This window comes from Streptomyces sp. NPDC014734, assembly GCF_043083325.1.
In the GTDB taxonomy this organism is placed as follows: domain Bacteria; phylum Actinomycetota; class Actinomycetes; order Streptomycetales; family Streptomycetaceae; genus Streptomyces.
In genome coordinates, this window is sequence record NZ_JBIBYN010000018.1 from 12301 (window position 1) to 69971 (window position 57671).

Consider the following 57671-nt stretch of genomic DNA (forward strand, 5'->3'; position numbering starts at 1 on the left):
CGGCCTTGTGGCCCCGCACCCCCCCCCCCGCCCCCACATTGTTATTGTCGGTGTATAATTTGGGGTTTTGGGGGGGGGGGCGGGGGCCCCCGGGGGGGGCCCCCCCGGGGGGGCCCCCCCCCCACGGGGCTGTCGCGGCCCGCCCGTGCCGTTCGTGTCCCGCTACCGTGCCCGGACCGTCGCCCTCACCTCGCGGTCCGGTTGCAGTGTCAGCGCCGGTACCGGGTTGATGACGCCGGGGTCGATCTCCAGGGTGAAGCGGCGTGCCAGCACGGCGAGGACCAGTACCGCCTCGACCATCGCGAACCGGGTGCCGAGGCAGGCCCGGGGGCCTCCGCCGAACGGGAACCAGGCGTACTCCGCGATGTCGTCGCCGTCCTTCGCGTCCCATCGTTCGGGGCGGAACCTCTCCGGTTCGGGGAACCAGCGCTCGTCACGGTGTGTGGCCCACTGACTGGTCCACACCCTGGTGCCCTCCGGCAGCGGTATGCCGCCGATCCGCGCCCCGGCCTTGGCGACGCCGGTGACCAGCCAGATCGTCGGGTAGAGCCGCAGGGTCTCCTTGATCACCGACTGGGTGTACGTCAGCCGGGCGTAGTCCTCGAACTCCGGCTCCCGCCCACCGAGGACCCGGTCCAGTTCCTCGACCAGGGCCTCGCGCACCCGGGGCTCGCGGGACAGCAGATACCAGGCCCACACCAGGGTCGAGCTGGTCGTCTCGTGCCCTCCGATGTACAGGGTGACCGTCTCGTCGCGTATTTCCCGGTCGGTGAGGCGCGCCCCGGTCCCGTCGACCGCCGTCAGCAACCGGCTGAGCAGGTCGGGCCGACCGTCGTCCCCGCCGTCGCGACGGCGGGCGACGACCCTGCCCACCTCGGCGTCGATGACCGCGGCAGCCCTCCTGATCCTCGCCCGGCCCGGTGTCGGCACCCAGTCGGGCAGCAGCGCCCCGATCCCCGCGAACTCCTTGCCGATCTCCCGCAGGGCCACCTCCATCGCGCGGCCCATCGTGTCGGCGTCGGCCCGGGTGTCGACGCCGAAGATGGTGCGGACCGCGATCCGCCGCGTCAGCGCGGTCATCTCCCGTCCGACGTCGACGCGTTCGCCGTCCGACCAGGAGTCCGCCAGCTGTACCGCGCTCTGCGCCATCGTCGCCGCGTACGACCGCACCTGCCTGGGGCGTACGGAGGGCTGGACCAGGGAGCGCTTGCGCCGCCATTCGGCGCCCCGGGCGACCACCACGCCGTTGCCCATCACGGTACGGAACGCGATGCCGAGGGCGGGCTGGTCGAAGGTGCGTTCCGTCTCGGTGAGCAGTTCGCCGATGTACTCCGGATCGGCGACGTACACGCACCGGTTGGGACCGAATCGCCAGCCGACCATGTCCCCGTGGTCGCGCAGTCGTTCGAAGAAGGTGAGCGGGTCCTTCGCGAACGGGGGCAGGCTCCCGAGAATCGGCAGCCCCTTCGGGCCGGGGGCGATCGCGGGGACCCGTGGCGAGGCGCCCGTGACCGGGCCGGTTTCCGTGGACATGAGAGTCTCCGCTCCCTCGTGGCGCGTCCGCGTCGGTGTGCGCAGGCCGGGCACCCGGACCGGTCGCGCGGTACCGACACCTTCATCTGCCGTATGCCGTACGTGAGTTGTCGAGGGTATCGGCGAGGAGGGGAAAGCGGCCCGGAACCGGCGAGCGGGGAGCGGCGGGCCCGACACCGCGGGGCGGGACCGGGACCCGATCCCGCCCCGCGGTTCGGTGGGAAGAGCTCCCGGCCCGGGCCCGGACCGGGTTCCGCCCCGCGCACGGTGCGACGGCGGGAGCGGGCGAGGCCCGCGCACGGGCCCGTCGTGCGACGGACGGGTCAGACGCCCGGCGGGACCCGGGACGGACGCCCGCTGCCGCGGGTGAGGGAGTAGCCGAACACCGCCGCGATCGCGCCGAGGACACCGCCGCCGACGGTCCACAGCCAGCGGTCGGTCCACCAGCCGGAGGCCCAGCCGTCCTCGGGTTCGCTGCCGAGCGACACCCTGGCCGGCTTGGCGTCGCCCGTCGCGGCCGACGGGTCCGACGCCTGCTCGACGGAGGACGCGCCCGGGACCAGCGGCTCGGCGAGCGTGCCGTCCACGTCCGCCGCGCCGCCCTTGTCGACCGCGCCGACCTCGATCTCGGTCCGGACCGGAAGGCCGAGGTCCGCCGAAGGCAGGTCGACGACCGTGAGGCGGACGTAGTAGCTGCCCGGCAGCGGGTCGTCGGCCCACGGCTCCGACCAGGCGCGGACGGTCCGCAGCACGCAGGTCAGCTCGACCGACGTGGCGTCGGGCGCCGCCTTCCCGGTCTGGCGCCCGTACATGCACGCCTGGCGGCGCCGCAGCCCGTCGTACACGTCGATCTGCCAGGTCGACGTGCCGTGCCGGGTCGCGTTCTGCGGCAGCTCGACCTTCGCCCTGACGGTGGCCCGCTGGCCGGCGTCGGCGGGGAAGACCCAGTACAGGTAGTCACCCGTGGACGCCCCGGCGGTGGCCCGCTGGTTCTGCTGGATCGCCGTGGCGGTACGGAAGGTGGTGCCGGCCTCGGTGGGGCCCGACGCGCCGTCGGAGGCGCTCGGGCTCGGGCTCGCCGACGGGTCGTCGGCCGCCGCGGCGCCCGCCGAGGTCAGCAGGGCGAGCCCGGCCAGCAGCGCCCCCGCGAGCACACGAGTCGTACGCGTCATCAGTTGGTCCTCCAGACGGCGATGCGCCAGCGCGAGATCCAGCCGGTCAGCAGACCCGCGACCAGGCCGGTGAGCACCAGGACGCCCAGCAGCCACCAGCCGCGGCCGAGGCCGAACGCGGCGACATCGGCGGCGTCGTCGGGGGCGTCCACCAGGTCCACGGTCAGCTCGACCGGCATGCCCGGTGCGGTCTTCACCGAGGCCGGGGCCGAGAAGGAGTTGCTGACCTGGAGGCACACGGTCTCCGCGGGAGGCTCGGTGCCGTCCTCCTCGGCGTCCTGCTCGGGCTTCGGGTAGCGCAGGCCGGAGGAGATGGCGTCGGTGCGCCCGGTGCCCGACTCGGAGCCCCGGACGATCTCCCGTCCGTGCACGGTCACCGCGCGCAGTAGCACGCCGTAGTCATTGTTCACGGCACGGTCGGCCGAGACGCTGACCGAGGCACGCAACTCCTGACCGGGCCGCACGTCCACCCGGTACCAGCGGTGCTCGCCGATCTTCTCCCGGTCGGTGTACAGACCCGCCTTGAGCTCGGGAGCCTTGGAACAGCGGTCCGCGCCCTCGGTCGCCACCGGGGTGACGACCGGCTCGGCGGCCCGGTCCACCAACTGCTTGACACGGCCCGAGAGTTCGTCGGCGTGCTGGATCGCGGTGTAGGTGCCGCCGGTGGCCTCGGCGATGCACGTCAGCTGCTCACGGATCTTCGCGTTCGGCACCAGGCCCAGGGTGTCGATGACGAGATGGATGCCGCGGGCCGCGATGTCGCGGGCCACCTCGCACGGGTCGAGCGGGCCGCAGGTGTCCTCGCCGTCGCTGATCAGCACGATCCGGCGGGTGGTGTCCCCGCCTTCGAGGTCGTCGGCCGCACCGAGCAGCGCCGGGCCGATCGGGGTCCAGCCGGTGGGGGCGAGGGTGGCCACCGCGGTCTTCGCCTCGGTCCGGTCCAGCGGACCGACCGGGTAGAGCTGTTTGGTGTCCTTGCAGCCGACCTTCCGGTCGTTGCCCGGGTAGTCGGCGCCGAGTGTCCGGATGCCCAGCTCGACCTGTTCCGGCACCGCGTCCAGAACCTCGTTGAACGCCCTCTTCGCCGCCGCCATGCGGGACTGGCCGTCGATGTCGCGGGTCCGCATGGAACCGCTGACGTCGAGCACCAACTCGACCTTGGGGGGAGCCTTGGTGGGGGTTTCGTCGGCCGCGGCGGGCAGCGCCGAACCGAGCCCGGCGGTCAGGGTGGCGAGCAGGATGCCCACCCCGACCGTCAGCCTTCTTCTTATGATCATCGCCGGATACTATTGAAGATTGCTTCGCTACCCCAAACCGGTGCGGAGCGCGGTACGACGCCCCTCGTCCCGTACGCCGGGGGCCGGGTGACGGGTGATCGGAACCGGGTGACATGTGATCAGCCGGGGGAGCCGGGAGCACCGGTCCACGGGCGGGGGACCGGTGCCGACAGCGAGCGGGCCGCGTGTTCCAGCACCGATCCCACCCGTTCCCACGTCGCCGAATCGCGCCGGAGCGCGGGCAGTCGGGTGCCCTCTCCGGTGCCCCAGCCGGTGGCGATCGCGACCGGATCCCCGTCCGTCGCCGCCGCGGCGGCCAGTGCGGCCGCCCCGAGCGCCACGAACTCGTCCGCGGCGGGCACGATCACCGGCCGGCCGGAAAGTCGCCGCACCGTCTCCACCCAGGTGCGCCCGCGGGCCCCGCCGCCGATCAGCCGCAGCGGCCGGGCGGCCACCTCCGGGTCGGCCGGATCGAGGCCACAGGCCCGCAGCAGTTCGTCCAGGGCGTGCAGCACGGTGACCACCGCGCCCTCGTACGCGGCGCCGAGGAGCTGCTGGGCCGTGGTGTCGTGCCGCAGACCGGTCAGCAGACCGGAGGCGGTGGGCAGATCGGGGGTGCGTTCGCCGTCGAGGTACGGAAGGAGCACGGCCTCGCCGCCGGGGGCGGCGTCCTCGCGGTCCAGACCGAGCAGCGCGGCGATCCTGTCCACGGCGAGTGTGCAGTTGAGCGTGCATGCCAGGGGGAGGTACGTGCCGTCCGTCGCGGCGAATCCGGACAGCGCCGTCGACGCGGGCCGGGCCCGGGAGGCGGCGAAGACCGTTCCCGAGGTGCCGAGGCTGAGCACCGGCCGGTCCAGCAGACCCCCGCCGCCCAGCCCCAGACCCACCGCGGCGCCCATGTTGTCCCCGGTTCCGGCGGCCACGGTGATCCCGGCGGGCAGTCCCAGGGCATCGGCCGCGGCGACGGTCAGCGGGCCGACGCGCGTCGCCCCGCCCTCGGCCACCTCCGGCAGCAACGAGGCGTCCAGGCCGATCAGCCGGAGCAGCGCGGGATCGTACGAGCCGGTCGCGGTGGAGTACCAGCCGGTGCCCGAGGCGTCCCCCGGGTCGGTGGCGGCGACGCCCGCCAGGCGCTCGGTGAGGAAGTCGTGGGGGAGGCGGACGGCGGCCGTCGCCTCGGCGGCCCGCGGTTCGTTCTCGCGCAGCCACTGCCACTTCGAGGCGGTGACGGAGGCCACCGGAACCGATCCGGTCCGTGCGATCCAGGCGTCGGGGCCGCCCAGCGCCGCCGTCAGGGCGGCGGCCTGCGGGGCGGAACGGGTGTCGTTCCACAGCATGGCCGGACGCAGCGGGCGCCCCGACCGGTCGAGGACGACGAGTCCGTGCTGCTGCCCGGCGACCGCGATGCCCGCCACGGCGGAGGCGGGGACACCGGATTCCCGCAACCCGTGGGCGACGGCCTCGCACAGCGCCCGCCACCAGCCTTCGGCGTCGCTCTCCCGCGCCCCCGCCGTGCCGGTGACCGTGTTCGGCGCGCGACCGACGGCGAGCGGCCGGCCGGTCCCCGCGTCGACGACGGCGGCCTTGGTGGACTGCGTGGAGCTGTCCACGCCGATGACGACGGCACGCGGCGGCACGGGCGGCCTCCCTCCTGTCCGGGCAATCGATCGTAGGGGAAACAAATTACGGCACGGACGCCGTCGTCGGCAGCGGAGGGCTACGACGCCGCGCTCCCCCGCGACGGTTGACCGAGCCCGTGGGGTTACGGCCGGGCGACCGTGCCTGCATGATTGGTCAAGTCAGCGAACAAATAGGGTCCGGGGTCGGCCCGGCCCGGGAGACCCGACGGCACGAAGGCGGTCAGACGATGACGGAACGCTTCACGCCCACCCCCGCGGACAGGTTCACCTTCGGCCTCTGGACGGTGGGCTGGCAAGGCCGTGATCCCTTCGGCGACGCGACCCGCACGGCACTCGACCCGGTCGACTCGGTGCGGATGCTCGCCGAACTCGGCGCGTACGGTGTGACGTTCCACGACGACGACCTGATTCCGTTCGGCTCGACGGACAGCGAGCGCGAGGGGATCGTGAAGCGGTTCCGGCAGGCGCTGGACGCGGCCGGGCTCGTCGTTCCCATGGCGACCACGAACCTCTTCACCCATCCGGTGTTCAAGGACGGCGCGTTCACCGCCAACGACCGGGACGTACGCCGCTACGCCCTGCGCAAGACCCTGCGCAACATCGACCTCGCCGTCGAACTCGGCGCCACCACCTATGTGGCCTGGGGCGGCCGCGAGGGCGCCGAATCGGGCGCGGCCAAGGACGTCCGGGTCGCCCTCGACCGGATGAAGGAGGCCTTCGACCTGCTCGGCGACTACGTGACCGAACAGGGCTACGACCTGCGGTTCGCCGTCGAGCCCAAGCCGAACGAGCCACGCGGCGACATCCTGCTGCCGACCATCGGCCACGCGCTCGCCTTCATCGAGCGTCTCGAACGGCCCGAACTGGTCGGCGTCAACCCGGAGACCGGGCACGAGCAGATGGCCGGACTCAACTTCCCGCACGGCATCGCGCAGGCACTCTGGGCGGGCAAGCTGTTCCACATCGATCTGAACGGCCAGTCCGGCATCAAGTACGACCAGGACCTGCGCTTCGGCGCGGGCGACCTCCGCCAGGCGTTCTGGCTGGTCGACCTGTTGGAGACGGCAGGTTACGAAGGCCCGCGGCACTTCGACTTCAAGCCCCCGCGCACCGAGGACCACGAAGGCGTCCGGGCCTCGGCGGCGGGCTGCATGCGCAACTACCTGATCCTGAAGGAACGCGCCGAGGCCTTCCGGGCCGACCCCGTGGTGCGGGAGGCCCTGCGCGCGTCCCGGCTCGACGAACTGGCCCGTCCGACCGCCGAGGACGGCGTCGCCGGGCTGCTGGCCGACCGGTCGGCGTACGAGGAGTTCGACGTGGACGCGGCGGCTGAGCGGGGGATGGCGTTCGAGGCGCTGGACCAACTGGCGATGGACCATCTGCTCGCGGTCCGCTGACCGTCCGGATCAGTCGGCCGTCCGCTCCGGCCCGTACGCCACCGGGTCGGCCAGCACCCCCGCCGTCACCAGCGCCGCGGCACCGCGTGCCGCGTCACCCGCCACCGAGGAGGCGCGCAGCCGCCCGTCACCGGGCGACCAGAGCCCGGACACCACACGGGCGGACAGCTCCTCGTCGGCGGCGGGCGAGAGCCACGGCATCAGGTTCCGGTAGATCCCGCCGAGTACCACCGCGTCGGGGTCGAGCAGATTCACCGCCCCGGACAGCACCCGCCCCAGCATCCGGCCGGCCTCCGCGAGCGAGGCCACCGCCCGCGCGTCGCCGTCCGTCGCGCGGCGCTCCAGCTCGGCGACCCCGGCCCCGGCACCGGCCTCCTCGATGCCCGCCGCCCGCAGCAGTGCCGATTGCCCCGCGTACCGCTCCAGACAGCCCCGCGAGCCGCACCTGCACTCCGGGCCCTCCGCGTCCACCACCACATGCCCGATCTCGCCGGCGAAACCGTGGGCCCCGCGCAGGAGTTCACCGTCGATGACCAGGGCGCCACCGACACCGGTCTCGCCCGTCACGTGGACGAAGGAGCGGATCGGGTCGAGCCCGCCGAACCAGAACTCGGCGAGGGCCGCCAGATTGGCCTCGTTCTCCGAACCCACCGGGAGCACACCGTGCCCGGGGCACCGCTCGGCGAGCGAGGCGGCGAAGATCTCCTCGGCCGGGACGTGGCTCCAGCCGAGGTTGGGAGCCTGACGCACCGAGCCGTCGGAGACCAGGCCGGGCAGCGCCAGCGCCGCCCCCACCGGGAACAGCCCCTGCTCGCGTGCCGAATCCAGGGCGCGCGCGGCGATGCGGGCCGCCCGCGCCAGCACCCGCGCCGGTGGTGTGCCGCGATTGTCCAGATGTTCGGTGAGGCGTACCCGGTCGGTGCCCGCCAGATCGACGACGCACACCGACACGTAATCGACGTTGATCTCCGCGCCGAGCCCGGCCGGACCGGTGTGCGCCACCCGGAGCACGGTGCCGGGGCGCCCCGCCTGCCCGCTGAACGCCTTGCCGTACTCGGTGAGGAGGCCGAGCCCGAGGAGCTGCTCGACGAGCGAGGACACGGCGGCCCGGGTCAGCCCCACCCGCGAGGCCACCTGGGCCCTGGTGGTCTCGCCCTCGTCACGGACGGCCCGCAGCACCAGGCTGAGATTGCTCCGGCGCACGGTGTCCTGGTCGGCCTTCGGCCCCAGCGGTGCGAGGTTGCGCTTCATAGGGGGCCGAGCCTATGCGACGGGGCACCGGCCCCCGCGACGCCCGTGCGAAGGGGGGACGGCCCCCTTCGCACGGGCGTCGCGGGGGCGGGCGCGGCCCGTGCGCGGAGCGGTGCACCCGCCGCGAACGGGCCGCACGCCGGAGTGCGCGGGGCGCCGTGCACCGGCCCGCGCGCGTACGGGCCGCCGGCGCGCAGCGGTGTGTCCGGGGGCGCCGGTGCTCAGGCGCCCGAACCGCGGGCCGTGAGCATGTCCGCCATGAGTCCGATCTCCGACTGCTGGCCCCGGACCATGCCCGCCGCCAGGTTCCCGATCTCCTCGGTGCCCGCCGCGTCGGCCGCCGCCCGGGCCATCTCCGCGCCAGCGCGGTGATGCGTCGTCATCAGCTTCAGGTACATCACCTCCGCGGCCCGGCCCTTCGCCTTCCGCAGCGCGTCGAGTTCGGTGTCGGTCGCCATGCCCGGCATCAGCGAACCGTCGCCCCGGGGCGTGAAGCTGTGCCCCATCCACGCCATGGGAGGAGCGCCGGAGGACTTCGGCCGACCCCACATCTCCAGCCAGCCGAGCATCATGCCGCGCTGATTGGCCTGGGTGTTGATGATGTCGTACGCGAGCCGGCGCACCTCCACATCGGTCGTGCGGTCCCGCACGATGAACGACATCTCGACCGCCTGCTGATGGTGGATCGACATGTCGCGGGCGAACCCGACGTCGACCGAGGTGTCCGAGGGCGCGGCCGACGACGCGGCGGGGTCCGCGGAGGAGGAGGGCCCGGCGAGCATCAGGGCGACGAGCCCCAGCGCCAGCAGCAGCACCGCCGCGCCCGCCACCGTCATCGGGCGCGAGACCCGGACCGGGGACGTCATCGTGCGACTCCGCCGGTGCAGGCCGCGCCGGGTTCGGGGGTCTGAGGCCCCTGCACGTACTTGGTGAAGAACTGCTCCACACGGGCGTCGGAGGCGCTCGTCACCGTCACCTGGCTGCCCCAGGCACTGAGCACGAGCGGGGCGGCCTGGTCCTCGACCGGGCTCATCAGGGAGTAGGGCGTCGCCCTCACCCGGTCGCCGAGCTTCTTGACGTCGTCCGGGTCCGCCTTCTTCGTGTACGTCACCCAGACCGCGCCGTGCTCCAGCGAGTGGACGGCGTTCTCGTTCGGTATCGGCTCGGTGTAGACATCGGCGTCGCAGTTCATCCACACCGGGTTGTGGTCGCCGCCGACCGGCGGGTTCATCGGGTAGTCGACCTTCGTCCCGACGTGGTTCTGGGAGAGCTTGTCCCAGGTCCGCTCACCCCGCACGGGGGAGCTCTTGGCCTCGGTCTCGGCCTTTTCCTTCTTGTCGGCGGCGGACATCAGATAGCCGCCGCCCGCGACGAGCGCGGCGACCACCGCGACGGACGCGGCGATGGTGAGGAGACGGCTGCGCCGCTCGCGGGCCCGCTCCTTGCGGCGGGCCTCCTCCAGCTTGGCGCGGCGTGCGGCGGCAGGGTTGTTCTGCTTGTCGGCGGAAGCCATGGGAGTCCTTCGGTTCGACGTACGGATGAGGCTTTGGGCATGCCGGAGAACGTTCCTCGGGGTACCCGGGAACGGGCCCTGCCTCTAGATCCGTTGAACCTGCAGACGGAGATGGTCGACTTCCCGCACGGCGTCGTTGGAGGGGCCGCGGATCGTGGCGGCTCCGGTGAGCGGGACGGCCGGAGCCGTGGCGCTCACGCCGGGAGGCGCCACGGGCGCGCTCTGACCGGATATCACGACGGGTGCCGTGTGCTCGGGCGTTCCGTGACAGGAACTGCCCGCGCTCCGGTCCTCGGGGGCGTCGGCCCGCACGGTCGGTACGGCGACCTGGTGCACCGGAGTCACGGTGCGGGCGGCGGCAGCGGCACGGGCCGCGTCCGAGTGGTGCGCGGCCGGGGCCGTGCCCGGGAGCGAGCAGCACGTGATGAGCGCGCACAGCACGAACAGCCAGCCGAGAACCACCGACGCGGTGGCGCTCGGGCCACGTCGGTGTGCCGGTTCACTCGGTCGGTTCATCCTCGCCATCGTACGTGGTGCGTGAAACTTCAATGATGGGTGGGCCGAAGCGGGGCCGAATCGTGCCCCCGCCGGGGCGGAGCATCCGTGCCGGGTGTCACGACGTCCTGGCACCGCCCCGTCGTTTCCCCGTACGGAGGGGGCGCGACGGGACGACGGCAGCGGTCACCCCCGGTCCAGCGCCCGGTCGGTGAGCGGCCCCGCGCTGCCGGTGTACCGGGCGGGTTCGGTGAGTTCGGCCAGATCGAGACCGGCGAGTTCCGGTTCCTCGTCCAGGACGTCGGCGAGGACGTCGGACAGGTCCGTGGTCTCCGCGCGGGCCCGTGCGGCGGCGTTCACCAGAACCTCCCTCGCCCGTTTCCGGCCGATCCGCTCGGCGAACACGGCGGCCAGCCTTTCCGAGACGATCAGCCCGTCGGTGAGCTGGAGGTTCTCCCGTATGGCGTACGGGACGACGCGCAGCCCGTCGGCGAGTTCCGCGACGCCGTGCGCGGCCCCGCCGACGAGCCTGAGCAGTTCGCGCAGCGGCTCCCACTCGGCATGCCAGGCCCCGGCCGGCCGTTCGTCCCCCGCGGCCAGCGATCCGTACAGCGTGGCCGCCAGCCCCGGGGCGCGGCGCGCGGCCGCCGCGATCAGCGTGGACCGCACCGGGTCGGCCTTGTGCGGCATGGTGGACGAGCCACCGCCCCGCCCCTCGGTCACCTCGCCGATCTCGGTGCGGGACAGGGTGAGCACATCGGCCGCCGGCTTGCCCAGGGCGCCCGCGGTGAAGGCGAGCGCGCCGGCCAGGTCGGCGATCGGTGTGCGCAGGCTGTGCCATGGCAACAGCGGTTCGGCCAGGCCGAGTTCATTGGCGAACGCCTGGACGAGCGGCAGGCCCGGACCGTGGTCCTCGGCGGGGGTTCGGCCGCCGTCGACGCGCGCGAGGGCGTCGAACGCCGCCAGCGTCCCCGCCGCGCCCCCGAGCTGCACCGGCAGGGACTCCCGCACGGCCGACAGCCGGTCCCGTGCGTCGAGGATCAGCACGCGCCAGCCGGCCGCCTTCAGCCCGAAGGTGGTCGGCACGGCGTGCTGGGTGAGGGTGCGGCCGGCCATCGGGGTGTTGCGATGGGCGACGGCGAGCCGCGCCACCGCGTCCGCGGCCCGGGTCAGGTCGTCGAGCACCGGAGCCAGGGCCCGCGCCGCGACCAGCATGGCTGCCGTGTCCAGGATGTCCTGGCTGCCGGCGCCCCGGTGCACGTACGGCCGGGCGTCCGGGGCGACCGCCGCGACCAGGTCGACGACCAGCGGGGCGACGGGATTGCCGGCCGCGCGTGCGCGCAGCGCCAGATCCCGGGTGTCGAATCGGCTCGCGTCGGCCGCCGCCGTCACCGCCCGACCCGCCGTCGCGGGGGCCAGCCCGCAGACGACTTGGGCGCGGGTCAGGGCCGCCTCGGCGTCGAGCATCGCCTGCAGCAGCGCACCGTCGCCGGTGGCCGTCTCGGTGGGGGTGCCGGCCCATCCGGGGGCGAGCAGTCCGCTATCGCTCTCGTACGTCAACTGAACTCCAAGGGGGGCCGTGCGCCGTCCGTCGGCGGCTTCGACGCGGAGGTCGGGCCGTCCCGGCGGGCGGCGGCGTCGCTCGCGTCCGGACCTCGCGGGTCCGGTCCCGGTCCGGACGACGCCGGTTCGAAGGCACGGCCCGGTGCCGCGACCAAGAGTGCCTGCCGGGCGCCGCGGGCCGGTGAACCTGTTTCGTCACAGCGCCAAGGGCTGTCCCGTAGTCCCCGGCGGGCACACCACGACCGCTGCGGCACCTCGCCGCACTGTCGGAACGTCCGCATACATCCAGTATGCGGACGCCCCTCCGCCTTGCGGCGCACCACATCCGGCGCCGCGCGCCGGTCCACGACGGATTACGGGACAGTCCTCGGCCGAGCTCGGCGTCCCGGCGGACGCGGAACACCGCCCCCCGCGGATCCCGGGCCGGGGGAGAGGTCATCGGGGCCGCATACGACGGGGAGGCGCCGCACGGAAGGGGAATCTTTTACGGGTGTAATACCTGCTAATATATGTGGGTGAGTGATACATCTATTCGGTCCGGACGGCCCTCCGTCCGCAGGCTCCCGCTGGTGGCCCCGCTGCGTCTCGCCCGGCCCTCGGACATGTGGTTCAAACCGGCGACCAGCGTCGTCGTCGCCACCGCCGTACCGGATCTGGCGCTGCTCGCCGCCGACCGGCTCGACCTCGTGATGTACACGATGGCCGGTTCGCTCTGCGCGCTGTACGGCCACAACCTGCCGTACGCCCGCCGTGCCCGGGCCGTCGCGGGGGTCGTCTTCGCGATGGCCGTCGGCCTGGCGGTGTCCCTGGTCACGGCCTCGCTCACCGGATCGACCCCGGTACTGATCGCGGTGGGCGCCCTGCTCGCGGCCGCGCAGAAGACGCTCTGCGACGCCACCCGCATCGGCCCGCCGGGGCCGGTGATCTTCACCTTCGTCACCTCGGCCGCGCTCTTCGCCCCGCAGCGCCTCGGCCAGGTGCCCGGTCATCTCGCGCTGACCCTGGCCGCAGGTGCGGTCTCGTGGCTGGTCGCGGTCGGTCCGGCGGCGGTCCGCAGGGAGGGCCCGGAGCGCCGGGCGGCCGCCCGCGCCCTCGACGCCGCCGCGGTGTACGTCGCCCGGCCCGGCCACCGGACCCGGCACGCCGCGGCCGCCGCCGTGCACGCGGCCTGGCAGACCCTGCTCGCCGCCGGCCGGCCCACCCCCGCGCGACGGGCGCTGGAACGCCTCGTCGTGCACGCCGAGGCCGCCCTCGCCCGGAGCGCCGCCGACTTCGCCCCGTACGACCCCGCCCTGCTCCGGGACTGGGCCCGGCAGACCAGGGCCCGTGGCCCCGTCCCCACCCCGCCACCGGCCACGGGTACGGCCGACGAGCTGTTCGGCATCGACGCGGAGCGCGCCGCCCGGCGTGCCGGAGGACGTCGCGAGGCCCGGCGCGCACTGCTGCGCAGCCTCGGGCCGGGCTCCCCGCTGCTGCCCATCGGCGCCCGCGCGCTCCTCGGCTGCGCATTGGCCGGATACGTCTCCCAGGCGGCTGGTGTCGGCCGTCCGTACTGGGCGATCGTCACCGCGGCCTCGCTCTACCAGGCCAATGTGAGCCTGTCCTGGAACCGGGCCCTCCAACGGACCCTCGGCAACCTGCTCGGCGTTCTCGTCTTCGCCGCCGTCCTCCCGTTCAGCCGCCTCTCGCCCCTCGCGCTCATCGGCTGCTGCCTCTTCTTCGGCTTCGCGGCGGAGGCCCTGATCACCCGCAACTACTGGCTGGGTTCCGTCGCCGTCACGCCGATGGCGCTGCTGGTGCTGGAGTTCGCCGGCACCCACCCGGCCGGCGAACTGATCGGCGACCGGGTCCTGGACACCGTGATCGGCGCCGCGGTCGGTCTGCTCGCGGCCATGCTGGTGACCAACCGCCGGGCCGCCGGGCGCCTGGAGGCGGCGCTGGCCGCCACCGACCGGGCCCGCGCCCACGCCGTGCACACCCTCGCCGCCCCGCAGACCACCCCCGCCGACCTCGACGCCGCCCGCCGCGGACTCACCGGATCGCTCGTCGAGCTCCGCGAGGCCGACGACACGGCGACGGGCGAATGGTGGCAGCGGGCCCTGCCCCAGGAGCAGGTCCTCGCGGCGGAGCAGGCCGGACACCGTACGCTCGCGGCTACAGCGACACGGCGGGGGCTGATCGCACCCGCCCAGGAGAACGGAGCGGTGTGACCGACGACATCGTCGCCTCGGTGGTACGGCAGTGGCAGGCCGTCAACCCGGAGCTGGACACCGGACCCATGGAACTCATCGGCCGGATCAACCGGTGCGCGGCCCTGCTCCAGCAGGCGGAGGACGCCCCACTGCGCGCGGCCGGGCTGACCCGGGCCGAGTTCGACCTGCTCGGCGCGGTACGCCGCACGGATCGTGAACTCACCCCCGGCGAGCTGGCCAGGGAGACGTTCTCCTCCGGCGCCGCCGTCACCAAACGCCTGCGGGTCCTGCAGGAACGGGGCCTGGTCGACCGGCGCGGCGACGAGCGCGACCGGCGCGTCGCCCACGTCCGCCTCACCGAGGAGGGCCGCGAGCTGGTGGACCTGTTGCTGCCGCGCCAGTTGGCCTACGAACGCGCGGTGCTGTCCGGTCTCGACGAGGAGGCCCGCGGTCGGCTCAGCGCCCAGCTCAGCGAGCTGCTGGTCCAGCTGGAGGGGCGCATCGGGGGCGGCCGGCGCTGAGCCGGACCGGTGGTGCCCGCGGGGGCGGCGGATCCTGCGGCGCGTGAACAATTCCCTCGCGGTGGGCGAAGCACCGTTGTTAGTGTCCACCGCATGAAGCCCGCTGCCATGACGACGACGCCGGAACACGTCCCGGCGCGCTGACATTTGTGCAGTGAGGAGCCCCGGGGCGAGTGCCCCGGGGCTTCGCCTTGCGGTAACTCGTCCGACGACCGCGAGGAGGACCCCGTGCCCGACCACCGCAAGCTCGGCCGCGAGCTCGGCCTGTTCGACACCGACCCGCTGATCGGCGCGGGACTGCCGTACTGGCTGCCCGACGGCGCCGCCGTGCGCCACGCCCTGGAGGAGTACGTCCGCACCGTCGAACTGCGGGCGGGCTACCGACACGTGTACTCGCCCGTCCTCGGCAAGCGCGAACTGTACGAGACCTCCGGACACTGGTCGCACTACGGCGACGACATGTTCCCGCCGATGGACCTGGGCGGCGAACAGATGGTGCTGCGTCCGAGTCTGTGCCCGCACCACGCCGTCATGTACCGCTCCCGGCCCCACAGTCATCGGGAACTTCCCCTGCGCATGGCCGAACTGGGCGGCATGTACCGCTCCGAACTCTCCGGAGTGCTCGGCGGCCTGACCCGGGTCAGGGCCATCCAGCTGAACGACGCCCACATCTTCTGCACCCCGGAACAGGTGGGCGAGGAGGTGCGTGCGGCGCTGGAGCTGATCCGCGGGGCCCACCGCGCGCTGGGCATCCGCCCGGCCCGCTACCGGCTGTCCCTCCCCGGGCCCGGAGGGAAGTACGTCGCCGCGCCCGGGATGTGGGAGCGGGCAGGCGCTCTGCTGACCGACGTCCTCGACCGCTCCGGTCTGCCCTACGAGGCGGCCGACGGCGAGGCCGCGTTCTACGGTCCCAAGATCGACGTGCAGGTGGCCGACAGCGCGGGCCGGGAGTCCACCCTGTCCACCGTTCAGATCGATTTCCACCAACCGGAGCGGTTCGGTCTCCACTACATCGGCGAGGACGGTGCCAGGCACAGGCCGGTCATGATCCACCGCAGCATCGTCGGCAGTGTGGAGCGGGCCGTCGCCCACCTCGTCGAGGAGCACGGTGGGGCCTTCCCCGCCTGGCTCGCCCCCATCCAGGTGGCGATCCTCCCGGTTTCGCAGGCCGAACTGCCGCACGCGCGGGAACTCGTCCGGCGATGCGCGGCCCAGGGGCTGCGGGCCGAGATCTCCGACCCCGGACGCGGCACCCTGGGCGCCCGCGTCCGGGAGGCCCGCCTGGTGCCCTACCAGGCGGTCGTCGGTGCGAGGGAGACCGACGACGACCGGATCGCACTGCGGCTGCGCGACGGGCGCCGGCTCGATCCGCGGCCCGCCGCCGAGGTGCTGGCCCGCATCGTCGCAGCGGTCGGTGCCCACGACACCGAGCTCTGGGACGCGTAGGCACCGGCGCCCGTCCCCGCGCCGCCGGGGCGGCTGTTCCGGGGCGGGGCCGTCCCGGAACAGCCGCCGCTGTCAGACCGCCTCCAACAGGGCGGCCGACCGGCGCAGTTCCTCGGCGCGGCGAACCAGCGCCGCGTCGTCGCCGCGGTCGGCGGGCGCCGACGCCACCAGCGCCATCCGGTCCCGACGGCTCGAACCGGCCAGCGGAACGGCGACCGTGTACAGGCCGCGGACCGATTCCCCGCGGCTGACGGCGTACCCGCACGCGCGGACACGGTCGAGCTCCGTGAACAGCGCGGACCGTGCGGTGAGCGTTGTCGGTGTGAGCTGCGACAGTTCCTCGCACGGATAGAGGGCACACACCTGTTCCTTCGTCATCGACGAGAGCAGCAGCTTGCCCCCCGAGGTGGCGTGGGCCGGATACGTGCGACCCGGCGCCAGCATCACCCGCACCGGGTGCGACGACTCGCGCCCGTCCGTGACGATGATCCGGTCCCCGATGAGCGCCGTGCTCTGCACGGTCTCGCCGGTGCGCCCGGCCGCGTCGTCCAGTACCGCGCCCAGGCGTCGCCGGGCGGCCGCACCGAAATTGGCGGGCAGCCCGAGCCGCACCAGTTCGGGACCTGCCGAGTAGCCGGGTCCGGCGGAATCCCGGGCCGCGAACCCGCGCCCCACCAGAGTGCTGAGGACGCGGTGGGCCGTCGACCGGCCGACCGCGAGCAACGAGGCGGCCTCCGAAACCGTCAGCCTGTCGTGGGTGAGGAGCAGTTGTATCAGCCGGAGCCCGGTGTCCAGCGATTCGATGGTGTAGCCCCGCGTCGGCCTCATGGCGTGTCCGTTCTGCTCGGCTCGTCTTCCGGTACCCGCGCGAACTCCGGGCGCGCCGCCCATGATCCGGGCTCCGCGGCGGTGTCCCCCCGGGCGCGACCGCCTTCCGACGCCGTTCCCGTTCCCGCTCCCGGTCCATGGCGCCGACGGGGGCGGGAGCCCTCCGGCAGGACATGCGGCCCGGACACGACGCCCCCGGGGGACGGGCCGGGATGGCCCATCGGGGTGAAGTTCGGCGACCGTCAACCTCCCCGTGTCCTCCGCAGCCCTTCGGAGTTCCCCGAAATCCCTCGGAGTTTCCCGACACGTCGCCGTCGGAGCCGGGCGTGGAGGCGCAGAGCCCGGCAACCGCACGGTGTCGGCCCGGTGAACCTCCGTGGTGGCACCTCCGGTCACAGTACGGCGCCGGCCGCCGCACTCCGTCCTTCAGTCAAGAATGCGCACCTTCGATCCACTTCGATCGCATGTGCGCTCGTCTCTCGGAGCGGGACGCGATTGGCCTCGCCGGGGTGGGTGCGTCCGTTGTCGGCGGGCGAGATGCCCCGACCGCGCCCGTGGCTGCACGAATTGAGAAAACCCCGGACCCCGCCGCCGTTCCGTTGGGCGGAACACGAACCGCCGGAACGTGGGCGACTCCACCCCTTCGTCACTCCCCGCGCACGCGTGGAGGCGCTGCGTGCAAAAACTGGTGAGTTTATTACTGCGCGGGCGCTCGCGCAGGGGGTTGGGTGAATGTGCCGAAGCACTGATTCGATCTGACTAAGCTCACGCGCAGCACAGTCGAGTTGAGATGAATTCGAGTGCTTGTTCTCAAGTGTCCTGCAAGCGCGTATACCTCCCGAATCAACCGCCAGAGGTTCTAGATGGTTCGTGTTGAATCACCGCCGACCGAACGGGAAGCCCCCGTCGTTCGCGCCCTGTTGCTGCCCGTACTCCTGACCGGCGGCGCGACCGCCGCCGCGGCCGCGCTGATCTCCGGGCCCGCCCGGATACCAGTCGTCTGGTGCGGCGCGTTCGCCACCGTCGTGATCACCGCTCTCTCCGTTCAACTCGCCCGCCGGGCACGCGATCTGCGTGGCCAGCGCGCGGCCTACGAACGGCGCTTCGCCGAACTGGAACGCCGCATCGCCACCCATGACGACGAGACCGTGCGGATCAGCAAGGAGCTCCTGCCCGCGGCCATCCACCGGCTGCGCGTGGGCAATTCGCCCGAAGAGGTGCTCCGGGACGTCGTCGACGCGGACGAGCGCTACGGCGATCTGCCCGACGCCCAGCGCGCCCTCGTCTACAAGGTCCTGAACATCATCGACAACGAAGAGGCGATGCGCGACTCCGCGCAGCGCGCCTTCGTCAACGTCGCCCGCCGGGTCCAGGCGATCGTTCACCGCCAGGCCAGTGAACTGCGCGAGATGGAGGAGCACCACGGGCGCAACCCCGACGTCTTCGACGACCTGCTCCGCATCGACCACGGCACCGCGCTGATCGGCCGTCTCGCCGACTCCATCGCGGTACTCGGCGGTGCCCGGCCCAGCCGCCAATGGCCCAAGCCCGTACCACTGTTCAGCGTGCTGCGCGGCGCCATGTCCCGCATCCTGGAGTACCCGCGGGTCGATCTGCACTCGATCGCCAAGGTCGCCATCATCGGCACCGCCGTCGAGCCGCTCATCCACGCCTGTGCCGAACTCCTCGACAACGCCACCCGGTACTCACCGCCGCAGACCCGGGTCCACGTCACCGCCGTCGAGGTGCAGACCGGCATCGCCATCGAGATCGAGGACGGCGGCGTCTCGCTCAGCGAGGAGGCCCGCGGACGGGCCGAGAACATGCTCGCCAGGGCACAGGCGGGCTCCAACATGAACGACCTCGGCGAGTCCCCGCGCCTCGGCATGGCCGTCGTCGGGCGGATCGCCCGCATGTACGACCTCCAGGTCTCGCTGCGGCAGTCGGCGTACGGCGGCGTCCGGGCCGTGCTCATCGTGCCCCGCGCAATGATCACCACCGGACCGGCTCCCGGAATCGCCCACGGCATCGGTGCCACGTCGCGGCCCACCAGCGACATCGACCACGAGGCCATGAAGCACGTCGTACCGGCTCGGCGCAAGCCCCGCCCCGTGGCCCAGCGCCCCGCCACCGGACCGGTCGCACCCATCACCCGCCCGATCGTCCCCACGGCCGCCCTGGAGGACGACGTCCCCGTGGTGACCGAATGGACCGCCGGGGGCCTCCCGCAGCGCCGCAGCCGGGGCCGTGCGCCGCTCGGCTCGCACAACCTTCCCGCGCCGCCCGTCGAACCGGCGCCGGTACAGCGCAACGGTCATGTGAACGGCCAGGCCAACGGACACGGCCAGGGCAACGAGGGCGGCAAGGGCGGCCAGCAGCCCCCGGGCCTCTGGCTGGAGGCCTTCACCAACGCCGTCAACGGCGTGCCGCAGGAGCCGACGACCGACGAAGACTCTGACGACGCCTGGGACAAGGGAGACCTCAAGTGATCCAGCAGCGGGGAAACATGGACTGGATGCTCAAGGAACTGGCCGACGACGTACCGGACATCCACCAGATCGTGGTGCTCTCCGCCGACGGTCTGCGCATCGCCCGGCACGGCGGCGACCCCGACGTCGCCGACCGTCTCGCGGCGGCCTGCGCCGGACTGCAGAGCCTCGCCGCCGCCGTCGCCACCGAGATCCCCTACAGCGACGGCATCATGCGCCTGGTCGTCATCGAGGTCACCGGCGGCTTCTTCTACCTGATGGCCGCCGGAACCGGCGCGTACCTCGCGGTCCTGGCGGGTGAGACCGTCGACGCCGGCCTCGTCGGGGCACGGATGCGGGACATGGTCGTCAGGATCGGCGCCCATCTGACGAGTCCTCCGCGCCATGACGGGCAGGGCGGATGAACTCGCCCCGACGAGAACGGAGAACGGCGGATCCGGCACTGAGCGACCCGGAACGGCTGTACGTGCTCACCGGCGACCCCGACGCCGGCGAGCGGGCCGCGCTGGACCTCGTGACCATGGTGGTCGCGAAGGCCCAGCCGACCCCGATGGTCCAGCCGGAGCAGGCCGTGATCCTGAGGCTCTGCCAGGCGCCGTTATCCGTCGCCGAGATCTCGGCGTACCTGAGTCTGCCCTTCAGCGTCGTGACGTCGCTCCTCACGGAGCTCCTCGCGGCCGACCTCATCGAATCGCGCGCGCCCATCGTGCGCGCCACTCTCCCGGACAGGTCCCTCCTCGAAGCGGTGATGCATGGACTTCAGAAGCTCTGACACGATTACCGGCCCCCGGAGCGAGGACGTCCTGCCCACCACGGCCACCGCCGCGGTGAAGGTCGTGATCGTCGGCGGGTTCGGGGTCGGCAAGACCACCATGGTCGGGTCCGTCAGCGAGATCCGGCCGCTGACCACCGAGGAGACCATGACACAGGCCGGTGTCGGTGTGGACGACAACTACGGCGTGGAGAGCAAGACCGCCACCACTGTCGCCATGGACTTCGGCAGGATCTCCATCAGCGAGGAGCTGATTCTCTATCTGTTCGGCACCCCGGGCCAGGAAAGGTTCTGGTTCCTGTGGAACGGCCTGTTCGAAGGCGCCCTCGGCGCGGTGGTCCTCATCGACACCCGCCGCCTCGAAGTCAGTTTCGACGTCATCGGCCGGCTGGAGGAGCGCGGCGTACCGTTCGTCGTCGCCGTCAACACCTTCCCCGACGCCCCGAAACACCCCGTCGAGGCGCTGCGCAACGCCCTGGACCTCCCCGAGGAGGTCCCGATGATCGACTGCGACGCCCGACTGCGCGGCTCCAGCCGCGATGTGCTGATGACCCTGATGCGCTACCTGCACAGTCTGGCCCTCCCGCTCGCCTGACCGCAGCGCACAGCCCCGCGCGTCCCCCGGAGCCTGTCGAGTGACCTCCGAGCGGGCGGCCACGCCCCGGCGCGGACGCTTCCGGAGTTGCCGAAATGGCCCAGTGGCGGAGCCACTCGGCCATCCCGGCGCCTTGGAATCGCACGCGCCCCGCCCGGTCCGCCTTCCGGCCGAAGGCCACCCGGCAGGCACCCAGTCTGGTCCTTGGAATCCTGATCCCTGGAGCGATCGTGACAACCCCCTTCTCGTACGAGCCCGGAGCGGCCCGAGGGTTGGTTCCGCCCCCCGAGTGCCCGGCCCACGGCCTCGGCGTCGGCCCCGGCGGAATCCGCCGGATCCACGGCCCGGAGGCCGAGCGGGACCCCCACGGGCTGTACGACAAGCTGCGTGCCGAGCACGGCACCGTGGCGCCCGTCCTGCTGCACGGGGACGTCCCCGCCTGGCTGGTCCTCGGGCACAGCGAGAACCTGCACGTGACCCGTACGCCCTCGCAGTTCTCCCGCGACTCACGGCGATGGCGGGCCCTGCAGGACGGCAGCGTCGCGCCGGACCACCCACTGGCCCCGATCTTCACCTGGCAGCCGATCTGCGTGTTCGCCGACGGCGCCACCCACGAGCGCCAGCGCGGTGCGGTCACCGACAGCATGGGCCGCATCGACACCCGCGGGGTGCGTCGCCACATCAACCGCTACAGCAACCGGCTCGTCAACGACTTCTGCCAGGAGGGCCACGTCGACCTGGTCAGCCAGTTCGCCGAGCGGCTGCCGATGATGGTGATGTGCGCGATCCTCGGCATGCCCGAGGAGTACAACGACCGGATCGTCCAGGCCGCCCGTGACATGACCCGGGGCACGGCGACCGCCGTCGCGAGCAACGCCTACGTCCTGGACGCGCTGAGCCGGCTCGTCAAGCGACGGCGGCGCGAACCCGCGGACGACTTCGCCAGCTGGCTCGTCCAGCACCCCGCCGGGATGAACGACCAGGAGGTCAGCGAGCACCTGCGGCTGATCCTGATCGCCTCCTACGAGGCGACCGCCAACCTGATCGCCAACGTCCTGCGCATGGTCCTTACCGACCCCCGCTTCCGGGCCAGGCTCAGCGGCGGTCACATGACCGTGCCCGAGGCGGTCGAACAGACCCTCTGGGACGAACCGCCGTTCACCGCCGTCTTCGGACGCTGGGCGGTCGGCGACACCGAACTGGGCGGCAAGCAGATCCGCGAGGGCGACGCCCTGATCGTGGGCATCGCACCGGCCAACACCGACCCGGTGGTGCGCCCCGACCGCACGACCGACATGGTGGGCAACCGTGCCCACCTCGCGTTCAGCGGCGGTCCGCACGAATGCCCCGGGCAGGACATCGGACGCGCCATCGCCGACGTCGGTGTCGACGCGCTGCTGATGCGGCTGCCCGACCTCGAACTCGCCGTCGACGACGCCGAGCTGCAGTGGATCGGCAACCTCATGGGCCGGCACCTGGTGGAGCTCCCGGCGGACTTCGCGGCGCGTCCGCCGCAGGACGACAAGGAACCCCCGTCCATGGGACGGCCGAACCCGCAGCGCCAGGACTGGGAGGTGCAGTCGGCCGTGCGGAGCACCGGTCCGACACCTGCCCGCCACTCGGCTCCGGTTCCGGCGCCCGTCCCCTCTCCCGGTCCCGCCGCGGCCGATGGAGCGGAGGCGCCGTCCACGACGGCGGACGTCGACGACTCCGCGGCCCCGGCAGCCGAACCGACCACCACCGGCCGGATTCCGCACCAGCGGGACGAGTCCGCGCCGACGCGGCTGTGGCGGACCGTCTCCCGCTGGTGGGCCGGCGGCTGACCGTGCGCCGTCCGTCGGCGTGACGCCCCGTCCGGCGCCCGTCCGACGGAACGACGGCCGAAGCGTGCGACCGGCGCGGTGCCCACGGACCCCAGGTCCGCGTGCACCGCGCCGGTCGCCGCGGGAGGCGGAGGTTCCGGAGTCGTTCGGTCCCCGTCCCGTCCCGCCCCCGTACCATGCGGAAGCGTGAAGCTGACAATTCTGGGCGGCGGCGGATTCCGGGTTCCACTCGTCTACGGGGCGCTGCTCGCCGATCACGCCGAGGGCCGCGTCTCGGCGGTCACTCTCCACGACACCGACGCGGAACGGCTCACCGCGGTGGCCCGGGTCCTCGACGAGCAGGCCGCGCACGTACCCGACGCACCCACGGTCACCGCCACCACCGTGCTCGACGAGGCGCTCCGGGGCGCCGACTTCGTCTTCTCCGCGATCCGGGTCGGCGGACTGGAGGGCCGGGCGGCCGACGAACGCGTCGCGCTCGACGAAGGCGTGCTCGGCCAGGAGACGGTCGGTGCCGGTGGTATCGCGTACGGGCTGCGCACCGTGCCCGTCGCCGTCGACCTGGCGCGGCGCATCGCACGGCTCGCCCCGACCGCCTGGGTCATCAACTTCACCAACCCGGCAGGTCTGGTCACCGAGGCCATGGCCCGCCACCTGGGCGACCGCGTCATCGGCATCTGCGACTCCCCGGTGGGTCTCGGACGCCGCGTCGCCCGGGTGCTCGGCGCCGATCCCGACCGCTCCTGGATCGACTACGTCGGCCTCAACCACCTGGGCTGGGTCCGCGGACTGCGCGTCGACGGCCGCGACGAACTCCCGCGGCTGCTGGCGGACCCGGAACTCATCGGTTCCTTCGAGGAGGGCAGGCTCTTCGGCGCCGACTGGATCCGATCGCTGGGCGCCGTCCCCAACGAGTACCTGCATTACTACTACTACAACCGGGAGGCGGTACGCGCCTACCAGGACGCCGAGCAGACCCGGGGAGCCTTCCTCCGTGAACAGCAGCAGGGTTTCTACACCCGGATGAAGGACCCGGACACCCCGGCCCTGGCGGCCTGGGACAGCACCCGGGCCGAACGCGAGGCCACCTACATGTCGGAGAACCGGGATGTCGCCGGGGTCGGCGAGCGCGACGAGAGCGACCTGGACTCCGGCGGATACGAGAAGGTCGCTCTCGCCCTCATGCGGGCCGTCGCCCGCGACGAACGGACCTCGCTCATCCTCAACGTCCGCAACCGCACCACACTCGCCGTGCTCGACGCGGACGCCGTCATCGAGGTGCCCTGCCTGGTCGACGCGTCCGGAGCGCACCCCGTCGCGGTCGACCCGCTGCCCGACCACGCGGTCGGCCTCGTCACCGCGGTCAAGGCCGTCGAGCGCGCGGTGCTGGACGCCGCCGGGAGCGGCTCGCGCGCGGCCGCCGTGAAGGCGTTCGCCCTGCATCCGCTGGTCGACTCGGTGACGGTCGCCGAACGGCTCCTCGACGGATACCTGAAGGTCCACCCCGGTCTTCGCTACCTCGACCGGCCTTGACCCGCCCGTTCCCCGGCCGCCCGGGGAACGGGGAGCTCCTCAGGCCCGTGGCGGACCCTCCGCGAACTACGCTCCGGAAGAGCGGAGTTCGCCGGCGACCAGGAGATGGAGCTGTGCCTCCAGCCAGGCACCGGACGCGGCGTCGAGGTTGGTCCCGCCCGTCGGGGACGCGTCGTCCAGGGCCCGGAGGAAGGCGTCCAGCAGCGTCGCGGCGCGGGCCAGACCGGTGCGGGACAGCGCCGTCGCCGCGTCGGCGATACGGGAACGGGCGGGAACCGTCAGACGGCGCAACCCGCTGTGCGGCACCGCCGACAGCGCGGACAGCGCCTCGTCCAGTGCCGTCGCCAGCGGATCGGACGGGCGGTGCGCCACCGCCGCCAGGGCCGCGGACCCGTCACCCGCGGCGAGATCGGGCACGACCGTTCCCGTCGGGGTGAGCACCGCGATCGGATCGATCGTGATGCCGCCCGTGACCCGCCGCACCGCACCGCTGACATGTGTGGCGCCGCCCTCCAGCGCGGCCGCCAGGGCGTCGGGCGCACCGGGGCACTCCGGCCGGTAGGCGGACACCACCCGCGCGGACGTACCCGAGGCATCGCGCACGACGGCTTCGAGACGCTGCTCGGCCGGGTCGTAGCCGACCTCCTCCACCGCGGACAGCTCGACGACATGGACGGACTCGGCCTCGACCCGCGGCCGGATCAGCCGGGGCGGTCGCCCCTCCCAGCCCGCCGCCAGCGCGGACAGATCCCGCACCAGCAGGGGCTCCGGAAGATCCGTCCAGGCCGTGCCGACCGGCGTGATCGTGGAGGTGCCGAGTGCGCCGCGGCCGACGGTCAGCGCGCGGCTCGCCGTGCGCCGCACGCTCTCGCTGACCAGGCTCCCGGAGGCCAGCGACCGCAGCGGCGTCGAGAGCACCCGGCGGGTGGACAGCAGGTGGCCGGAGAGTTCCTTGCCCTCGGCGGCCTCCCACGCCCTGCGGAGAACCAGGACGGCTCCCGCACCCGGATGCGCGAAGTACACCTCGGCGACGAGGGACTGCGGCGAGCCGTGGACGCGGCAGCCGAGCGAGACCAGCCGGACCCGCCGCAACGGGGTGTCCCCGGCCTCGCGCGTGCCCAGCACACCCGGGAGCGCCGCGGCCCTGCGACGGGCGTGCAGCTCCGTCAACAGAGCGGCCACCGACTCCGGGCGGTAGCGCGCGCCGCGGTCGGCGTACGCGGTCAGCTGGTCCGTCAGCTCGGTCAGCACACCGGCCGGCCAGTGCAGCGACCGGGCCGTCAGACCGGCGGCGGCCCGCGCGAGGGCGCCACCGTGGACCGGCCCGACATGGGCCACCCCCTCCGCCAGCAGCTCGCCCGCCAGCTCGACGGCCGCGTCCAGCGCCGGTCCGGCCGAGGGCGGGACGGTGGAGCGGCCACCGACCTGGACGGGGACCGACCGCTCCTCGGGCCCCGCCGCGTCGGCGGCCCGGCACGCCCACACCGCAAGCGCCACCACCTCGCCGCGCAGCGCGGCTGACGCGTCCGTCAACGCGTGCGCGACCTCGCCCGGGACGGGGAAGCGCACGGTGCAGGCGGGCAGTTCCACACGGGGCTCGGGACGGTCCGCGGTCGGGCGGTGCACCACGGCGGCATAGCCGCGATCGAGGGTGCGGCGGGCCGAGGCGAGAGGACGGGCGCCGACGGCGGCGGCGAGCGCCTCGTCGTCGGTGGTGCCGGGGGACCAGTCGACGACGGGGGGAGCGGCTTCGGCCGTCCCGTACCCGGCCTCGCGCTGGTGGGCCAGTACCAGGGCGACGAGGTGGCGGCACACACCGGGTGCGGCGCAGCTGCAGGTGCCGTCGTCGAGACCGATGCCCGGTGGCAGGGCCGTGACGGTGCCGTCGTCGAACCGTGCCCGCAGCGTGGTGTCCGGGGCGATCGTGAGCACGGGGGCCGTGCCCGCGTCCAGTTCCTTGGTGGCCCGCTTGACCAGGCCGCGGTTGGCGAGTTCGGCGAGCGTGTCCGTGGTGAGGGCGAGCAGTTCGGGGCGTGCGGCGGCCGTGCCGCCCGGTGCGTCGGTCAACGGCCCAGCCTCTCGGCGACGAACTCGGCAAGGTGACCGGGCGTCATCGCGCCCACGTGCGCCCCGGCGTCGGCGAGCCGGCCGGCCAGTTGGCGGTCGTAGTACGGGTCGGCGTCCTCGTCGAGCGCGGCCAGCCCCAGGACCGTGCTGCCCTGCTCGACAAGGGCGCGTACCGTGCGCACCAGGCGGTAGGGGTCGCCGCCCTCGTAGAAGTCGGTGACCAGCGCGACGATCGTGCGCCGCGGATTCTCCACGAGTCCCGCGGCGTACTGCACGGCGCGAGCGATGTCGGTGCCGCCGCCGAGCTGGACCCGCATGAGCAGTTCCACCGGGTCGGTCACCTCGGCGGTCAGGTCCACCACCTGGGTGTCGAAGGCGACCAGATGTGTCTTGAGGCCGGGCAGACCCCACAGGCACGCCGCGGTCACCGCGGAGTGGATCACCGATCCGGCCATCGAGCCCGACTGGTCGACCAGCAGGATCAGTTGCCACTGCGTCATCCGGCGTTGGCTGCGGGAGCGGAAATGGGCGCGTTCGATGAGCAGGCGACGCTCGGCCGGCTGGTAGTGGGCGAGGTTGGCCCGGACGGTCCGCCGGAAGTCGAAGTCCCGTGCCAGCGGGATCCGGCTGGGCCGGTGGGAACGGTTGCCGTGCAGAGCCCGCCGGACCTCCGGCCGAAGCCGTGCCAGCAGCTGTGCCACCACCGACTCGACGATGCGCCGGGCGAGCCGCAGCACCTCGGGGTTCATCAGATGCTTGGTCCGCAGGACGGCCCGCAGCAGTGTCGGGCTCGGCTCGACCCGCTCCAGCACCGCGGGGTCGGTGACGATCTCCTGGATGGCGTACCGCTCGACGGCGTCCCGTTCGAGGCGCTCGACGGTCTCCTTCGGGAACAGCCGGTGGATGTCGTCGAGCCAGTCGATCGTGGTCAGTGCGGACGGCCCGTCGCCTCCGGTGCGCGGGGTGGTGCCGGACCGGCGCACACCGCGTCTGGCGAGATCCGGGTCGCGTCCGTAGAGCCAGTCGAGGGCCGCGTCGCGGCCGGCGGCGGCCGGGCTCGGTGGGCCGGTGTGCCGTTCGGCCGCCGAGCCGAGCAGCAGACGCCAGCGTTCCAGTCCCGTGTCGGGCATCGGGCCGGGCCCGGGCGTGTCCTGGGGACCGGGTGTGCGGTCGGGCCCGGTCATGAGGCGGCTCCCAGCTCGTAGCGGGCCAGCAATCGGGACACGGAATCCTCCAGGGCGTGCGCCCGGGCGATCAGCAGCGGATCCGCCGAGGTCCGCAGCAACGAACGCGACGAGCCGTGCACACCGCGCCGTTCCAGCAGGGCGGCGGCGATCCGCTCGCGCTCGCGCGGCGGGAAGAACGCGAACGCCTGACGCAGCGCCGGCAGGCCCGCCAGGAACTCGTCCTCGGGCAGCGCGCGGACCAGGCCGTCCAGCACGGCGACCAACGACTCGGCGTCCCCGGTCTCCCGCCCCTCCCCGGGGATCGCGGCGTCGGTCATCTCGTCGCGGGCGAGCGCGAAGAGTCCGGCCAGCCAGTCACCGAGCGCGTCCGCCCCGGCCCTCGCCACCGCACGTACCGTCCCGGGCGGGCCGTCCGGGAGATCCGGACCCTCCGCGAGGCCCGGGACCCTTGCCAGAGCCCGGTGCAGCCCGAACGCGGCCCCGCGCAGATCGATGGGTGCCTCCGGATCGCCGCTGATCCGACGCGCCGCCGAGACCACCGCTCCCGGCGGGACCGAGAGCAGATGCGGGGCGTGCAGCAGCGCGTCGCGCACCGCGACCACGGCCCGCAGACGGGGGAAGTCCACGCCCGAGGCGCCACGTGCCCCTTCGAGGAGCCACAGCAGCCGTTCCGTCGCCCGATCGATCACGGCGGCCGGCAGCGGACCGTCCGCCATCCCGAACACCCGGTCGTGCCGCCACAGTCCCAGGGCCGTGGAGAGAATCTCCCCGAGCGCGCCGACGTCCCGCAACTCACCCGCGCAGGAGACCAGCTCGCCGAGGAGCCGCTCCGAGAACGCGCCCATCCCGCACAGCACGGCGTCGAACAACGACCGGGCCAGATCGTCGGCCCCGGACGGCGTGTCCCGGGTCCGGTCGGCGAGTGCCTCCGCCGCGGCCTGGGCCAGCGTCGCCCCGTACGCTCCCGCCTCCACCAACGCGGCCTCACGCCCCGGAGCGGGCCGGGCCTCCCAGCGCTCCGTGAAGACCGGGTCGCTCCCGCGCTCGGGACCGGCGGTCCGCGTGTGACCGGGGACGCCGAGTACGCGCAGCCGGTGCAGCACCCGGCTGCGTTCGAGATCGACGGCGCTCGTGAGGTCGAGCCGGTACGAGGCCTGCGGACCGCCGTCCAGCGACAGCGCGGCCAGCCGCGACGCGACATCGTGGACCAGCGGGGGCGCCGGGGTGGCGGGGTGGAGCCGACCCGTGCGGTCGCCGCCGCACGCCGCCACCATCTCGACGACGACGGGGTGGGCGCCCGCCTCCAGCACGCCGCGGCTCGTCCACGGCAGCGGGTGGTCCAGGTCGTCCGTGATCAGGGCGCCCGCGAGCCCGTCGAGCACATCGATCCTGGCGGGGAACGGGTGGCCGCGCAGCGCCGTGAGCCCCTGGGCCAGGCTCCGCGCGGCGATCAGGCCGGACGTGGACACCGGGACCCTGCGTGCCCGAAGCCGCTCGACGACCGCACGCAGCAACCCGTCCGCCGCGGCCTCCGGGCCCGCTTCCCACACCCGCTGGTAGTAGCCGGGAGACGGCATGCCCGACTGGTACCCGGCGAAGGCGTCCAACTGCCGGAACGAGTACGGCACGAGAAAGCTCCCGGCCATGGCCTCCTCCGGTGGGACGGGCACTCGCGGCCACCCGTCCGCACCGTGTTCCCAGGCGTCGCGGCCGTCGTCCGGTCCGCCGTCGCCCGGCCCGTCCCCGGGGACGTCCGGTGCGGCGAGCGCCCGGAGCGCCGGCTGGTGGAAGCCTCCGGTCACCACCAGCACCGGCCGGTTCCCGGCCGCGGCGACCGCCGCCCGCACCCACGCCGCCATGTACGACTCCCGCGCCCGGTCGCCCCCATCGGCCCGCGCGTCACCGCGCACGAGCGCGAAGTAGGCGTCGAGTCGCTCCGCGAGACCGTCGTCCGGCTCGACCTCGAACAGGCGGTCCCACAGCGCGTCCGGCGAGTCCACCGCGAAGTGGCGGCACAGCCGGTCCGTGGCTTCCGCGTAGCGGATTTCGGTGTCGGCATAACGGTTGGTGCGCTCGGCGAACGCCGGGTGCCAGGCCGGAAGGTCGATGAAGCGGACCTCCGCCCCGGACGCCCGTCCGGCCCGCAGTGCGACCCACTCCGGCGAGTAGTCGCACAGGGGGGCCCACGACGTCGCCGCCCGGTCCCCGTCGCGGTAGTGGCTGAACACCGCGACCGGCAACGCGTGCCCGAGCAGCAGCTCGCCCAGCCGTCCGTTCATGTCGGCGGGACCTTCGACGAGCACCTGGGCGGGGCGCAGTTCCCCGATGGTCCGCTCGACGAGCCGTGCGCAGGCGGGGGAATGGTGCCGTACCCCCAGGAACACCGCGGACATCAGTCGGCCAGCAGATGGCGTGCGTCGTACAGGGCCTTCCACACCGGGCCGCGACGGCGCGGCACCTGCTGCTCCAGGTAGCGCCGCAGCCGGGCCAGATCCTCCGGGCTGTCCTTGGCCGCCGTCCCCGCCAGACACGCCACCACGTCGGCGGCGGTGCCCGGTTCGCCGCGGAGGAACCAGCCCCGCACCCCCACGGCATGGGCGACGGAGACGGCCTCCGCCGTACTCATCACCGCGGCGGGGCGGCCCGTACCCGCACCGGACCCGCCCGTGTCCCCACCGCCCGCGCGCAGCTCGCGGAACGTTCCGACCAGGACCTCCAGCACGTCCCGGTCGGGCGGCGGCTCCACCCCCGAACGCCGCAGCAGGGTCGTCACCTCCGCCTCGACGAGGGCCAGTTCGGTGTCCAGGTCGGGGATCGGGAACACCGTCTCGAAGTTGAAGCGCCGTTTGAGCGCCGCACTCATCTCGTTGACGCCCCGGTCCCGGGTGTTGGCCGTCGCGATGACGTTGAACCCCTGCCGGGCGAAGACCATGCCGTCCGGCCCGACCAGCTCCGGAATGGCCACCACCCGTTCGGAGAGCAGGGACAGCAGCGAGTCCTGCACCTCCAGCGGACAGCGGGTGATCTCCTCGAACCGCACGAGGCGGCCCTCGGCCATGCCGCGCAGCATCGGAGCCGGCACCAGCGACCGGGTGGAGGGGCCCTCGGCGACCAGCAGCGCGTAGTTCCAGCCGTACTTGATCTGGTCCTCGGTGGTGGCCGCTCCGCCCTGCACCGTCAGGGTGGAGTCCCCGCTGACCGCCGCGGCGATCAGTTCGGAGAGCAGCGACTTGGCGGTGCCGGGCTCCCCGACCAGCATCAGTCCGCGGCTCGTCGCCAGCGTGACCAGGGCCCGGTCCACGAGCGAGGGGTTGCCGACGAACTTCCGGCGGATGCCCGTGTCCGCGTCACCGATGACGAAGCGGCGTGCCGCGCGCAGGCTCAATTCCCAGCCGGGCGGCCGGGGGGCACGGTCCTGTGCACGCAGTGCGGCCAGCTCGTCGGCGTACCGCACCTCGGCCGGGGGCCGCTGCACGCGTTCGGGAGCGTCGTCCGGCGCCCCGGCGAGCTGTTCGTCCCGAACGGTCATGACGCGGCACCCTCGGTGAGTTCGGTGAGGTCGACGAGGACTTCCGACACGGTCACGGGGTCGATCCCGGTGAAGCGGAGCGGGTATTCGCGCCGGGCCCAGTGGTCGTCGGGGCGGTTGTCGAGCCAGATCGTCTCCAGGACCTGGTCGGGGAACACATCGACCGCCCCGGCCGCGATGCCGTCGCTCAGCCCGATCACCAGATAGCAGTCGTCGGCCAGCTTCTTGGAGATCCAGCGCTCCACCCCGGCATCCTGCGGTGCTCCGCGCTCCCAGCCGCGCCGTTCCAGTCCGAGGACCTTTCCGGTCGGGATCTTCAGGCCCTCGAACCGGGTGAGCCGGTTTCCTTCGGACTCCTCGGCGGACAGCCCCAGCACCGTCCGGCCGAGCTGGGGGAACGGCTGGAGGATCTCGTAGTCGGCGAACACCTCGGCCCAGTCGGCAAGTCCGTCACCGAGCCGCAGCGGGTGCGCGAGCCGCACCACCGCGTCGTCGGCCGGCTCGAAGACGTCGTCCTCGACGTCGGCGAACGTGCGGTCCTCCGCGACCCGGAAGGCGGTGGGCGCGCCGTGCTCCGTCTCGCTCAGCCACACCAGCCTGCGCACCAGGTGCCGGAGCAGCGGATGGGCGACGAACAGCTCCCGGAACTCCCGCGACGTCCAGGAACGGCCGGACACCATGGCGGACTCCAGGCGGCGCACCTGATCCGACGCGATCGTCCGGACGTCCTTCTTCAGGGCCATGAACCGCTTGCGTTCCGCCGGGGCCAGCTCCGCGTCGTCCCGGGCGCCCGGCTTGGGCAGATCCTTGCGGCGCTTGCCGTCCTCGTCCAGCACGTACGGCCGCAGCTGTTCGTCGAACCCGACCGTGAAGGTGCGCGTGCCGTAGTCGATGACGGTCGAGCCGTTCTCGTCCAGGCCCAGGTCCGGCACCAGGCGGTCGGAGAGCTGTTCCCCCGTCAGACCCAGCCCGGCGGCGACCTCGGAGATCTTCTCCGTGGCCCGGGCCTTCAGCCCCTTGAACTTCACTCGCTGCGCGACCGCGTGCAGATGCAGGAGCGCGACATCGCTGCCGATGGCCGCCAGCACATCGAGGCCCTCGACGGCCCGGTGATGGGCGCCCTCGCCGGGCCAGGTCCGGATGACGGGCGTCAGCCTGCGCACCGTCTCGTCGTCGCCCAGCAGTCCCAGAGCGTGCAGCACCCACGACTCGTTCGCGGGCAGATTGACAAGCTGCCACTGCTCGAACAGGGCCCAGGCGAACTCGGCGAGCGCCGTCGGTTCGGCCGTATCGACGAGTGAGGCGACGCCCGGATACACGTCGCCGGACTTCGACAGCGCCAGCATCATCACGGCGTGGCGCACCGACTGCTCCGGGAGCGCACCGCCGGAGCGGACCGGGATCTGTGGCAGCAGCGCGGGTTCGGCCCAGGCGGGCACCACCGGCATCCTGGCGGGCAGTGCCCGTTCCAGTGGATCCGTGGCCAGCAGTACCTCCACCGAGGCCAGGGCCTCGGCGCCATGGGCGCGAGCGCCCTCGCGCACCGCCTCGTCGCCGTGCAACGAGGCGATCAGGGCCAGTGCCCGCTCGGCGGCGCGCTGTGCCGCACCGGCCCTGCCCACGGCGTCGGGCACCAGCAGCGGGGCGGCGGCGACACCGTTGCGGACGAACCAGGAACGGGCCGTCGCCGCGGTGGACTTGAGGCGGACCGCCCAGTCCGCCATGTGCCGGGCGACCTGCACGTCGACGAACGGGAGGAGTACCGGTGCGAGCGAGGCGGGCTGGTGGGGGGGCGGTCCGCAGCAGCAACGGCAGCGCGGCGAGACCGAAGCGCGCGGCGATCGGCCTGAAGGTGTCCCCGGCGTCCCACAGATCGGCCGGGGCCCAGGTGGCGAGATGAGGGGCGACGAACTCCTCCGGGCCGTGGACGTAGAGCCATGCCGAGGACAGGTGCTCCCCGCGCAGCTCGTGCATCAGCTCGGCGTTGTCCTCGTTCCATCCCTTCCACGGGCCGCGGTGCCGCTTCGTCGTGTACCAGGACGTGGTGGCCGCCCAGGCCTCCTGCTCGTGGGGCAGCCATGCGACCGCGGGGGAGGACTCCGCGACCGGGCCGTTCACCGCCCGTGCCTTGACCCTGGTGCGGGGACGGGACCAGGGGGGTGTGGTGAGCACGGCCGGGAGGGCTTCCGCGGGGGCGTCGGGAATCAGGTCCACCGGGTCGAGCATCGGTTCCACGACCTCCGCGATCCCGGGGGCGAGGTCCGCGAGGGCGAGGGACACCAGCGCGCGGTGCGCGCCCAGATGGCCCCGGAGCAGTTGCGCGGCCCGACTCGCCGCGGCCGCCCCCGGGCCGTGGAGGGACGCGGCTGCCAGCAGACGCGTGGCCCGCACCGGGTAGCGGCGCATGGCCTCCAGGAGCGAGGGACGGACATGCTTCGACTCCGCGTGCGCGAGCAGGGCGAGCAGTGCCTCGTCGGTGGGGATCTCGACAAGGTCGTCGGCGGTCGCCTTCACGGCGTCGGCGTAGTGGTGGCCCGCGTCGAGGTCATCCGTCAGCAGCGGGCCGAGGGCCGTTCCGATGCCCTCGGCGATCGTGCCGACGAGGGCCGCGTTGTAACGAAGGGACGGCCGGTGCGTGAACAGTGCCACCTGGTCCGCGGAGTACAGCGAGCTGAACACCATGGCCAGCAGGGCGTCGTCGTGCTCGTCGAGCACCACGGGATCGGCGCAGAGCTCGTCGACCCACGCCCTCTCGCTCGGTGCCAGGAAGGAGACGATGATCCTGCGCACCGCGTCCGTGCGGCAGGAGGCCAGCGCCTCGACCGTCGCGCGGTAGGTCTCCTCGTCGGCCGCGGCGAGCAGCGTGCGGACCCGGTCCACGACCGGCCGACGGTCGCGGGACCGGTAGGCGTTATGCGGGCGGGTGAGCGTCTGCAGGCGCGGTGCGGTCCGCCTGCCGCCGCCGTGCTGGGAGGTGACGTCGACCATCAGCAGCTCGACCGCGGCGCGTGCGGCGAAGGGCAGACCGTACCGTTCGCACCAGGCGTTCGCCCAGGCGGAGTCCGGCAGGGGCAGTGAGACGATCGCGGTCAGTACGGCCGCGCCGACCGGATCCGGCTCCCCGGCGAGCTGTGCCCGCAACCGGTCGGCCAGCCCGGCGTCCGAGCCGGGCGCGTCGAGGAGTTCCCGGATCCAGGACGCCGTCTCCGCGATCGCGGCGTCGATCTTGGCGACCGTGTCCGCCGGTGTCCTGCCCGGCACACGGCGGTATCCGCCCCGCCGCGGGTGGAGCACCTGCTTCCAGTTGGCGGGGAGCGTGAAGGTGTCCTCGTCGGGGAGGACCGGGGGCTCCTCGGCGGCAGGCGTGTCCGGGGCATCCTGGACACCTCCGGCCGCCGGGGCGGCTTCGGGCGACGACACGGCGGGCGCGGCCGGGGCCGCCACCTCGACGTACCCCTTCCTCTCCTTCTCCGCGATCGTCCTCAGGACCTGCGCCGCCGCGGCGTCGGCCGACGCGTACTCCTTCGTCCGCGTGCTCCCGTCGCTTCCGCAGCGTCCATAGCGCACCGTCACCACGGAGCCCTCGGTCCCGGTCTCCCAGAACTTCGACGCAGTGCCCTCGACGTACTCCCAGCGGCGCACGGCCCCGCCCCCTTCACATCCGGACAACCCGCGGTTCGGCAGGTTTTCGATCAGTGGTGCCACAGTAGAACGGGCCACTGACAACGGAGCGTCACCCGGGTGCTCGCGCGAGGAAACCGCAGGTCAATCCTGATGCGGGATGCTCCCCGTGCCGGGCGGCGGACGAGGGAACGGCACCGTCAGGGGGCGGACACCGCCCGCGTGCCACCGGACGGCGCCCACGACGGCGTCACTCCGGTGACCTGGCAGACCATCAGGAAGAGGGGGATGGGCGGGGTGTACGGCGTGCGGTTGTCGGGGTGGTGGATCAGCTTCGGCCGTCCCGCCGGAATCCGTGCCCCCCTCGCGTAGTCGGCCTGCGCGGGCCAGTCCAGGTCCAGATCGGAACCCGCGGGGACGATCCACCACCATCGGTCGTCGTCGGCGAAGACACAGCCGGTGCGCGGCAGATGGGACATCAGCCGGAAGCCGTACCGGGCGGGCACGCCCACCGCGTCGCACCCCAGGGTCGCCGACAGGGCGGGAGGCAGCGGCAACTGCATCGTCGCCGTCCCGGCCCGGCGGCCGGACTCCCGGGAGCGGCGCGCGGTGAGCAGGTGGGACACGGCGTTCCTCAGCATGGCAGCTCCGCGCCGTGCGGCAACTCGGCCCAGACGATGCGGCCCGAGCCGAACCCGGCGTAGCGGGAGCCCCAGGAACTGCTCATGGCGTCGACCAGCAGCAGCCCCCGGCCGTGTTCGTCGTCGGCGGTACGGCACAGCCGCGGTCCGCCGGGCTGGTGGCCCTGGTCCTGCACGGCTATGCGCAGCCGTCTGTCGAGACATCGCAGCTCGCACAGGACACGGGCGCTCCTGGTGTGCACCACCGCGTTGGTGACCAGCTCGGAGACGATCAGGACCGCGGCCTCGTGCGTGTCCTCGTCCAACCGCCACTCGCCGAGCCGGGACCGTGTCAGCCGCCGTGCACCGGCCACGGACTCGGGGTGCGCCGGCAGCGCGAAGCAGTACCGGAGCGCTTCCGTCCCGGGGCTGAGGTCCATGAGCCGGGGGATGAGCGCACTGCCAGGTGCCACAACCATTCCTCACAGTGGGGGCTGCGTCACACTCCGCGATCTCACGCGAATGAGCACGGTCGTGACTACGTGAACTGGTTCACTCACCAACTCTCCCCCTGTCTTGAACACTTGGCAAGAGGCACTCTGAAAATTTCAGAGTGGCTGTGTTCTGGGTGGCCCGCACGTGGCACACTGCTGCCAAACAGTGCATGGGGAGGTCTGAAGTGAGCGAACCGCGGTCCGCCCCGACCGTGGGTCAGGTCGTTCTCGGCAAGCGCCTGCAGGATCTGCGGGAGCGTGTCGGCCTGAGCCGTGACCAGGCTGCCAAGGTGCTGCGGGTCGCACCCGCGACGGTACGCAGGATGGAGACTGCCGAAGTCGCACTGAAAATCCCCTATGTCCAGATGCTGCTGAAGGCGTACGGCGTTCCGGACGCCGAGGTGGACGCCTTCGTGGAACTGGCCGAGGAGGCCAACAAGCCGGGCTGGTGGCAGCGCTACCACGATGTGCTGCCCGACTGGTTCAGCATGTACGTCAGCCTGGAGGGGGCCGCGAGCCTCCTGCGCATGTACGAGCCGCACTTCGTCCCCGGCCTGCTCCAGACCGAGGACTACGCCCGCTCGGTGATGCGCACCGGGGCCGTCGGCCAGACCAGGCCCGAGGACATCGAACGTCATGTCGCGCTGCGGATGCGGCGCCAGTCCCTGCTCCACGGGCCGAACGCCCCGAAGGTGTGGGTGGTGATGGACGAGACGGTTCTGCGCCGGCCCGTCGGCAGCGTCGAAGCCATGCGCGGGCAGATCGACCGGCTGCTCGAAGCCACCGAGATGCCGCACGTGACGCTGCAGATCGCGGAGTTCTCGACCGGCCACCACCCGGGTACCTACGGCCCCTTCGTCCTCTTCCGATTCGGAGTCCCCGAACTCCCCGACATGGTCTACAGCGAGTACCTGACCGGCGCCGTCTACTTCGACGCGCGCCCCGAGGTGGCCTCCTACCTCGAAGTCATGGACCGCATGGCGGCGCAGGCCGCGACTGCACAACGCACGAAGGAACTCCTCCGGGACTTCCGCAAGGAGCTGTGATGGATCCCATATACAACGGCATGCCTGCCGCCGATCTCGGCACCGAGGGCTGGCACAAGCCGTGGAGCGGTGGGAACGGGGGCAACTGCGTCGAGGCGATGAAGCTGTCCGACGGCAGGATCGCCGTGCGCCAGTCCGCCGATCCCGACGGCCCCGCCCTGATCTACTCCCCGCGCGAGATCGCCGCCTTCATCCAGGGCGCCAAATCGGGACAGGCGGACTTCCTGCTCACCTGACCCGTCGGCCGACGCGCGAACCGGCAGTCCTTCGCCGCGTCGGCCGCCGTCCGGTCCGAGGCGCCTGTTCCATCCGCCTCCCGGACCGGCGGCCTTCCCTCCCGGACCGACAGCGCCTTTGCCCGACCCCGCAGCACCGGAGACCGATTCGGCCCCCACTTCTGTTGTTCGTCGACCTATGGACCCATGGAGCGCGCTATGACCGGGCACGACCCCCGAGCCGTCGAGATCGACACCAGCAGGCCCCACCCCGCACGTATGTATGACTGGTTTCTCGGTGGTAAGGACAACTACCCGGTCGACGAGCAGATGGCCCGGCAACTCCTGGCCGTGGACGCCCGGGGGCGCGACATGGCCCGCGTCAACCGGGCCTTCATGCACCGGGCCACCCGGTGGCTGACCGAACACGGCATCCGCCAGTTCCTCGACATCGGCACCGGCATACCCACCGAGCCTAACCTCCACCAGATCGCCCAGCGGACCGCCCCGGACGCACGCGTCGTCTACTGCGACAACGATCCGATCGTCCTCGCGCACGCCGCGGCCCTGCTGCGTTCCACGCCCGAAGGAGCCACCGAGTACATCCAGGCCGACGCACGCAAGCCGGACATCATCCTTGAGGAGGCGAGCCGGGTCCTCGACTTCCGTCGGCCGATCGCACTCTCGCTGCTGGCCCTGCTGCACTTCCTGGACGACGAGGACGGCGCGGCCGACCTCGTGGACCGACTTGTCGAACGCCTTCCCTCCGGCAGCTTTCTGGTGCTCTCGCACACCACCGGGGACTTCGACCCCGAGGGGGCGGCGAAGGCGTCCGCGCTGTACAGGGCCCGCGGGATGACGCTGCGGTTGCGTTCGCACGCAGAATTCAGCACCTTCTTCCACGGGCTCGAACTCGTCGAGCCGGGCGTCTCGCTCTCCGCCGAGTGGCGCCCGGAGCTCGGCGAGGCCGTCGACGTCCCCGGCGGCCCGCCGATCCCGGGCTACGCGGGGGTGGCACGCAAGCCCTGACCGCCCGGGTGCCCCGGCCCCGGTCCACCGGGCCGTCCGGCCCGCAGGCGACAATGGGGCCATGTCACGACGCACCACACGACCGAGGCGGTCCGCCACCTCAGCGGGACGGCCCCCGGCGATCACCGCCGAGTCCCCGTGCCCGTGCGGCCTGCCCGGAACCTACGCCGACTGCTGCGGCCGTCTGCACGCCGGAGCCGCCGCACCCACCTGCGAGGCGCTGATGCGTTCCCGCTACGCCGCGTTCGCCGTCCGGGACGAGGCGTATCTGCTCCGCACCTGGCACCCCGACAGCCGTCCGCCCGCCGTCGACTTCGACCCAGGGACGCGGTGGGTGCGCCTGGAGGTCCTGGAGACAGCCGACGGCAGCGCGTTCCACACCACGGGGACGGTCACCTTCCGGGCGCACTTCACCGTCGGCGGGCGGCGGGACTCGCTCCACGAGAAGAGCCGTTTCGTGCGATCCGGCGGGGCCTGGGTGTACGAGGCCGCGGAGTTCGAGGCCGGGGCGAACGGCTGACGAGGCCGTGACACCGGACCGGGGGGCCCGCCTCCCCGTGCGCGGAGGAACGCCGGCCGCGTCCGAAGCCCGCCCCGATTCGGCCGGGAACTCCTCGTCGAAGCGTCGGGGAAGCCGCGGTCCGGGCTCAGGCGGACGCCCCCACCGGCGTCCTCGCCGGGGAGAGTTCCTGGGCGAGGTCCTCGGCCAGCAGCCGTTTCGCGATCGTGTCCACCGCCGCCCGCAGCCGCCGGTCGTCCGGGCGGCCACCGTGCTCGTCCAGGCGTTCGTTGAGCCATCGGCCCCACGCGGCGTCGATCACCGCGGCCTCCCGGCTCCCGGCGGCCGTGTGCGTGAAGAGACGGCCGTCACCGGTGAGGAATCCCTCCTCGATCATCCGGTCGAACACCGGCACCAGCACCTCGGGCGGCACCCGGTGCCGGGCCGCGATCAGCCCCAGGCCCGCGTGACCGACCATCCGGGTGAACAGTTCGACCTGCATCACCGCCCAGGCCCCCGCCATGTCCAGCCGGGTGTCGGACTCCGCCACGATCCGCCGGGCGGTGTCCGGCCCCGCACCGCGAAGGATCTTGGCCACGGAGAACTCCAGCAGCTTCGCGGAGTCGCCGGCGGACGGCTGCGCGAAGCCCTCGCCCATGTCCGTGGAACCGACCCGCGCTGTGTCCCGCAGGGGCACCTGCTTCAGGAAGAACGCCACGACGAAGCCCAGGACCGCGACCGGTACCGTCCACAGGAACACGGTCTGCAGTGTGTCGGCGTACGCGCGGACCAGTGGCGCGGCCTGCGCCGCGGGCAGACCGTGCAGACCGGCGGGGCTCTGTGCCGCCTTCGGCAGCACCGCGGGATCGCCGCCCGCCCGGGCCGCCGCCGCGACCCCCTCGGCCAGATTGGGGGCGAGCGCGTTGGCGTAGATGGTGCCGAAGACCGCGGTCCCGAAGGCACTGCCGAGGGTGCGGAAGAACGTCACGCCCGAGGTCGCGGTTCCCAGGTCCGCGTAGTCGACGGTGTTCTGCACCGCGATGGTCAGTACCTGCATGGACAGCCCGATGCCGGCACCCAGTACGAGCATGTACAGCGACTCCGCCCATACCCCGGTGTCCGGGCCCATCCGGGAGAGGAGGTACAGGCCGATCGCCATCACCAGCGAGCCCACGATGGGGAAGATCCGGTACCGGCCGGTGCGGGAGACCACGCTGCCGCTGAAGACCGAGGAGACGAGCAGGCCGAAGACCATCGGCAGCGTGCGCACCCCCGAAAGCGTCGCCGAGTCCCCGTCCACGTACTGGAGGTATGTGGGCAGGAAGGTCATCGCGCCGAGCATCGCGAAGCCCACGATGAAACTCAGCACCGAGCAGACGGTGAACACCGGATTCCCGAACAGCCGCATCGGCAGCATCGGCTCCCGGGCCCTGAATTCCACGAGGCAGAAGCCGGCCAGGGCGACGACACCGGCCGCGAAGAGACCGAGGACGACCGGCGACCCCCACGCGTACGCGTTGCCGCCCCAGCTCGTCGCCAGGATCAGCGCGCTCGCGCCGACCGTGACCATGGCGATGCCCGCGTAGTCGATCACCGGCCGTCCGGCCGCCCGCACCGACGGGATGGTCCGGGCTGCCGCCACGACCACCACGATCGCGATCGGGACATTGACGTAGAAGGCCCAGCGCCAGCTCAGATGGTCGGTGAACAGGCCGCCGAGCAACGGCCCGATCACCGTCGACACCCCGAAGACCGCGCCCAGCGCGCCCTGGTACTTTCCTCGCTCGCGCAACGGGATCACGTCGGCGATCAGCGCCATCGACGTGACCATCAGCCCACCCGCGCCGATGCCCTGGACCCCGCGCCAGACGATCAGCAGCGTCATGTCGGTCGCGAGTCCGCACAGGAACGAACCGGTGATGAAGATGACCGCCGAGAGCTGGAAGATGATCTTGCGGCCGAACAGGTCGCCGAACTTGCCGACCAGGACCGTCGCCACCGTCTCGGCGAGCAGGTACGCGGTGACCACCCAGGACATGTGGGCGGCGCCACCGAGGTCCGAGACGATCGTCGGCAGTGCGGTACCGACGATCGTCTGGTCGAGAGCGGCCAGCAGGATGCCCAGCACGATCGTGACGAAGACGATGTTCCGGCGGCGCGGGTCGAGCACGGGCGGCGCCGGGGCGTTCTGCGCGGTGGGGGCGGTCTCGCTGGCGGTGGTCACGCCTGCACCCTCACACCGGCTTCCGGCTCGCGCATGTGGGGGACGGCCGGACGGGGTGGGCACGCGCTGGTCCGGCTCGTGCCGGTCGGCGGGGGGCTGCCCACCCGCTGCCCCGGCCGCCGACGCGGTTCACCCCGGCGGCCGTCTGACCGCGGCGGCCGGGGCGGGTCTTCGAACCCGCCCCCGCGGGCCCCGGGACGCACTTCGGCGGCGGCGCCCGTGCGGGGCGGTCCGGTGCCCGGTCACCACGTACTGCCGGGACGTACCGGCAACCGCGGATGATGGGCGGCGAGGACCTTGTTGGCACGCGCCAGTTCCGAGAGCGCCTGTTCTCGGTCGGCCTGGTCCTCGGCGCACAGGCGCGGGCCGCGGAACCTGCGTACCTCCCGCGCGGCACACGCGGCGTCGAGTTCCGCGCGCAGGATGTGCGGGGGGATGCAGGATCCGATCAGCGCGGCGACCCGGTCCGGGATCGGCACGGGGACGAGGAGGTGTGAGGCGGTCATGGGGGGTTCCCTCTCGGATGGTCGGCCAGGAGGCGGTGCGGGACGCGGCCGCCGGGTGGGCGGCCGGCTCCTCCTGTCTACGGGACGCGGTTGCTGGTTTCTCATCGGGAGCGTCTCCGTGTGGCAACCGTTTGGGAGTGACCGGCTATTTCCCCTTACTCCGGGGTAAGTTGACCTGCCGTGCCGGGTGTGATCCGGCCCCGGTCCGTCCGTTCGGTGGTTCACAGGGGAACGTCATTGCTCCGGGCACGTAATTGGAGCTGGAGGGCGCGCAGTACGGCCTCGGTCGAGAACCGGGCCGACGGCTCCACGAGTTGCTCCCCGAAGATGGATTCCAGACTGCGCATCCGGTAGCGGACCGTCTGCGGGTGCACATCGAGCAGCTCGCCCATCTGGGCGGCGGTGCCACGGGTGTCGAGCCAGATCCGCAGGGTCTCGATCAACCGCTCCCGGCGATTCGCGCTGATCCCGGCGATGGGAGCGAGTTCGCGTTGCGCGAGCCGGTCGAGGAGCGCGGTGTCGGACAGCAGCCAGAGCGTGAGCAGATGGTCCTCGCAGAGGACGATCGGCGCGTCGTCGACGACGCCCGCGTCGACGAGTTCGAGCAGACGACGGGCCCATCGGATCGAGTCCGGGGCCATGGTGGTGGGGACGGTGAGGCCGACGGCGGCGCGGGTGTCCAGGAGCGCCCGGTCGAGCATGCGTCTTCGCGCGCCGTCGAGCGGTCCCGGGATCAATAAGTGGGGCTGGGGCTCGGTGAAGTCGACGAGGACGTCGCGGTCGGCGCCCGGGCAGCCCGGGTCCGCCGAGGGGCGCACCGCCACGAGCGTCACCTCGTCGGGCACGGTCCAGCCGGTCTGTTCGCACAGCTCGGCGATGGCGGTCCGGGGTACGGGGCGTCCGGCGAGCAGCAGATGCAGCAGACGTCTTCTGAGTGTGCCGGTGTGGTCGGCCGAGGCCGCACGGACCTCCAGGTAGCCCTCCCGGGACAGCGTTTCGAGCTCGTCGACATAGGTGAACAGCGCGTCGGCGAAGGCGAGCATCATGGTGGGGGAGAGGTTGTAGCGTCGGCCGACCTTCTTGGCCCGGCGCAGCGCGATCCGTGCCCCCAGCCGGTAGGCGCCGTGCAACTGGTCCAGGCTCCGGCCCTCGTACGCCTCGAACCGGCCGAACCTCCGGCACATCTCGTCACGCAGGGTGGAAGGGGCGGTGGGCTCGGCGACCTGGTCCACGAAGACGGAGATGCTCTGCTCCACGCCCACGCGGATGCCCTGCCCGTACGGACCGTCGAGCAGCCGTGCGTACTCGGGGTAGGCGCGGGTGACCTCCAGCCCGATCTCCTTGATCAGACTGGGTATCTCGGGACGCACGATCGCAGCGAACTCCTGCGGCAGCGGTCCGAGCGGTTCTCCGAGTTCCGAGGGTTGTGCAACTCCCGGCATTCCTCTGTCCTTGCTCTCCGGCGCCCGATGGGGGGTGGGCCGTGGGAGGAGCGCTCCCAAGCCGTCAGGTGCGTACCAACGTGGGCTGCCGAAGATAGTCGACGTGCGCGGCTGTGGACACAGGCACGACAGGACGAGATGCAGGGGGCACCTAACCGGTATGACGGGTGCGGGTCGACGAGACTCCGGACCCAAAGACTCCGGTTGTGCGGGACGGGGCGCCGTCGATTCTGGCGTTCCGTGACAAGAATTCCTGGAAATTCCGGGAAGACCTGTGCCGTTTTCACCTGTGAGGGAATGCGGTGCGGCTGTTGCCGGGGCGGACAAGTCGACCGTCTCGATGCGAGGAAGTCAAGTGGGTGGGACGCTATTTCGGTGGCCCGGCGGCATTCGGTGGTGATCACGGGCTTCCCCGGATCCGGACCGCACGGAGGCCGGAATGCTAATCGGCCACGATCGCCCGGCGCCTCGTCAGTATGTGAGTGCTGTTCCGGGGCGCGGACTCTGCCGCGACGCCACTCGTGTGACGGGGCACGGAGGCATTCTTCCGGGGCTTTGACGTGGAGAGTTGTCCACGGGGCAGTCCGCGGCGGGGCGGTCGGACGGGCGGTGGCGGGCCGCCGTGAGTCCCTGATTGCTCACTTCCGGACAAGAATCCTGAGGGCCTCTACGCGTCGCGCAACAAATTTGTTGGCTGAGATTCGCGCTTCCGGAGATTCTTCGTCCCGAGTGTTGCGGAGCCACGTTACTCGACCGTAGCGTCATCGCCGAACGCAAGTGGTCGCGCAGTCGGTCAGGTTGGACTGCCACTTCTCTGTCCTGTGCCCCATCGGAGTTCCAGCCATTTTCGGCGGGACGGGTTCTCCGCATGGTCACGCCTTCTGAAGGGAAATGGAACCGTGAACACCCTTGCACGCAGAGCCGCATTCGTCACCGCCGCACTCGGCGCGGCCATCGGCATGACGGTGTCGTCGGCCTCGGCCACCACCACCTCGCACTCCTGGGCGGTGAGCCCGGGCGGTGCGTTCACCGCCAGCGCCACGCTTCCGACCCTGGACGTGCCCCTCGTCCAGCTCGTCTGCGACTCCTCCGCGGTGTCGGCCGGGACGCTCCAGACGACCAGCGCCGACGGGGTCGGCATCGGGAGCATCAACAACATCACGTTCACCGGCTGCGACGTGGGCGGCATCTCCTTCACCGTCTCCATGAAGGCGTCGCCCTGGAAGATCAACGTCACCGAGCCCAACGCCACGCACTCGGACTGGGTCGACGGCACCGTCAGCGACATCTCGGCGCACATCTCCGGTGTCGGCTGCAACGCGGACTTCACGGGCAAGGTGTACGGGCACTACGACAACACCAAGGGCGCCCTCGTCATCGACGGCACGGGAAGCGACCTGAAGGCGTCCAACGCCAGTTGCCTCGGCCTCATCAGCAACGGTGACGTGGCAAGCTTCAACGCCGAGTACGTGGTCGGCCCGAAGCAGAAGATCACCGCCACGTCGTAACACGGCGGCGTTCGGCGGGAACAGCCCGGATCACGTCCGGGCTCGGGGTGGCTGCGGACCGGGGTCCGCCGCCACCCCGATCGGCCGTTCACGGCCGCTCCGGCAGGACCGGACACCCGCAAAGGGCCCGGACCCACCGGGCCGGGGCAGCGGCGGCACGACAACGGTCAACTCGACACCCCGTATCAGGGAGGACGGCGCCAGTATGAATGTGAAGCCCATGGGGATCGACGGCAGGCGTTCGGTGCGCCTGGCATCGGTCGCCACCGTCACGCTGCTCGCAGGACTGCTGTCCGGGTCCGGATCCGCGGCCGAGGAAGGGGGCGCCGAGGCGACCGTCGGCTACGACTGCGCCCTGCCGGGCGGGACCGGCCGGGTCGCCGTCGGGGTCACCACGGACTTCCCGGAATCGGGGACCGCCGGGACACCGTTGGAATCGGGCCCGGTGACGGTCGACGTGCGGCTGTCGCGGGCGGACCTGGACACACTGGTGCCGGCCGGTACGGAGGTGGTCGCGAGCACCGCGGCACTCGATGTGGAGGTCGGGCAGAAGGACCGCTCGGCCACCGCGCGGTGGACGGATCTGACCGCCCCGGGGTCCGCGATCCCCACCGAGGGGGACATGAGCCTGGCGCACACGGGGGCCGTGCCCTCGGTGACGCTGCCGGCCGAGGGCGACGCGACCTTCACCGCGGGCCGCCTTACCGTCGAGCTGCGCCCGGTCACGGACGGGGGCGCGGAGACGGGAACCGCTTCGGGCACGTCGGTCACCTGTGAACCCGCCCCGGACGCCGACCGGGAACTCGCGACAGTCCCGGTCTCGGGTGATGCCCCCGATCCCTGGCCCTCGCAAAGCGCGGGCACCGACCGGTCCACCGACCCGGCCGCGAAGACCGGCGGGACGATCGCCGTGGAGCCGGGGAAGGCCCTGGCGGCGGACGAGGACCCGTGTCCGGTCGATCCGCCCACGGGAACGGTCGACTGGAGTGACGCGCCGAAGCCGCCGGAGGGCGCCCCGGTCACGGAACTCGACATCCCCGGCGGCGGCGGGCTCGGCTGCGCCTACGCGGTGGGACTGGCGAACGTGTACAAGCTCAACGGTGCGATGATCGTCAACGATCCCGCCAAGAACCCCGGCCTGATCAGCGTGGAGGTGAACGTGCACCGGGGGCTGCGGGCCAAGACCGCGGAGGGCGGAACCTATCTGCGGCTCGACTCGCTGGCGAACCTGGCGCTCCCGGACGCCGATTCCACCTTTCTCACCTTCGGGTTCCAGCCGGTCTCCGCGAAGGTGGAGTTCGAGAACGGGCCGATGACCATCTCGACCGGCAACATCGGTGACGCGCCCAACAAGAAGTACTTCGCCACCGCCTCGTTCACCCAGTCGCTGCGGATCCACGATGTGAAGGTCAACGGAACCCCGCTGGACGTGGGCCCGAACTGCCGCACCGAGAAGCCGTTCAAGGTGGTGCTGAACGGGGACTTCCCAAAGTACGTCAACGTCTTCCTCGGCGGTCCCATGAACGGGACGGTCGACATCCCCGCGTTCTCCGGCTGCGGGACCGGCGGCGAGGACCTGGACAACCTGTTCACGGCGGCCATCTCCGGCCCGGGGAACGTCATCGCGATGAACCAGGGGATGACCTGTGTCCCCACCGACAGCAGCACCTTCTGCCCGCCGACCATGCCGGCGCTGCCCGGTCAGGAGACCCCCGTCCGCTGACCGGGCCCCGGGCGCGTGCCGGCCGCTGTTCCCGCGGCCGGCGGCGGCTCCGGGACGGCTGTGGGGGTCGTCCCGGAACGCGTCGAGGGGGCCGTCCCTTCCGGACGGCCCCCTCGGCTGTCGGTCACGCGGGGCGGCTACCGGGCGGCCGAGTGCCAGTACTGCGACATCAGCCTGCCCGCGTCGGGGGCGACGCTGCTCGGGTCGTTGACCGTCGCCACATAGGTCCGGGCGTCGTTCAGGACCACGTTGTTGTTGCCCGGGGCGGAGGGGAGCCCGGTCTTCAGGTTCACTGCCCAGTTGAGCAGGTCCAGGCCGCAGCCGTTGGCTCCCGGGACCGCGTACGCGGTGTCGGTCTGGTTGGCGCCGAGCAGACTGATGCGGCCCATGACGCCGGCCGGGTCGGGGGTGCCGTCACCGGCGAACTGCTGGGTTCCGGGGGTGGGCCGGGTCAGGTTCTGCGGGCGCAGGAGGATCGGGTCCGAGGCGGAACCGATGTAGCACTTGTCGCCGAGGAGCGGGTTCTCCAGATGGATCCGCACCGGCAGCGTGATGATCGGCTTTCCGGTGGTGACGCCTGCCAGCAGCTGGAAGTCGCTGGGGTTGTTGACCGATTCGATGGTGGCGGTCACCCGGTTCAGCGAGGCGTTCGTGATCTGGTTGCAGATTCCGGTGATCACCGGAATGCCGCTGGGGCACATCAGTCCGAGCAGCCCGCCGGGGATCTGTGCGGAGTCGGCCACCAGGGCGCCGCCCGCGGGCGAGACCACTGTCGACCCGCCGCCGGGATGCGTGATCACACCGACCTGAAGGTCGCTGGCGCCCACCGGCACCACGCTGTTGCCGAGCTTGATGGAACCGCTCGCCGAGTACGAGGAGACACAGACCGCGGTGTCGTCGATGCCGTCGGCTGCCAGCATGGCGGGATCGTCCACCGGACACCGGTTGAACGGCGCCCAGTTGCCGTTGAGGCTCGTGGCGGCGGTCGCCGAACCCACGGAGGCGAAGGCGGCGAGTGCGGTGAAGGAGGCCAGCAGGCCCAGGCGTGCCCGTGTCGAACCAGATCTCATGTCGTCCCCTTTTTCAGGCAGCCGCCATCGGGCGGCCAGGTGAGCGGATGTGCTCGGTCTTCCTGTGACGCGCCGGAGCCGGCGTCGTTCGCGGTCACATACGTCTCGGGCGCACAGGTCATCGATGTGCGGTACGGGTGCCGGGGCCGGGGTGAGCCATGCCGAAACGGACTCCCCATTCACCGCGCCGTGAGGTTACTGGCGGGAAACACCGCCGCACAATCCCGCCGATTGAGATTGTTCCGCCGAAACCGACTTCTCGTCCCGGGATGAGCGCGCCGCGAGGGCGAGTTGTCACCGGGTGCGCAACATCCGATGACGGAACCGGCCACCTCCGCGAAAGCCGACCTACGCGGGGGGCGGGCTGCCGCATATTCGTTTCCGCCGGTCCGGGCAGTGCGGTCGGCGGGTCCGGGATATCCGCACCCGTTCGTCCGGGCCTTCGTTTCTTGTCACCCGAAGACAGTTCTTCCCGTTCTCCTGCTCATTCGGTGAGCAGAACACCAGGGTGCGACGGGTGCCCGCGAAAACTTGGAGAACTGGTATTGCCCGGCCAGGTTACCCGGCCGTAGCGTCGCCCCCACAGGCAACTCGACAGCTCTGTCCGGTGGTTGCTCCCTCTTCCGGAAAGGAGTCCTCGTCGTGACCCGCGCGCGGGGATTTCCTGGCCGGACGACCTCCGTGCCGGATGCCGGGAGGCGCCGCGAGGCTGTTCCGGGCCCGTCGCCGAGACCTTCCGCGGTACGTGGAACCGGCCCGTTCCGGCTGCTTCGCGTACGCATGTCCCGACAAGATCCGCACGGGGGTTTGTCATCGCGTGACAAACAATCCGGATCTTGAAGAAATGGCTGTTCAAGGGCTTGTCCTGGCGGTCCCGGTGAACTTAACGTGCGCCCCTCGGTGCACTTCTGTCACTTCGTGAGTGCATGCAGGAGGTGGGATGGGAATCGAAGTAGTCGTCGAAGGCCTTACCAAGTCTTTCGGCAAGCAGAACATCTGGCAGGACGTGTCTCTCACACTTCCCGCAGGCGAGGTGAGCGTCATGCTCGGCCCGTCCGGCACCGGAAAGACCGTTTTCCTCAAGTCCATCATCGGACTTCTGAAACCGGAGCAGGGACGCGTCCTCATCAACGGCGTCGACATGGTGAACAGTCCCGAGCGGGACATCATGGAGACCCGCAAGCTGTTCGGGCTCATGTTCCAGGACGGTGCCCTCTTCGGCTCGATGTCGTTGTTCGACAACATCGCCTTCCCACTGCGCGAGCACACCCGCAAGAAGGAATCCGAGATCCGGCGCATCGTCATGGAGCGGATCGACATCGTCGGCCTGCTGGGTTCCGAGGGGAAACTGCCCGGCGAGATCTCCGGCGGCATGCGCAAGCGGGCCGGCCTGGCCCGCGCCCTCGTGCTGGACCCGCAGATCATCCTCTGCGACGAACCGGACTCCGGACTCGACCCGGTCCGCACCGCCTACCTCTCCCAACTCCTCATCGACCTGAACGCGCAGATCGACGCGACGATGCTGATCGTCACCCACAACCTCGACATCGCCGCCACGGTCCCCGACAACATGGGGATGCTGTTCTGCCGCAACCTCGTCACCTTCGGCCCGCGCGAGGTGCTGCTCACCAGCGACGAGCCGGTCGTCTCCCAGTTCCTCGCGGGACGCCGGGAGGGGCCGATCGGCATGTCCGAGGAGAAGGACGCCGCCACCCTCGCCGCCGAGCGGCTCACCGCGGAAGGGGCGGGGAACACCCTCGTCGCCGGGGAGCGCACCGTCGTGCCGCAACTGGAACCCTCACCGGGGATGCCGGTCCGGCAGGCCGCGCTGCGCCGCCGCGAACGTGTCCTGAGCATGATGGGCCAGCTGCCCGAGGCCGCCCGGACCGCCATCATGAACAGCTACACCCCGGCCACCGGCGGTGTGCGACCTTGACCGCCGAGATTCCGGTGCGGCCCCCCGAACCGGCCGCCACCGATGCCGCGCCGGCGAAACGGCCACCGGCGCGCAGAGAGCCGACCCGGCTGCTCGCCCCCCTGCGCGAGACCGGGAAGCTGTTCGCGCTCGCCCTGTCCGTGACCCGTGCGATCTTCCGGCGGCCCTTCCAGGTACGGGAGTTCATCGAACAGTTCTGGTTCATCGCCAGCGTCACCATCCTGCCCTCCGCCCTCGTCTCCATCCCGTTCGGCGCGGTCATCGCCCTCCAGGTCGGATCGCTCACCCAGCAACTCGGTGCCCAGTCGTTCACCGGCGGCGCCAGCGTTCTCGCGGTCATCCAGCAGGCGAGTCCGCTCATCGTGGCCCTGCTCATCTCCGGCGCGGGCGGCTCCGCGATCTGCGCCGACCTCGGATCGCGGAAGATCCGCGAGGAACTCGACGCGATGGAGGTCATGGGCGTCTCGCCCATCCAGCGCCTGGTCGTACCGAGGGTGCTGGCCACCATGTTCGTGGCGGTCCTGCTCAACGGACTGATCTCCGTCGTCGGCACCCTCGGCGGCTACTTCTTCAACGTGATCATGCAGCACGGCACCCCCGGCGCGTACCTCGCCAGCTTCTCCGCCCTGGCCCAACTGCCCGACCTCTACATCAGCGAGGTCAAGGCACTGATCTTCGGCTTCATCGCGGGCATCGTCGCCGCCTATCGCGGACTCAACCCGCGCGGCGGCCCCAAGGGCGTCGGCGACGCGGTGAACCAGTCGGTCGTCATCACCTTCATGCTGCTGTTCTTCGTGAACATGATCCTCACGGCGATCTATCTCCAGATCGTCCCCGCGAAGGGGAGCTGAGAGACGATGTCCATGCTCGGCTGGCTGGATCGCTCCGGCGATCAACTGGCTTTCTACATACGCGCGTTGATCTGGATCCCGCGTACCCTGCGGCGCTATCTCAAGGAGGTGCAGCGACTCCTGGCCGAGGTCGCCTTCGGCAGCGGCGGGCTCGGGGTCATCGGCGGAACCATCGGCGTGATGATCGCGATGACGCTCTTCACGGGAACGGTCGTCGGCCTCCAGGGATACGCCGCTCTCAACCAGATCGGCACCTCCGCCTTCACCGGCTTCATCTCCGCCTACTTCAACACCCGTGAGATCGCCCCGCTGGTCGCCGGCCTCGCGCTCTCCGCGACCGTCGGCGCAGGGTTCACCGCCCAGCTCGGCGCGATGCGGATCAACGAGGAGGTGGACGCCCTCGAAGCGATGGGGGTGAGGTCCATGCCGTACCTCGTCACGACCCGGGTCATCGCCGGAGTGGTCGCGATCATCCCGCTCTACGCGATCGGGCTGCTCTCCTCCTACGTGGCGTCCCGCTACGTCACCGTCCTGTTCAACGGACAGTCCGAGGGCACCTACGACCACTACTTCAATCTCTTCCTCTCGCCGGACGACGTCCTGCTGTCCGTGCTCAAGGTCCTCATCTTCAGCGTGATGGTGATCCTCGCCCACTGCTACTACGGATTCCGCGCCGAGGGCGGCCCCGCGGGGGTCGGCATCGCCGTGGGCCGCTCGGTGCGCAACGCCATCGTGCTGATCAGCGTCACCGACTTCTTCCTCTCGCTCGCCATCTGGGGCGCCACGACGACCGTGAAGGTGGCCGGATGACGCAGCCACGTACGATCCGCCGCCGCCTCGCCGGAGTCGGGTTCCTGCTCGTGCCCGTCGCGCTCGTGTGGACCTCGGTCGCGGTGTACAACAAGGACTTCACCCACGACGCCACCGTGATCGTGCACGCCGGAACCGTCGGCAACGAGATGCACGACAACGCCGACGTGAAACTGCGCGGCGTCGTCGTCGGACAGGTCCGCGCGATCGAGGCCGACCGCGACGGGGCCCGCCTCACCCTCGCCATCCGGCCCGGCGAACTCGACCGCATCCCGTCGGACGTCACCGCGCAGATGCTGCCCACCACCCTCTTCGGCGAGCGGTTCGTGGCCCTCGTACCGCCCGAGGTCCCCTCCGGCCGGTCCCTGAAGGCGGGCGACGAGATCCCGCAGGACCGTTCCAGCAACGCCATCGAACTGGAGCAGGTCCTCGACAACGTCCTGCCGCTGCTCACCGCCGTCCAGCCGCAGAAGCTGTCCGCCACCCTCACCGCCGTCTCCCAGGCACTCCAGGGCCGCGGCGAGAAACTTGGCGAGACCCTCGTCACGCTCGACGCGCACCTCAAGGAGCTCAACCCCCAACTCCCCAAACTCAACGCCGACATCAAGGAACTCGTCAGGGTCAGCGCCGTGTACGCCGACGCGGCCCCGGACGTCCTGGACGCGCTCACCGACTTCACCACCACGAGCGGCACCCTCGCCGAACAACAGGCCGGGCTCGCCGACCTCTACGGATCGACGACCGCCTCGGCCCAGGACGTCACCGCCTTCCTGCGGAAGAACAAGGACAACCTCATCCGGCTCTCCGCGACGGGCCGGCCGACCCTGGAGACCCTCGCCACGTACTCCTCCGAGTTCCCCTGCACCCTGCGTACCATCGCCGCCTTCGTCCCGGCGATGGACAAGGCGCTCGGCAAGGGCACGAACCAGCCGGGGCTGCACGTCACGCTGAAGACCGTGCCCTCCAAGGGGAAATACGTGGCGGGCAGGGACACCCCGGTCTACGACGCGACCGGCGGGCCGCACTGCTACTCGCTGCCCTACGTGGGCAACACCGTGCCGACCGCCGATGTCCGCGCGGCGGACCGGAGCGCGTCGTCCGGCTCGGCGCCCGGCGCGCCCGAGGAGGTCCCGGCGGCCGACGCGTCGCTCGGCATGCCCAACTCGCCCCAGGAGAGCCGGCTCGTCAACGAGCTGGTCGCTCCTTCGCTGAAGGTCCAGCCGCAGAGCCTGCCGGAGTGGAGCAGCGTGCTCATCGGCCCGGCCTTCCGCGGCGCGGAGGTGAAACTCAAGTGAAGCGCCGCTCGCTCGCGGGGCCGCTCGCGAAATCGATCGTCTTCATCCTGGTGACGACCCTGGCCACCACCGTGCTGGCGCTCTCCATCGCCAACACCGGTGTCGGCGATACCCGTGCGTACAAGGCGCGGTTCACCGACGCGACCGGACTCGTCGTCGGCGACAGCGTCCGGATCGCCGGGGTCAAGGTGGGACAGGTGGAAACCATCGAGGTCGCCGACCGGCGGCTCGCCGAGGTCGGTTTCACCGTCCGGAGGGGACACAGTCTTCCGGCGTCGGTGACCGCGTCGATCAAGTACCTCAACATGGTCGGCCAGCGGTACATCGACCTGGGCCGGGGAGCCGGACCGGTCGGCGAGACCTTCGCCGCCGGCGCCACCATCCCGGTCTCCCGCACCACGCCGGCCCTCGACCTCACCCAGCTCTTCAACGGCTTCCAGCCGCTGTTCGAGGGGCTCTCCCCGCCGGACGTCAACAAGCTGGCCGGTTCCATCGTCCAGGTGCTCCAGGGCGAGGGCGGCACCGTCGACAGCATCCTCCAGCACGTCGGCTCGCTGACCGGCACCGTCGCCGCGAAGGACAAGGTGATCGGTGAGGTGATCAAGAACCTCAACACGGTCCTGAAGACCGTCAACGACCGGGAGGCCGGCTTCAACGACCTGGTCGTCACCCTGCAGAAGCTCGTCACCGGCTTCTCCGCGGACCGCAAGCCGCTCGGGCAGGCGGTCACCGCGATGGGCGCCCTGACCACCGTCACCGCCGACCTCCTCACCGACGGGCGCCAACCCCTCAAGGACGACATCAAGCAGCTCGGCCGCCTCTCCGACCGGCTTGCCGACAACTCCCCGAAGATCGAGAACTTCCTGCAGAAGACACCCGCCAAGATGGAGGCCATCAGCCGCATCACCTCGTACGGCTCATGGCTCAACCTGTATCTCTGCGAGGCGAAGGTCCACGGCGTGACGACCAGCGACGGCAGCCCACCGCCCACCGGCATCGCGATCACCCAGCCGAGGTGCCTGTCATGAGGATCACACCCATACGGGAACGCAATCCCGTCGCCGTCAGCATCGTCGGCCTGATCGTCCTCGGCCTCCTCGGATTCGCCGCCTACCGGGCCGATTCGCTGCCCCTCATCGGCGGCGGCACGTCCTACAGCGCGGACTTCACCGAGTCCGCCGGGCTCACCGAGGGCGACGAGGTACGGATCGCCGGGGTGAAGGTCGGCAAGGTCACCGGGGTCGCCCTGGACGGAGCCAAGGTCAAGGTCACCTTCCGGGTGAAGGACGCCTGGATCGGCAACTCCAGCACCGTGGGCATCGCCATCAAGACGCTCCTCGGCGACAAGTACCTCGCGGTCGACCCGCTCGGCACCGGACCGCAGGACCCGCACGCACGGATCACGGCCGACCGCACCACGTCCCCGTACGACGTCACCCAGGCGTTCAACGGACTCGGCGAGACCATCGGGGAGATCGACACCGCGCGGCTCGCCGAGAGCTTCGAGACGATCTCGGCCACCTTCAAGGACTCCCCGCCGAACGTGAAGAGCGCCGCGAACGGGCTCTCCGCGCTCTCCAGAACCGTCTCCGAGCGCGACGCGCAGCTCGCCACCCTCCTCAAGGGAAGCAAACAGCTGACCCGGACCCTGGCGAACAAGAAGAGCAGTTTCGAGACCCTGCTGGAGGACGGCAACCTGCTCCTCGGCGAGATCCAGGCCCGCCGCGACTCCATCCACCTGCTGCTGACCGGCACCCGCGACCTGGGCACCCAGCTCACCGGACTCGTCGCCGACAACGACAAGCAGCTGAAACCGACCCTGGACGCACTGGGCCGGGTCACCGCGGTCCTGAACAAGAACCGCAAGAGCCTCGACAAGGTGCTCGCGCTCGCCGGTTCGTACAACCGGCTCGTCGGCAACACGCTCGGCAACGGCCGCTGGATCGACAACTACGTCTGCGGCGTCGTCCCGAGGAACTACCTGCCCGCCGACACCCCACCGGCCACCGGATGCATGCCTCCCCAGCAAAAAGGCGGCCACTGAGATGAGACTGACACGCATCGTCGGCATCGGGGCCGGCCTCGCCGTCGTGGCCGTGGCCGCCACGACCGGCGTGATGGCCCTGGACGACGAGGGCACCACCACCGTCACCGCCTACTTCGACCAGGCGACCGGGATCTACGCGGGATCCGACCTGCGCATCCTCGGGGTGAAGGTCGGCACCGTCGAATCGGTGAAGCCGCGCGGCAAGGAGGTCAGGGTCGTCCTGCGCGTCGACAAGGGGGTCAAGGTCCCCGAGGACGCACACGCCGTCGTCGTCGCCCCCAGCCTGGTCGCCGACCGGTATGTCCAGCTCGCCCCCGCCTACAGCGGCGGAGCCGCCCTCGCCGACGGCGCCGAGCTCCCGGCCGCGAACAACGCCACCCCGGTGGAGGTCGACCAGCTCTACGCGTCCATCACCGAACTCGCCGACACACTCGGCCCCGACGGTGCCAACGCACAGGGCGCCTTCGCCGGACTCCTCGACACCGGCGCGAAGAACCTGAAGGGCAACGGCAAGGACATCGGGGACTCCATCGAGCAGTTCGGCAAGGCGACGAAGACCCTCGACAAGAGCAGCGGCGACCTCTTCGACACGCTGTCCTACCTCCAGACGTTCACCACCATGCTGAAGGACAACGACGGCAACGTACGGGCCGCGGAACAGCAGCTGAACTCCGTGACCGGCTTCCTCGCCGACGACAAGAAGAACCTCGGCGCCGCGCTCAAGGAACTGGGCACCGCGCTCGGCCAGGTCAAGACCTTCATCCAGCACAACCGCTCCGCGCTCAAGAAGAACGTGGACGCACTGGTCCCGCTCACCCAGACCCTCGTCGACCAACGGGCATCCCTGGCCGAGTCGCTCGACACGCTCCCGCTCTCGGCGGGCAACGTCCTGAACGCCTACGACCCGAAGAACCGCACGCTCAACGGCCGCACCGACCTCAACGAGCTGAGCATGGGCGGCCCCGTCCTCCGGTCCGCCGGACTCCAGGGGCTCGCCCCGGTGGACGCCGAGCGCCGACGCGCGCTGCCCGCGCTGCCGCTCCCCGAGGTGGGCACGGTCTACGGCACACCCGAGAAGGCCGAAGCGGCCAAGGGCAACGGAAGGAAGGGGGCGGGCCGATGAGCAGGAAACCCCGCAGACCCGTGGCGCTCGCGGCCACCACCCTGGTCGCGCTCGGCGTCTGCTGCACTCTCGTCCTCACCGGCTGCGCCGCCCCGCAGTTCTCGGGCATCGAGGAACTGCCGCTGCCCGGCGGCGCGGACCTCGGCGACCACCCGTTCGAGATCACCGCCGACTTCGGGGACGTCCTCAGCCTCGCGCCCCAGTCGTCGGTGAAGGTCAACGACGTCGCCGTCGGCCGCGTCACCAAGATCTCCCTCGCCCCGGACAGCTGGCAGGCCAGAGTCACCATGCGGGTCAACGCGGAGGTCAGCCTGCCCGCGAACGCGTACGCCCACCTGGAACAGTCCAGCCTGCTCGGCGAGAAGTACATCCAGCTCTCGCCGCCCGCCCGCGGCACCGCGCAGGGGACCCTTGGCGACGGCGACCGGATCCCGCTCGCCCGCACCAACCGGAACCCCGAGGTCGAAGAGGTCTTCGGCGCCCTGTCGATGCTCCTCAACGGCGGCGGCATCAACCAGCTGAAGACCATCACCACCGAACTCAACAAGGCCATGGCCGGCAACGAACCCAGGATCCGGTCGATGCTCGGCAGGGTCGACACCCTCGTCACCGACCTCGACGCCCACCGCGAGGACATCACCGAGGCGCTCGACGGCGTGAACCGGCTGTCGGCCACCCTCGCCTCCCGGAAACAGCAGGTGGGCAAGGTTCTCACCGATCTCAGCCCCGGCATGAAGGTCCTGGAGAAACAGCGCGGCTCGCTGCTGACCATGCTGCGCGCTCTCGACACCCTGTCCACCGTCGCCGTCGACACCATCAACCGGAGCAAGGCCGACACCATCGCCGACCTGAAGGCCATCGCGCCCACGCTCAAGGCGCTCGCCGACTCCGGGAACGACCTGCCCGACTCCCTCCAGGTCCTGCTCACCTACCCGTTCACGGACGAGGTGCTGCGCGGGGTGAAGGGCGACTACCTCAACGTGTACCTGGACATGACGGCGGCACCCGGCACGCAGATCATCCCGGCCTTCGACCCGGACGCGGTGACGACAGCCGCGTCGGGAGCGGCGTCCGTGCCGGTGGCCGACCCGGGACTGCCGCTGCCGCTCCCCTCGATCACGACCTCGGCGACGGCCCCCCGGACACCGAGCACCACCACCCCGGCATCGGCCCCGGGCACGACCCCGTCCTCGCCGACGGACGCGCCGTCGTCCCCGGACCTGCCGTCGCCCTCCGAGGGGAGCAACCGGTGATCACCCTCGCCATCAGGCTGAAGAACATCGCGTTCCTGGTCATCGCGGTGCTGGTGCTCGGCTACCTGGGAGTCCGGTACGCCGACCTCGGGCACTACGTCGGGCTGCGCGACTACTACACCGTCAAGGTTCAGCTCCCCAGAACCGGCGGTCTGTTCACCCACTCCAACGTCACCTACCGAGGCGTCTCGGTAGGACGGGTGGGTCCCATCGAACTCACCGACGACGGCGTCGAGGCCGAACTGCGGATCGACAAGTCGGCGCCCCCCATCCCGGACGGCCTGAAGGCCGTCGTGGCCAACCTGTCCGCGGTCGGCGAGCAGTACGTCGACCTGCGGCCGACCCGCACCGACGGCCCCTACCTGGCGAACGGTTCGGTCATCGAGCAGACCGACACCACCGTTCCGGCCCCCGTGACCAATGTCCTCACCAGCGTCGACGGCCTCGCGAAGTCGGTCGACCTGGAATCGCTGCGGACCGTGGTCGACGAGTTCGGCACCGCGTTCACCGGCCGGGGGGACGACCTCCAGGTCCTGCTGGACACCGGCACCGACTTCGTGCGGGCGGCCGACGACGCACTGCCCACCAACACCAAGCTCATGGCCGACGGCCAGGTCGTGCTGCGCACCCAGGCCGAACAGGGCGAGGCACTCAAGGGATTCGCGTCCGGAGCCGAGGAACTGGCGGCGCAGCTCAAGGGATCGGACACGGACCTGCGCAGGCTGATCGCCGCCGCACCCGACGCGACGAACCAGATCAGCGCACTGCTGCGCGATCTCGACCCCGAGTTCGGCGTCGTCGTCGCGAACCTGCTGACCACCTCCGAGGTAGCCGTGACCCGCCAGCGCGGCATGGAGGAGCTCCTGGTGAAACTGCCCGCGGTGGCGGCGGCGGGAGCCAGCGCGGTCGACGAGGACGGAGCCCGGTTCGGGATGTCCGTCACCTTCTTCGAGCCGCTGCCCTGCACCGCCGGATACGGCGGCACCACCTACCGCAACGGGCTCGACACCTCGACAGGTCCCGCGGTCAACACCAAGGCCCGTTGCGCCTCGTCGCCCGGCACGGGCATCAACGTGCGGGGCAGTGCGAACGCGCCGAAGGGCGGGCCGGTGCCCGCGCCCGCCAAGCCCGGGGCGCTGAGCCTCGGCACCGACGCCGGGGGCACGCTCCCCGGCGCGCTCGGGGCCGTGGGGGACCCGGCACCCGCCCCGCGCGGCATGGCCGGGCTGCTCGGGCTGGGGGCGGGCCGATGAGCTCACGCACCCGAGGCCCGGCGGGCTGGGCGGCCGTCCTCGTCGCCGCGCTGATCTGCGCCCTCGGCGGCTGGTCGTACGCGGGCGCGCGCGGCGACGACACGCTCGCGTACGCCAAGAGCCGCGATGCCGCGCTGGCGGCGGGCCGGCACCACCTGGCCCGGCTGAACAGCCTGGACGGCAAGGACACCACGAGCGTGGACGCGGGGCTGCGGCAGTGGCTCGACGTGTCCACCGGCCCCCTGCACGACCAGCTCGCGAGGACCAGCAAGAAGGACGCCGA

Annotated in this window: 49 protein-coding genes and 1 pseudogene (1 of these 50 running past the window's edge); 28 read left to right on the forward strand and 22 right to left on the reverse strand. The window is 71.8% G+C overall.

The window, feature by feature from the left end:
* Window positions 1–162 precede the first annotated feature (162 nt).
* The 4 genes from ACF1CT_RS25500 to xylB all read right to left on the reverse strand — a co-directional run bounded on the left by ACF1CT_RS25500 (window position 163) and on the right by xylB (window position 5619).
* Window positions 163–1533, reverse strand: coding sequence for a cytochrome P450 (locus tag ACF1CT_RS25500; RefSeq protein ID WP_391786272.1), 1371 nt, complete (start codon window positions 1531–1533; stop codon window positions 163–165).
* 323 nt (window positions 1534–1856) lie between these two features.
* Window positions 1857–2705 (reverse strand): hypothetical protein, encoded by an 849-nt coding sequence (locus ACF1CT_RS25505; RefSeq protein WP_391786273.1) that lies wholly within the window; start codon window positions 2703–2705, stop codon window positions 1857–1859.
* Window positions 2705–3982 (reverse strand): VWA domain-containing protein, encoded by a 1278-nt coding sequence (locus ACF1CT_RS25510; protein WP_391786274.1) that lies wholly within the window; start codon window positions 3980–3982, stop codon window positions 2705–2707. The genes ACF1CT_RS25505 and ACF1CT_RS25510 overlap by 1 nt, the downstream gene beginning before the upstream one ends.
* A gap of 119 nt (window positions 3983–4101) precedes the next feature.
* Window positions 4102–5619 carry a xylulokinase gene (gene xylB / locus ACF1CT_RS25515; protein WP_391786275.1) on the reverse strand — a complete coding sequence of 506 codons (1518 nt, stop codon included), beginning with the start codon at window positions 5617–5619 and terminating at the stop codon, window positions 4102–4104.
* 230 nt (window positions 5620–5849) lie between these two features.
* Between xylB and xylA the strand changes: the two genes are divergently transcribed.
* Window positions 5850–7019 (forward strand): xylose isomerase, encoded by a 1170-nt coding sequence (gene xylA, locus ACF1CT_RS25520; RefSeq protein ID WP_391786276.1) that lies wholly within the window; start codon window positions 5850–5852, stop codon window positions 7017–7019.
* A 9-nt stretch (window positions 7020–7028) separates the two neighbouring features.
* Here xylA and ACF1CT_RS25525 read toward each other — a convergent pair whose 3' ends face one another.
* The 5 genes from ACF1CT_RS25525 to pcaB all read right to left on the reverse strand — a co-directional run bounded on the left by ACF1CT_RS25525 (window position 7029) and on the right by pcaB (window position 11838).
* Window positions 7029–8270 carry an ROK family protein gene (locus ACF1CT_RS25525; protein WP_391786277.1) on the reverse strand — a complete coding sequence of 414 codons (1242 nt, stop codon included), beginning with the start codon at window positions 8268–8270 and terminating at the stop codon, window positions 7029–7031.
* A 221-nt stretch (window positions 8271–8491) separates the two neighbouring features.
* Complete coding sequence (locus ACF1CT_RS25530; protein ID WP_391786278.1) at window positions 8492–9136, reverse strand: DUF305 domain-containing protein; 645 nt, start codon at window positions 9134–9136, stop codon at window positions 8492–8494.
* On the reverse strand, window positions 9133–9783 hold the full coding sequence (locus ACF1CT_RS25535) for a DUF3105 domain-containing protein (protein WP_391786279.1): 651 nt from the start codon (window positions 9781–9783) through the stop codon (window positions 9133–9135). The genes ACF1CT_RS25530 and ACF1CT_RS25535 overlap by 4 nt, the downstream gene beginning before the upstream one ends.
* A gap of 84 nt (window positions 9784–9867) precedes the next feature.
* Complete coding sequence (locus ACF1CT_RS25540) at window positions 9868–10299, reverse strand: hypothetical protein (protein WP_391786280.1); 432 nt, start codon at window positions 10297–10299, stop codon at window positions 9868–9870.
* 165 nt (window positions 10300–10464) lie between these two features.
* Window positions 10465–11838, reverse strand: a complete 1374-nt coding sequence (pcaB, locus tag ACF1CT_RS25545; protein ID WP_391786281.1) for a 3-carboxy-cis,cis-muconate cycloisomerase — start codon at window positions 11836–11838, stop codon at window positions 10465–10467.
* Between the two features lie 518 nt (window positions 11839–12356).
* Between pcaB and ACF1CT_RS25550 the strand changes: the two genes are divergently transcribed.
* From ACF1CT_RS25550 to thrS, 3 genes are all read left to right on the forward strand, one after another.
* The gene (locus ACF1CT_RS25550) at window positions 12357–14051 is read left to right on the forward strand and encodes an FUSC family protein (RefSeq protein ID WP_391786282.1); all 1695 of its coding nucleotides are present in this window, start codon (window positions 12357–12359) and stop codon (window positions 14049–14051) included.
* Window positions 14048–14554 carry a MarR family winged helix-turn-helix transcriptional regulator gene (locus ACF1CT_RS25555; protein WP_391786283.1) on the forward strand — a complete coding sequence of 169 codons (507 nt, stop codon included), beginning with the start codon at window positions 14048–14050 and terminating at the stop codon, window positions 14552–14554. The genes ACF1CT_RS25550 and ACF1CT_RS25555 overlap by 4 nt, the downstream gene beginning before the upstream one ends.
* 228 nt (window positions 14555–14782) lie before the next feature.
* Window positions 14783–16000 carry a threonine--tRNA ligase gene (gene thrS, locus ACF1CT_RS25560; protein WP_391786284.1) on the forward strand — a complete coding sequence of 406 codons (1218 nt, stop codon included), beginning with the start codon at window positions 14783–14785 and terminating at the stop codon, window positions 15998–16000.
* A gap of 72 nt (window positions 16001–16072) precedes the next feature.
* Here the strand turns inward: thrS and ACF1CT_RS25565 are convergent, their stop codons facing one another.
* Complete coding sequence (locus ACF1CT_RS25565) at window positions 16073–16828, reverse strand: IclR family transcriptional regulator (protein WP_391786285.1); 756 nt, start codon at window positions 16826–16828, stop codon at window positions 16073–16075.
* 863 nt (window positions 16829–17691) lie between these two features.
* Between ACF1CT_RS25565 and ACF1CT_RS25570 the strand changes: the two genes are divergently transcribed.
* The 6 genes from ACF1CT_RS25570 to ACF1CT_RS25595 all read left to right on the forward strand — a co-directional run bounded on the left by ACF1CT_RS25570 (window position 17692) and on the right by ACF1CT_RS25595 (window position 24040).
* Window positions 17692–19317 carry a sensor histidine kinase gene (locus ACF1CT_RS25570; RefSeq protein WP_391786286.1) on the forward strand — a complete coding sequence of 542 codons (1626 nt, stop codon included), beginning with the start codon at window positions 17692–17694 and terminating at the stop codon, window positions 19315–19317.
* Window positions 19314–19721: a roadblock/LC7 domain-containing protein gene (locus tag ACF1CT_RS25575; RefSeq protein ID WP_376237824.1), complete on the forward strand. Its 408-nt coding sequence runs from the start codon at window positions 19314–19316 to the stop codon at window positions 19719–19721. Before ACF1CT_RS25570 ends, ACF1CT_RS25575 begins: the two co-directional genes overlap by 4 nt.
* Window positions 19718–20089: a DUF742 domain-containing protein gene (locus ACF1CT_RS25580; RefSeq protein ID WP_391786287.1), complete on the forward strand. Its 372-nt coding sequence runs from the start codon at window positions 19718–19720 to the stop codon at window positions 20087–20089. Before ACF1CT_RS25575 ends, ACF1CT_RS25580 begins: the two co-directional genes overlap by 4 nt.
* Entirely contained in the window at window positions 20070–20684 is a 615-nt protein-coding gene (locus ACF1CT_RS25585; RefSeq protein WP_391786288.1) for an ATP/GTP-binding protein, read from the forward strand. The genes ACF1CT_RS25580 and ACF1CT_RS25585 overlap by 20 nt, the downstream gene beginning before the upstream one ends.
* A gap of 230 nt (window positions 20685–20914) precedes the next feature.
* Complete coding sequence (locus ACF1CT_RS25590) at window positions 20915–22507, forward strand: cytochrome P450 (protein WP_391786289.1); 1593 nt, start codon at window positions 20915–20917, stop codon at window positions 22505–22507.
* A 186-nt stretch (window positions 22508–22693) separates the two neighbouring features.
* Window positions 22694–24040, forward strand: coding sequence for a 6-phospho-beta-glucosidase (locus ACF1CT_RS25595; protein WP_391786290.1), 1347 nt, complete (start codon window positions 22694–22696; stop codon window positions 24038–24040).
* 66 nt (window positions 24041–24106) lie between these two features.
* Here the strand turns inward: ACF1CT_RS25595 and ACF1CT_RS25600 are convergent, their stop codons facing one another.
* From ACF1CT_RS25600 to ACF1CT_RS25620, 5 genes are read right to left on the reverse strand one after another with little or no spacing between them, the layout of a single operon-like run.
* Window positions 24107–26107 carry a hypothetical protein gene (locus tag ACF1CT_RS25600; protein ID WP_391786291.1) on the reverse strand — a complete coding sequence of 667 codons (2001 nt, stop codon included), beginning with the start codon at window positions 26105–26107 and terminating at the stop codon, window positions 24107–24109.
* The gene (locus ACF1CT_RS25605; protein ID WP_391786292.1) at window positions 26104–27291 is read right to left on the reverse strand and encodes a VWA domain-containing protein; all 1188 of its coding nucleotides are present in this window, start codon (window positions 27289–27291) and stop codon (window positions 26104–26106) included. The genes ACF1CT_RS25600 and ACF1CT_RS25605 overlap by 4 nt, the downstream gene beginning before the upstream one ends.
* Complete coding sequence (locus tag ACF1CT_RS25610; protein WP_391786293.1) at window positions 27288–29687, reverse strand: DUF5682 family protein; 2400 nt, start codon at window positions 29685–29687, stop codon at window positions 27288–27290. The genes ACF1CT_RS25605 and ACF1CT_RS25610 overlap by 4 nt, the downstream gene beginning before the upstream one ends.
* Window positions 29687–30823: an AAA family ATPase gene (locus tag ACF1CT_RS25615; RefSeq protein ID WP_391786294.1), complete on the reverse strand. Its 1137-nt coding sequence runs from the start codon at window positions 30821–30823 to the stop codon at window positions 29687–29689. Before ACF1CT_RS25615 ends, ACF1CT_RS25610 begins: the two co-directional genes overlap by 1 nt.
* Window positions 30820–32547 (reverse strand): DUF4132 domain-containing protein, encoded by a 1728-nt coding sequence (locus tag ACF1CT_RS25620; RefSeq protein ID WP_391786295.1) that lies wholly within the window; start codon window positions 32545–32547, stop codon window positions 30820–30822. The genes ACF1CT_RS25615 and ACF1CT_RS25620 overlap by 4 nt, the downstream gene beginning before the upstream one ends.
* A gap of 911 nt (window positions 32548–33458) precedes the next feature.
* Between ACF1CT_RS25620 and ACF1CT_RS25625 the strand changes: the two genes are divergently transcribed.
* Together ACF1CT_RS25625 and ACF1CT_RS25630 are read left to right on the forward strand one after the other, a co-directional pair.
* Window positions 33459–33659: a hypothetical protein gene (locus tag ACF1CT_RS25625; RefSeq protein WP_391786296.1), complete on the forward strand. Its 201-nt coding sequence runs from the start codon at window positions 33459–33461 to the stop codon at window positions 33657–33659.
* Between the two features lie 138 nt (window positions 33660–33797).
* Window positions 33798–34385: a hypothetical protein gene (locus ACF1CT_RS25630; RefSeq protein WP_391786297.1), complete on the forward strand. Its 588-nt coding sequence runs from the start codon at window positions 33798–33800 to the stop codon at window positions 34383–34385.
* Here the strand turns inward: ACF1CT_RS25630 and ACF1CT_RS25635 are convergent.
* From ACF1CT_RS25635 to ACF1CT_RS25645, 3 genes and pseudogenes are all read right to left on the reverse strand, one after another.
* Window positions 34325–34543, reverse strand: a pseudogene (locus ACF1CT_RS25635) (WGR domain-containing protein); the annotation flags it as partial. The gene ACF1CT_RS25630 and the pseudogene ACF1CT_RS25635 sit on opposite strands and share 61 nt — an antisense overlap.
* A gap of 101 nt (window positions 34544–34644) precedes the next feature.
* Window positions 34645–35085 carry a hypothetical protein gene (locus ACF1CT_RS25640; protein ID WP_391786298.1) on the reverse strand — a complete coding sequence of 147 codons (441 nt, stop codon included), beginning with the start codon at window positions 35083–35085 and terminating at the stop codon, window positions 34645–34647.
* Complete coding sequence (locus ACF1CT_RS25645; protein WP_391786299.1) at window positions 35079–35537, reverse strand: ATP-binding protein; 459 nt, start codon at window positions 35535–35537, stop codon at window positions 35079–35081. Before ACF1CT_RS25645 ends, ACF1CT_RS25640 begins: the two co-directional genes overlap by 7 nt.
* 206 nt (window positions 35538–35743) lie before the next feature.
* On the opposite strand from ACF1CT_RS25645, the gene ACF1CT_RS25650 reads away from it, so the two are divergent.
* From ACF1CT_RS25650 to ACF1CT_RS25665, 4 genes are all read left to right on the forward strand, one after another.
* Window positions 35744–36604, forward strand: coding sequence for a helix-turn-helix domain-containing protein (locus ACF1CT_RS25650; protein ID WP_391786300.1), 861 nt, complete (start codon window positions 35744–35746; stop codon window positions 36602–36604).
* Window positions 36604–36840 (forward strand): DUF397 domain-containing protein, encoded by a 237-nt coding sequence (locus ACF1CT_RS25655; RefSeq protein WP_391786301.1) that lies wholly within the window; start codon window positions 36604–36606, stop codon window positions 36838–36840. Before ACF1CT_RS25650 ends, ACF1CT_RS25655 begins: the two co-directional genes overlap by 1 nt.
* A gap of 198 nt (window positions 36841–37038) precedes the next feature.
* Window positions 37039–37848: an SAM-dependent methyltransferase gene (locus ACF1CT_RS25660; protein WP_391786302.1), complete on the forward strand. Its 810-nt coding sequence runs from the start codon at window positions 37039–37041 to the stop codon at window positions 37846–37848.
* 61 nt (window positions 37849–37909) lie between these two features.
* Window positions 37910–38368 (forward strand): YchJ family protein, encoded by a 459-nt coding sequence (locus ACF1CT_RS25665; RefSeq protein WP_391786303.1) that lies wholly within the window; start codon window positions 37910–37912, stop codon window positions 38366–38368.
* Window positions 38369–38495: 127 nt separating this feature from the next.
* Here ACF1CT_RS25665 and ACF1CT_RS25670 read toward each other — a convergent pair whose 3' ends face one another.
* The 3 genes from ACF1CT_RS25670 to ACF1CT_RS25680 form a co-directional block, all read right to left on the reverse strand.
* Entirely contained in the window at window positions 38496–40571 is a 2076-nt protein-coding gene (locus tag ACF1CT_RS25670; RefSeq protein ID WP_391786304.1) for an MDR family MFS transporter, read from the reverse strand.
* 242 nt (window positions 40572–40813) lie between these two features.
* The gene (locus tag ACF1CT_RS25675; protein WP_391786305.1) at window positions 40814–41077 is read right to left on the reverse strand and encodes a hypothetical protein; all 264 of its coding nucleotides are present in this window, start codon (window positions 41075–41077) and stop codon (window positions 40814–40816) included.
* 221 nt (window positions 41078–41298) lie between these two features.
* Complete coding sequence (locus tag ACF1CT_RS25680) at window positions 41299–42519, reverse strand: helix-turn-helix domain-containing protein (RefSeq protein WP_391786306.1); 1221 nt, start codon at window positions 42517–42519, stop codon at window positions 41299–41301.
* 899 nt (window positions 42520–43418) lie between these two features.
* Between ACF1CT_RS25680 and ACF1CT_RS25685 the strand changes: the two genes are divergently transcribed.
* Entirely contained in the window at window positions 43419–44027 is a 609-nt protein-coding gene (locus tag ACF1CT_RS25685) for a hypothetical protein (RefSeq protein WP_391786307.1), read from the forward strand.
* Window positions 44028–44232: 205 nt separating this feature from the next.
* Entirely contained in the window at window positions 44233–45750 is a 1518-nt protein-coding gene (locus ACF1CT_RS25690; protein ID WP_391786308.1) for a DUF6801 domain-containing protein, read from the forward strand.
* Window positions 45751–45887: 137 nt separating this feature from the next.
* Here ACF1CT_RS25690 and ACF1CT_RS25695 read toward each other — a convergent pair whose 3' ends face one another.
* Window positions 45888–46820 carry a hypothetical protein gene (locus ACF1CT_RS25695; RefSeq protein WP_391786309.1) on the reverse strand — a complete coding sequence of 311 codons (933 nt, stop codon included), beginning with the start codon at window positions 46818–46820 and terminating at the stop codon, window positions 45888–45890.
* Between the two features lie 940 nt (window positions 46821–47760).
* On the opposite strand from ACF1CT_RS25695, the gene ACF1CT_RS25700 reads away from it, so the two are divergent.
* The 10 genes in view from ACF1CT_RS25700 to ACF1CT_RS25745 are tightly spaced (at most 6 nt apart) and all read left to right on the forward strand, a layout consistent with a single transcriptional unit that may run on beyond the window.
* Window positions 47761–48756 (forward strand): ABC transporter ATP-binding protein, encoded by a 996-nt coding sequence (locus ACF1CT_RS25700; RefSeq protein WP_391786310.1) that lies wholly within the window; start codon window positions 47761–47763, stop codon window positions 48754–48756.
* A complete protein-coding gene (locus ACF1CT_RS25705) occupies window positions 48753–49607 on the forward strand; it encodes an MlaE family ABC transporter permease (protein ID WP_391786311.1) in 855 nt (284 codons plus the stop codon). The genes ACF1CT_RS25700 and ACF1CT_RS25705 overlap by 4 nt, the downstream gene beginning before the upstream one ends.
* Window positions 49608–49613: 6 nt before the next feature.
* Entirely contained in the window at window positions 49614–50417 is an 804-nt protein-coding gene (locus tag ACF1CT_RS25710; RefSeq protein WP_391786312.1) for an MlaE family ABC transporter permease, read from the forward strand.
* Entirely contained in the window at window positions 50414–51712 is a 1299-nt protein-coding gene (locus tag ACF1CT_RS25715; protein ID WP_391786313.1) for an MCE family protein, read from the forward strand. The genes ACF1CT_RS25710 and ACF1CT_RS25715 overlap by 4 nt, the downstream gene beginning before the upstream one ends.
* Window positions 51709–52740: an MCE family protein gene (locus tag ACF1CT_RS25720; RefSeq protein ID WP_391786314.1), complete on the forward strand. Its 1032-nt coding sequence runs from the start codon at window positions 51709–51711 to the stop codon at window positions 52738–52740. The genes ACF1CT_RS25715 and ACF1CT_RS25720 overlap by 4 nt, the downstream gene beginning before the upstream one ends.
* On the forward strand, window positions 52737–53756 hold the full coding sequence (locus tag ACF1CT_RS25725; protein WP_391786315.1) for an MCE family protein: 1020 nt from the start codon (window positions 52737–52739) through the stop codon (window positions 53754–53756). Before ACF1CT_RS25720 ends, ACF1CT_RS25725 begins: the two co-directional genes overlap by 4 nt.
* A 1-nt stretch (window position 53757) precedes the next feature.
* Window positions 53758–54882, forward strand: a complete 1125-nt coding sequence (locus ACF1CT_RS25730) for an MCE family protein (protein WP_391786316.1) — start codon at window positions 53758–53760, stop codon at window positions 54880–54882.
* Window positions 54879–56135 (forward strand): MCE family protein, encoded by a 1257-nt coding sequence (locus tag ACF1CT_RS25735; RefSeq protein ID WP_391786317.1) that lies wholly within the window; start codon window positions 54879–54881, stop codon window positions 56133–56135. Before ACF1CT_RS25730 ends, ACF1CT_RS25735 begins: the two co-directional genes overlap by 4 nt.
* Window positions 56132–57388, forward strand: a complete 1257-nt coding sequence (locus ACF1CT_RS25740) for an MCE family protein (RefSeq protein WP_391786318.1) — start codon at window positions 56132–56134, stop codon at window positions 57386–57388. Before ACF1CT_RS25735 ends, ACF1CT_RS25740 begins: the two co-directional genes overlap by 4 nt.
* Window positions 57385–57671, forward strand: the 5' portion of a protein-coding gene (locus tag ACF1CT_RS25745; protein WP_391786319.1) for a hypothetical protein. Its footprint extends 232 nt past the window's final position; 287 of the gene's 519 nt are visible here — the first part of the coding sequence; it begins with the start codon at window positions 57385–57387; its stop codon lies off the right edge, out of view. The genes ACF1CT_RS25740 and ACF1CT_RS25745 overlap by 4 nt, the downstream gene beginning before the upstream one ends.

Coding starts and splice junctions, on each gene's coding strand:
- ACF1CT_RS25530 (WP_391786278.1), bottom strand. CDS start 9,136: ATGACGTCCCCGGTCCGGGTCTCGCGCCCGATGACGGTGGCGGGCGCG.
- ACF1CT_RS25570 (WP_391786286.1), top strand. CDS start 17,692: ATGGTTCGTGTTGAATCACCGCCGACCGAACGGGAAGCCCCCGTCGTT.
- ACF1CT_RS25525 (WP_391786277.1), bottom strand. CDS start 8,270: ATGAAGCGCAACCTCGCACCGCTGGGGCCGAAGGCCGACCAGGACACC.
- ACF1CT_RS25655 (WP_391786301.1), top strand. CDS start 36,604: ATGGATCCCATATACAACGGCATGCCTGCCGCCGATCTCGGCACCGAG.
- ACF1CT_RS25665 (WP_391786303.1), top strand. CDS start 37,910: ATGTCACGACGCACCACACGACCGAGGCGGTCCGCCACCTCAGCGGGA.
- ACF1CT_RS25690 (WP_391786308.1), top strand. CDS start 44,233: ATGAATGTGAAGCCCATGGGGATCGACGGCAGGCGTTCGGTGCGCCTG.
- ACF1CT_RS25620 (WP_391786295.1), bottom strand. CDS start 32,547: ATGGCGGACTGGGCGGTCCGCCTCAAGTCCACCGCGGCGACGGCCCGT.
- ACF1CT_RS25715 (WP_391786313.1), top strand. CDS start 50,414: ATGACGCAGCCACGTACGATCCGCCGCCGCCTCGCCGGAGTCGGGTTC.
- xylA (WP_391786276.1), top strand. CDS start 5,850: ATGACGGAACGCTTCACGCCCACCCCCGCGGACAGGTTCACCTTCGGC.
- ACF1CT_RS25535 (WP_391786279.1), bottom strand. CDS start 9,783: ATGGCTTCCGCCGACAAGCAGAACAACCCTGCCGCCGCACGCCGCGCC.
- ACF1CT_RS25680 (WP_391786306.1), bottom strand. CDS start 42,519: ATGCCGGGAGTTGCACAACCCTCGGAACTCGGAGAACCGCTCGGACCG.
- ACF1CT_RS25640 (WP_391786298.1), bottom strand. CDS start 35,085: ATGCTGAGGAACGCCGTGTCCCACCTGCTCACCGCGCGCCGCTCCCGG.
- ACF1CT_RS25605 (WP_391786292.1), bottom strand. CDS start 27,291: ATGACCGGGCCCGACCGCACACCCGGTCCCCAGGACACGCCCGGGCCC.
- ACF1CT_RS25675 (WP_391786305.1), bottom strand. CDS start 41,077: ATGACCGCCTCACACCTCCTCGTCCCCGTGCCGATCCCGGACCGGGTC.
- ACF1CT_RS25660 (WP_391786302.1), top strand. CDS start 37,039: ATGACCGGGCACGACCCCCGAGCCGTCGAGATCGACACCAGCAGGCCC.
- ACF1CT_RS25580 (WP_391786287.1), top strand. CDS start 19,718: ATGAACTCGCCCCGACGAGAACGGAGAACGGCGGATCCGGCACTGAGC.
- ACF1CT_RS25500 (WP_391786272.1), bottom strand. CDS start 1,533: ATGTCCACGGAAACCGGCCCGGTCACGGGCGCCTCGCCACGGGTCCCC.
- ACF1CT_RS25540 (WP_391786280.1), bottom strand. CDS start 10,299: ATGAACCGACCGAGTGAACCGGCACACCGACGTGGCCCGAGCGCCACC.
- ACF1CT_RS25730 (WP_391786316.1), top strand. CDS start 53,758: ATGAGACTGACACGCATCGTCGGCATCGGGGCCGGCCTCGCCGTCGTG.
- ACF1CT_RS25610 (WP_391786293.1), bottom strand. CDS start 29,687: ATGTCCGCGGTGTTCCTGGGGGTACGGCACCATTCCCCCGCCTGCGCA.
- ACF1CT_RS25565 (WP_391786285.1), bottom strand. CDS start 16,828: ATGAGGCCGACGCGGGGCTACACCATCGAATCGCTGGACACCGGGCTC.
- ACF1CT_RS25700 (WP_391786310.1), top strand. CDS start 47,761: ATGGGAATCGAAGTAGTCGTCGAAGGCCTTACCAAGTCTTTCGGCAAG.
- ACF1CT_RS25510 (WP_391786274.1), bottom strand. CDS start 3,982: ATGATCATAAGAAGAAGGCTGACGGTCGGGGTGGGCATCCTGCTCGCC.
- ACF1CT_RS25505 (WP_391786273.1), bottom strand. CDS start 2,705: ATGACGCGTACGACTCGTGTGCTCGCGGGGGCGCTGCTGGCCGGGCTC.
- ACF1CT_RS25585 (WP_391786288.1), top strand. CDS start 20,070: ATGGACTTCAGAAGCTCTGACACGATTACCGGCCCCCGGAGCGAGGAC.
- ACF1CT_RS25695 (WP_391786309.1), bottom strand. CDS start 46,820: ATGAGATCTGGTTCGACACGGGCACGCCTGGGCCTGCTGGCCTCCTTC.
- ACF1CT_RS25615 (WP_391786294.1), bottom strand. CDS start 30,823: ATGACCGTTCGGGACGAACAGCTCGCCGGGGCGCCGGACGACGCTCCC.
- ACF1CT_RS25710 (WP_391786312.1), top strand. CDS start 49,614: ATGTCCATGCTCGGCTGGCTGGATCGCTCCGGCGATCAACTGGCTTTC.
- ACF1CT_RS25725 (WP_391786315.1), top strand. CDS start 52,737: ATGAGGATCACACCCATACGGGAACGCAATCCCGTCGCCGTCAGCATC.
- ACF1CT_RS25735 (WP_391786317.1), top strand. CDS start 54,879: ATGAGCAGGAAACCCCGCAGACCCGTGGCGCTCGCGGCCACCACCCTG.